The 47607-nt window shown below is 45.3% G+C and carries 43 protein-coding genes and 2 pseudogenes; 22 read left to right on the plus strand and 23 right to left on the minus strand.

The features are described from left to right. From RIB93_RS27440 to RIB93_RS27470, 7 genes are all read right to left on the minus strand, one after another. Positions 1 to 475, minus strand: a 475-nt coding sequence (locus RIB93_RS27440) for a flavin-containing monooxygenase (protein ID WP_446377721.1), incomplete at its 3' end; no start/stop codon positions are given. 79 nt (positions 476 to 554) lie between these two features. After that, on the minus strand, positions 555 to 1376 hold the full coding sequence (locus RIB93_RS27445) for an SDR family NAD(P)-dependent oxidoreductase (RefSeq protein WP_446377642.1): 822 nt from the start codon (positions 1374 to 1376) through the stop codon (positions 555 to 557). Between the two features lie 241 nt (positions 1377 to 1617). Beyond that, positions 1618 to 2607, minus strand: a complete 990-nt coding sequence (locus RIB93_RS27450; protein WP_446377644.1) for an SDR family NAD(P)-dependent oxidoreductase — start codon at positions 2605 to 2607, stop codon at positions 1618 to 1620. Between the two features lie 371 nt (positions 2608 to 2978). Further along, a complete protein-coding gene (locus tag RIB93_RS27455; RefSeq protein WP_446377646.1) occupies positions 2979 to 4268 on the minus strand; it encodes an alpha/beta hydrolase fold domain-containing protein in 1290 nt (429 codons plus the stop codon). A 103-nt stretch (positions 4269 to 4371) separates the two neighbouring features. Further along, positions 4372 to 7029 (minus strand): EAL domain-containing protein, encoded by a 2658-nt coding sequence (locus RIB93_RS27460; protein WP_446377648.1) that lies wholly within the window; start codon positions 7027 to 7029, stop codon positions 4372 to 4374. A gap of 649 nt (positions 7030 to 7678) precedes the next feature. Continuing rightward, a complete protein-coding gene (locus RIB93_RS27465; protein WP_446377650.1) occupies positions 7679 to 8050 on the minus strand; it encodes a hypothetical protein in 372 nt (123 codons plus the stop codon). Positions 8051 to 8130: 80 nt separating this feature from the next. Beyond that, the gene (locus tag RIB93_RS27470; protein WP_446377652.1) at positions 8131 to 8382 is read right to left on the minus strand and encodes a hypothetical protein; all 252 of its coding nucleotides are present in this window, start codon (positions 8380 to 8382) and stop codon (positions 8131 to 8133) included. Positions 8383 to 8500: 118 nt separating this feature from the next. Here RIB93_RS27470 and RIB93_RS27475 point away from each other — a divergent pair, with 118 nt between their 5' ends. From RIB93_RS27475 to RIB93_RS27485, 3 genes are all read left to right on the plus strand, one after another. Beyond that, complete coding sequence (locus RIB93_RS27475; RefSeq protein WP_446377654.1) at positions 8501 to 8740, plus strand: helix-turn-helix domain-containing protein; 240 nt, start codon at positions 8501 to 8503, stop codon at positions 8738 to 8740. 107 nt (positions 8741 to 8847) lie between these two features. Next, a complete protein-coding gene (locus tag RIB93_RS27480; protein WP_446377656.1) occupies positions 8848 to 9108 on the plus strand; it encodes a helix-turn-helix domain-containing protein in 261 nt (86 codons plus the stop codon). Between the two features lie 49 nt (positions 9109 to 9157). Next, positions 9158 to 9394 carry a helix-turn-helix domain-containing protein gene (locus RIB93_RS27485; protein ID WP_446377658.1) on the plus strand — a complete coding sequence of 79 codons (237 nt, stop codon included), beginning with the start codon at positions 9158 to 9160 and terminating at the stop codon, positions 9392 to 9394. A 183-nt stretch (positions 9395 to 9577) separates the two neighbouring features. Here the strand turns inward: RIB93_RS27485 and RIB93_RS27490 are convergent, their stop codons facing one another. Continuing rightward, on the minus strand, positions 9578 to 9871 hold the full coding sequence (locus tag RIB93_RS27490) for an antitoxin family protein (RefSeq protein ID WP_446377660.1): 294 nt from the start codon (positions 9869 to 9871) through the stop codon (positions 9578 to 9580). A 316-nt stretch (positions 9872 to 10187) separates the two neighbouring features. On the opposite strand from RIB93_RS27490, the gene RIB93_RS27495 reads away from it, so the two are divergent. Next, positions 10188 to 10574, plus strand: a complete 387-nt coding sequence (locus RIB93_RS27495) for a hypothetical protein (RefSeq protein ID WP_446377662.1) — start codon at positions 10188 to 10190, stop codon at positions 10572 to 10574. After that, on the plus strand, positions 10575 to 10988 hold the full coding sequence (locus RIB93_RS27500; protein ID WP_446377664.1) for an HNH endonuclease: 414 nt from the start codon (positions 10575 to 10577) through the stop codon (positions 10986 to 10988). A 169-nt stretch (positions 10989 to 11157) separates the two neighbouring features. Here RIB93_RS27500 and RIB93_RS27505 read toward each other — a convergent pair whose 3' ends face one another. Continuing rightward, positions 11158 to 12339: an RtcB family protein gene (locus RIB93_RS27505; RefSeq protein WP_446377666.1), complete on the minus strand. Its 1182-nt coding sequence runs from the start codon at positions 12337 to 12339 to the stop codon at positions 11158 to 11160. 142 nt (positions 12340 to 12481) lie between these two features. Between RIB93_RS27505 and RIB93_RS27510 the strand changes: the two genes are divergently transcribed. The 5 genes from RIB93_RS27510 to recD2 all read left to right on the plus strand — a co-directional run bounded on the left by RIB93_RS27510 (position 12482) and on the right by recD2 (position 18955). After that, positions 12482 to 14518, plus strand: coding sequence for an FAD-dependent oxidoreductase (locus tag RIB93_RS27510; RefSeq protein ID WP_446377668.1), 2037 nt, complete (start codon positions 12482 to 12484; stop codon positions 14516 to 14518). Beyond that, entirely contained in the window at positions 14509 to 14643 is a 135-nt protein-coding gene (locus tag RIB93_RS27515; RefSeq protein WP_446377670.1) for a hypothetical protein, read from the plus strand. The genes RIB93_RS27510 and RIB93_RS27515 overlap by 10 nt, the downstream gene beginning before the upstream one ends. Before the next feature lie 221 nt (positions 14644 to 14864). Beyond that, a complete protein-coding gene (locus RIB93_RS27520; protein WP_446377672.1) occupies positions 14865 to 15365 on the plus strand; it encodes a hypothetical protein in 501 nt (166 codons plus the stop codon). Continuing rightward, entirely contained in the window at positions 15350 to 16483 is a 1134-nt protein-coding gene (locus RIB93_RS27525) for a hypothetical protein (protein ID WP_446377674.1), read from the plus strand. Before RIB93_RS27520 ends, RIB93_RS27525 begins: the two co-directional genes overlap by 16 nt. A gap of 138 nt (positions 16484 to 16621) precedes the next feature. Next, positions 16622 to 18955 (plus strand): SF1B family DNA helicase RecD2, encoded by a 2334-nt coding sequence (gene recD2, locus RIB93_RS27530; protein WP_446377676.1) that lies wholly within the window; start codon positions 16622 to 16624, stop codon positions 18953 to 18955. Positions 18956 to 19066: 111 nt separating this feature from the next. Here recD2 and RIB93_RS27535 read toward each other — a convergent pair whose 3' ends face one another. From RIB93_RS27535 to RIB93_RS27550, 4 genes are all read right to left on the minus strand, one after another. Beyond that, positions 19067 to 19549: a DUF4079 domain-containing protein gene (locus RIB93_RS27535; RefSeq protein WP_446377678.1), complete on the minus strand. Its 483-nt coding sequence runs from the start codon at positions 19547 to 19549 to the stop codon at positions 19067 to 19069. 133 nt (positions 19550 to 19682) lie between these two features. Beyond that, positions 19683 to 20858, minus strand: coding sequence for a nuclear transport factor 2 family protein (locus RIB93_RS27540; protein WP_446377680.1), 1176 nt, complete (start codon positions 20856 to 20858; stop codon positions 19683 to 19685). Between the two features lie 405 nt (positions 20859 to 21263). Beyond that, on the minus strand, positions 21264 to 21863 hold the full coding sequence (locus tag RIB93_RS27545) for a hypothetical protein (protein WP_446377682.1): 600 nt from the start codon (positions 21861 to 21863) through the stop codon (positions 21264 to 21266). A 312-nt stretch (positions 21864 to 22175) separates the two neighbouring features. After that, the gene (locus RIB93_RS27550; RefSeq protein WP_446377684.1) at positions 22176 to 23042 is read right to left on the minus strand and encodes an alpha/beta fold hydrolase; all 867 of its coding nucleotides are present in this window, start codon (positions 23040 to 23042) and stop codon (positions 22176 to 22178) included. A gap of 157 nt (positions 23043 to 23199) precedes the next feature. Here RIB93_RS27550 and RIB93_RS27555 point away from each other — a divergent pair, with 157 nt between their 5' ends. Next, positions 23200 to 24420, plus strand: coding sequence for a peptidoglycan recognition protein family protein (locus RIB93_RS27555; protein ID WP_446377686.1), 1221 nt, complete (start codon positions 23200 to 23202; stop codon positions 24418 to 24420). 103 nt (positions 24421 to 24523) lie between these two features. Here the strand turns inward: RIB93_RS27555 and RIB93_RS27560 are convergent, their stop codons facing one another. After that, complete coding sequence (locus tag RIB93_RS27560) at positions 24524 to 26035, minus strand: NB-ARC domain-containing protein (protein WP_446377688.1); 1512 nt, start codon at positions 26033 to 26035, stop codon at positions 24524 to 24526. 183 nt (positions 26036 to 26218) lie between these two features. Then, a complete protein-coding gene (locus tag RIB93_RS27565) occupies positions 26219 to 26446 on the minus strand; it encodes a hypothetical protein (RefSeq protein WP_446377690.1) in 228 nt (75 codons plus the stop codon). A gap of 253 nt (positions 26447 to 26699) precedes the next feature. Here RIB93_RS27565 and RIB93_RS27570 point away from each other — a divergent pair, with 253 nt between their 5' ends. Then, positions 26700 to 27263, plus strand: coding sequence for a Uma2 family endonuclease (locus RIB93_RS27570; RefSeq protein WP_446377692.1), 564 nt, complete (start codon positions 26700 to 26702; stop codon positions 27261 to 27263). 55 nt (positions 27264 to 27318) lie between these two features. On the opposite strand, the gene RIB93_RS27575 is transcribed toward RIB93_RS27570, so the two are convergent. Both RIB93_RS27575 and RIB93_RS27580 read right to left on the minus strand, forming a co-directional pair. Further along, positions 27319 to 27477: a hypothetical protein gene (locus RIB93_RS27575; RefSeq protein WP_446377694.1), complete on the minus strand. Its 159-nt coding sequence runs from the start codon at positions 27475 to 27477 to the stop codon at positions 27319 to 27321. A 50-nt stretch (positions 27478 to 27527) separates the two neighbouring features. Continuing rightward, on the minus strand, positions 27528 to 27839 hold the full coding sequence (locus RIB93_RS27580) for a hypothetical protein (protein WP_446377696.1): 312 nt from the start codon (positions 27837 to 27839) through the stop codon (positions 27528 to 27530). A gap of 152 nt (positions 27840 to 27991) precedes the next feature. Between RIB93_RS27580 and RIB93_RS27585 the strand changes: the two genes are divergently transcribed. After that, positions 27992 to 28258: a helix-turn-helix transcriptional regulator gene (locus tag RIB93_RS27585; protein WP_198016536.1), complete on the plus strand. Its 267-nt coding sequence runs from the start codon at positions 27992 to 27994 to the stop codon at positions 28256 to 28258. A 255-nt stretch (positions 28259 to 28513) separates the two neighbouring features. Here the strand turns inward: RIB93_RS27585 and RIB93_RS27590 are convergent, their stop codons facing one another. After that, complete coding sequence (locus RIB93_RS27590) at positions 28514 to 30217, minus strand: hypothetical protein (protein WP_446377698.1); 1704 nt, start codon at positions 30215 to 30217, stop codon at positions 28514 to 28516. A 1508-nt stretch (positions 30218 to 31725) separates the two neighbouring features. Between RIB93_RS27590 and RIB93_RS27595 the strand changes: the two genes are divergently transcribed. Next, entirely contained in the window at positions 31726 to 34479 is a 2754-nt protein-coding gene (locus RIB93_RS27595; protein ID WP_446377700.1) for a VIT domain-containing protein, read from the plus strand. Between the two features lie 94 nt (positions 34480 to 34573). Here the strand turns inward: RIB93_RS27595 and RIB93_RS27600 are convergent, their stop codons facing one another. After that, a complete protein-coding gene (locus RIB93_RS27600) occupies positions 34574 to 36391 on the minus strand; it encodes an ABC transporter ATP-binding protein (RefSeq protein WP_446377702.1) in 1818 nt (605 codons plus the stop codon). A gap of 220 nt (positions 36392 to 36611) precedes the next feature. On the opposite strand from RIB93_RS27600, the gene RIB93_RS27605 reads away from it, so the two are divergent. Together RIB93_RS27605 and RIB93_RS27610 are read left to right on the plus strand one after the other, a co-directional pair. After that, positions 36612 to 37412, plus strand: coding sequence for a Uma2 family endonuclease (locus RIB93_RS27605; RefSeq protein WP_446377704.1), 801 nt, complete (start codon positions 36612 to 36614; stop codon positions 37410 to 37412). Positions 37413 to 37505: 93 nt separating this feature from the next. Further along, on the plus strand, positions 37506 to 38276 hold the full coding sequence (locus tag RIB93_RS27610; RefSeq protein WP_446377706.1) for a DUF3386 family protein: 771 nt from the start codon (positions 37506 to 37508) through the stop codon (positions 38274 to 38276). Positions 38277 to 38401: 125 nt separating this feature from the next. On the opposite strand, the gene RIB93_RS27615 is transcribed toward RIB93_RS27610, so the two are convergent. Further along, positions 38402 to 38938, minus strand: a complete 537-nt coding sequence (locus tag RIB93_RS27615; RefSeq protein WP_446377708.1) for a dual specificity protein phosphatase family protein — start codon at positions 38936 to 38938, stop codon at positions 38402 to 38404. A 41-nt stretch (positions 38939 to 38979) separates the two neighbouring features. On the opposite strand from RIB93_RS27615, the gene RIB93_RS27620 reads away from it, so the two are divergent. The 3 genes from RIB93_RS27620 to RIB93_RS27630 all read left to right on the plus strand — a co-directional run bounded on the left by RIB93_RS27620 (position 38980) and on the right by RIB93_RS27630 (position 40984). Beyond that, a complete protein-coding gene (locus RIB93_RS27620) occupies positions 38980 to 39570 on the plus strand; it encodes an HD domain-containing protein (RefSeq protein ID WP_446377710.1) in 591 nt (196 codons plus the stop codon). 142 nt (positions 39571 to 39712) lie between these two features. Further along, positions 39713 to 40486 carry a pentapeptide repeat-containing protein gene (locus RIB93_RS27625; RefSeq protein ID WP_446377712.1) on the plus strand — a complete coding sequence of 258 codons (774 nt, stop codon included), beginning with the start codon at positions 39713 to 39715 and terminating at the stop codon, positions 40484 to 40486. 210 nt (positions 40487 to 40696) lie between these two features. Beyond that, on the plus strand, positions 40697 to 40984 hold the full coding sequence (locus RIB93_RS27630; RefSeq protein WP_446377723.1) for a DUF5678 domain-containing protein: 288 nt from the start codon (positions 40697 to 40699) through the stop codon (positions 40982 to 40984). On the opposite strand, the pseudogene RIB93_RS27635 reads toward RIB93_RS27630, so the two are convergent. Together RIB93_RS27635 and RIB93_RS27640 are read right to left on the minus strand one after the other, a co-directional pair. Next, a pseudogene (locus tag RIB93_RS27635) lies at positions 40895 to 41206 on the minus strand (HNH endonuclease); the annotation flags it as partial. The gene RIB93_RS27630 and the pseudogene RIB93_RS27635 sit on opposite strands and share 90 nt — an antisense overlap. 6 nt (positions 41207 to 41212) lie before the next feature. Beyond that, the gene (locus RIB93_RS27640) at positions 41213 to 41443 is read right to left on the minus strand and encodes a hypothetical protein (RefSeq protein ID WP_446377714.1); all 231 of its coding nucleotides are present in this window, start codon (positions 41441 to 41443) and stop codon (positions 41213 to 41215) included. 142 nt (positions 41444 to 41585) lie between these two features. Between RIB93_RS27640 and RIB93_RS27645 the strand changes: the two genes are divergently transcribed. After that, the gene (locus tag RIB93_RS27645; protein ID WP_446377716.1) at positions 41586 to 41912 is read left to right on the plus strand and encodes a DUF433 domain-containing protein; all 327 of its coding nucleotides are present in this window, start codon (positions 41586 to 41588) and stop codon (positions 41910 to 41912) included. An 18-nt stretch (positions 41913 to 41930) separates the two neighbouring features. Continuing rightward, positions 41931 to 42257 (plus strand): annotated as a pseudogene (locus tag RIB93_RS27650) (DUF5615 family PIN-like protein); the annotation flags it as partial. 9 nt (positions 42258 to 42266) lie between these two features. On the opposite strand, the gene sbcC reads toward RIB93_RS27650, so the two are convergent. Then, positions 42267 to 45287, minus strand: a complete 3021-nt coding sequence (sbcC, locus tag RIB93_RS27655; protein WP_446377718.1) for an exonuclease subunit SbcC — start codon at positions 45285 to 45287, stop codon at positions 42267 to 42269. A gap of 436 nt (positions 45288 to 45723) precedes the next feature. Between sbcC and RIB93_RS27660 the strand changes: the two genes are divergently transcribed. After that, the coding region (locus tag RIB93_RS27660; RefSeq protein WP_446377719.1) for a two-partner secretion domain-containing protein at positions 45724 to 47607 on the plus strand (1884 nt) is incomplete at its 3' end.

The raw sequence follows: 47607 nt of genomic DNA on the forward strand, positions 1-47607 counted from the left end.
AGTTTCCACCGCCAATCACTAGCACTCGTTTATCCCGCAGTTGTTCTGGTTTTTTGTAATCTTTAGAATGAATAATTTCCCCGTGAAATTGTCCCTCAAATTCTGGAAACCGTTTGCACCAATGATGTCCGTTACACAGTAATACGCCTTTATAAATCCGTTGTTCTCCATTGACAAAGGTTACTTCCCAGAGGTTATTTTCAATGGGTCGGACATACTCAACAGTACGATTAAGTTCAATCTGCTCCCGTAACTGAAAATGATCGGCAAAACGATTCAGATAATCCCGGATATGTTGAGCGCTGGGAAAATCTGGATAATCATCAGGCATGGGAAAATGAGTAAATTGGGTAATAGTTCGGGATGAAATAATATGGGCAGTTTCATAAACCCCGTGATACCAATTGCCACCGATATCATCACTGCCATCTACCTGATCATAGGCAATACCCGCCGCTTTCAGGGCTTGAGCCATACCCAATCCCACAAACCCTGCACCGATAATCAACTGCTTGTGACTGGTATTACCCTGCTGTACTGTTGAGCGAGAATGACTAACTTGCACCACGGTTTAATCTTTTGGAAAACTCATTCGTAATCCAGTTTAATAAACTAGGACTGTATCGTTTGAAAAATTGGACATTTTGCGCGATCGCATCCGGGAAGACGTGCAGTTGATCCCGTTGAATGCCTTGAATCGTCGCCGCCATCACCTTCGCTGGATCAGTTGTCCAAGAATCTGGCACACCTTGATGCCCTTCAGCGAGTATGCCATACCGTTTAGCTTGCAGAATGGGGGTACGGCTAAAAAATGGATAAACGGCTGTCACTTTGACATTGTAGTCCCTGACTTCATTGAACAGTCCCTCACTAAACCCCCGTAACCCATATTTACTGGCAGAATAATGGGTCAACCCTGCTGGTGCAAACCAACCCGCGACGGATGAAATATTCACAATATGTCCTTTTTGACGCGCAATCATATCCGCCACAAATAAAGAACTTAAACGCATTGGTGTGATTAAGTTCACCTGCATTAACCGTTCCCATTCCGGTGCTGGAACTTCGTCCATCCGACCAAACAAACCTATTCCAGCATTATTAATCAAAATGTCAATTGGACTATCCAGGGCTTTAACCTGATGATACAGCGATTCACAGCCCTCGCCAGACGACAAATCAGCCTCTAAGCAAGCCAGTACCTCCCCCGTTGCGACTTGGCGCTGAATTTCCTCAGCTTGTTGATGTAGTGTGGTTTTATTCAAATCCGTTAAGATTAATCGGCTACCTGCCATCAATAACTGTCGGGTTAATTCCTGTCCAAAGCCACCGGTGGCACCGGTAATCAGGACAACGGCTGAGCGTAGCTGGGTCATCTGTTTATTGTAGTAGGTTTGTTATTGGTCATTGGTCATTGGTCATTGGTCATTGGTCATTGGTCATTGGTCATTGGTCATTGGTCATCTGTCATTTAGACAGGGCGGGTTTAGTGACATTAGGGTGGACAAAAAAATGATAGTAGTGAAACCCGCCCCTACACATAAAACTCTTTTCTAGTCATTGATCATTCATCTTCCTCATCTTCCCCATCTTCCCCATCTTCCCCCACCCCAAAACTTATTCAGCCGCCCCTATTTTAGGGGAGCTAAGTGATTGTAACAGTAGCAGTGACCAAGGTACATTAATATTAGGCACCAGCCAGGGGGATTTTCTCAGGGCGGGAAAGACAAGGGGAAGCACGAAACGCAGCGATCGTAACGATACAGGACGTTCCCCGTTTTTGTCTACCAATCCGTAGTGTTTAGCCAACTCCGCCACAATCTGCACCCGCCCGGTTCGTCGCATCACCGTGGAATCTGTGGCTAGCGCCGCAATCACCCGTCCGGTGAGTAAGGGGGTTTCCCAGTTGTACCTCTCTTTTATGGCTGAGTTTTTCGGGTCAGCTGCCGTACTTTCATCCATATTGGCAGCAAACTGAGTAAACTTTTCAGTCCCCACAATTCCGGGCCAAATTGACAGGGATGCAATATTCTGGGGTTTAAGTTCAATCGCCATATCTGCGGCTAAGCGATCGCACGCTGATTTACCTGCACCGTAGGGAGGACTAAAAATATAGGATAAACTCCCCCAAGAGGAGATGGTACAAATAAGTCCTTGCTGATGGGGGGTCATCATCCGGGCGGCAAAAATACTGGCAACATAGTGGCTCCGCAGCCCCACATTATTGCAAGCATCCCACAAACTCGGTTCACTCTCCCAGAACGGCTTTCCCGAAGCATCTGTTAAGGCTTGTACCCCGGCGTAAGCATTATTAACCAGCAGATCCAGTTGTCCTTGTTCATCCTGGATACGCTCAAACAACAAACGCACTTGCTCATCGTCACTGTGATCTACTTGCATGGGAATGCAGACGCCACCAGCTTGTTCAACGGCGGATTGGGTTTCCTGGAGACTCCCGGATACACCATCATCAGAGGTTGAACGCTCCAGGGTGCGCCCTGTAATATACACTATCGCTCCAGCTTCACCCAGCGCGATCGCAATTCCCTTACCTAGACCCCGCGTTGCCCCTGTGACTACTGTGATTTTACCCTCAAGATGTTTCATAATTGTTTTTTTTCAGTTTATCTGCTCCTTACGTCGCTATCGCTGCGCGTCACGCTTCGCTCAGAATGACACGTTATACCAAATCCGGGTTAGCTATTCCCCATATAACCCAGTTCGCGCAGGCGGACGCAAGGCAAGTGTAGCAGCGATTTCAATCGCCATGGCAAAAGGGGGTTCCGTTATCGGATTTGGTATTAGAACGCAACTTGGCATGATGGCGACACCCAAACCGTTATCACCTCTGCCAGAAACTCTATCATCGATATCTCCAAGCTTCAGTTTCAACTATCGAAAGTGAGCAACCGGATATGATATAACCCGTTTTAACGGGTTTGAGCTTTTAGCGGGAACTTGAGTTCCCCGCTTCATTTTCAATAAGACTTCAACGCCCAAGCCATAAATCGCTCCGTGTAATACAATGCCAACTGATTACTCACGCCATTAAAAACCGCATCAAAAGCATGTTCAGCCCAGGGAATTTCTAACCAAACAGCACAATTCCCAGCCGCTTGTAATTGCTCGTAGAGTTGGCGTCCAAACTTTGCCTTAATGATATGATCTCGACCCGCGTAGACCAATAACGTAGGAGGCAGATCGGATTTAATATAACTAATAGGAGAAGCTTGCCGATAAAGTTCTGGTACTTCATCCGGCGTTCCGGCTAAAAAGGCGCGGAGAATCGCCCGAATGTTGAGCGGGTCAGGAAAGGGCAAATCATGATATCCTTCTTTTAAATCTACGGGTCCGTAGTAATTAACCACAGCCCGAATCGGAATTGTATTTAGATGATAAGCCGCAAGTGCTGCTAGTTGCGCCCCTGCCGATCGCCCCATGAGCGCGATTCGTTCGGTATCAATTTCTAACTCATGAGCATGGCTTTGGATATAGGATAAAGCTGCCTGTACATCCTCCAGTTGAGCGGGAAAGTGATATTGGGGAGCATGACGGTAATCAATGGCGATCACAGAGTAGCCCTGATTTGCCATGTAGCGGTTAAATGTCTCATTATTATCGGGAGTCCCTATTTGCCACGCCCCACCATAGATGGTAATAATCGCCGGATATTTACCAACAGTCAACGGTCGGTAAATATTGAGTTTAAGGTTGACCCCATCCGGCTGAGAAAATATAATCCCTCGATCAATGCGAACCTCCGCGATCTGCTGAAAGCAGCAGCGCTTCGCTATCGCAATCCCCCGAAACGCATCGGCTAAACTAAAAGGTTGGGGACGCATGGGTGTTGGTGCATCCTGGGAAATTGTTGCCAAATCCTCTACACCCAGATCCTTGAGCATTTGAGCCGCGATTCGTGCATTCACGGCTGGAAACTGAATTAATGGCAAAAGGCTGAGGATTAAACCAATCAGGCTACAGATTACTGCCAAATTGTCAAGCCCGCCTTCGTGTAAATTTAAGATGGCTAGTATTAGTGCGATCGCATTCACACCCAGCAGCCAAGGACTCGCTTCTGGCGCAGCCACGGCTAGCGGTAGCATCCAAAACGTAGGCGCTGGGACAATAACCCAGAGACTAAGAAACAATCCGACTCCACTCAGGAACAAAGGAAAGAACAGCGAGAGTAGGACTATACCCAACCCAATTAGTGGGGTTTTCCCTTTGATGCTTTGCCGTGTGCTTTTGTCCCAGTTAGCTTGGAGCATGGAGTGAGAAATCGATGATTACACTCTAATCCTACATCGGCTATATAAAACTAATACTACTACGGACATACAATGTCGGCTAATGTCAGAAAACGTCAAAAAATCATTGTACTCGCTTATCCTCGACAGATACAGAAGTTTTGACTTCATTCTTAACGCTCACTGAACGACTAACCTGACGCTCTAACTGAACCGATTTTCCTCGAAGTAATTTTATAGCGCCATCACTGTCTACGGGTTTTGAGAATAAAAACCCTTGACCATAGTGACATTGCAATGCTACTAAAGGCGAAACTTGTTCCAATAACTCAATTCCCTCAGCCACCACATCCATACTCATGGTTCGGGCGAGGGTGATAATCGCTTGAACAATTTCCGAATTCTCTCCTAACGCGCCAATCCGACTGATAAATGAACGGTCAATTTTCAGCGTGCTAATTGGAAAATTATGCAGGCGACTTAAGGAGGAATAGCCAGTGCCAAAGTCGTCAATACACAGATGAATTTGCCGTTTTTTCAATTGCAACAGTAAGTCTTTGACCAGTTCCGGATTGTCGATGACCACACTTTCGGTAATCTCCAACTTTAAACTACCAACCGCAATATTAGTTTCCTCTAATATTTGGTCAATTTGCGCCAATAAATCCGCTTGCGTAAACTGTTTACAGGACAAATTAACATTCATCGTCAAGGGTTGGGGACTTTGAAATTGCTGCTGCCAAATACTGAGTTGGCGACAAGCTTCCCGCAGTATCCACCACCCCATGGGAATAATTAATCCCGTTTCTTCGGCGATGGGGATGAACTCGGCGGGAAAGACTAACCCGCGTTGCGGATGTTGCCAACGTACCAATGCTTCAAAGCCGGTAATCTGATGAGTGAGTAGGGAGACAATGGGTTGATAATGAACTTGAAATTCTTGCCGTTCGATCGCACGCCGCATATCGGTTTCTAGCTGTAATCGATCAACCGTGGGACTTAACATCTGGTTATCAAAGATAGCATAGCCCGGTTTGCCTTGGGAACGGGCGCGATGCATGGCGGTATTGGCGTTACGGAGTATATCTTCAGCCGATAAAATCTGGCGATCGCGATTCGTATTCAGGGCAATGCCAATGCTGGTTGTCATGAACACGTCTCGCCCTTCCAGGTTAAACGGTAATGTCAAGGCTTGCTCAATTGCATCTGCCACTTGAATGGCATCACAAACCCCCTGAATCCCCTCTAGCAGGATAGCAAACTCATCTCCACCCAAACGGGCGACAGTATCCGTGGGACGCAAGCAGTTTTGTAGGCGCTGTCCAAACTCTTGCAGCAGTTGATCCCCCAAATGATTCCCCAAACTTTCGTTAACCACTTTGAAGCGATTGAGATTGAGTAACACCACGGCAAATCGATAGGATGGAGAATCCCGGTTCTCCCCTTGACCCGGTTGGGCGCGTCTTCCGGCTTGCTGCAAGCGATCCATGAATAAGGCGCGGTTCGCTAGTCCGGTGAGGCGATCGTAAAAGGCATTAAACAATAATAGTTCTTCTGCTCGTTTGCGATCGGTAATATCTAAGGCATAAATGCGAATGCACTCAATTTCGGGAACGTAATGCAGGACTTGTTCATAAACAATTTCCCCAATTTTTACCTCGCGTCTCAAGGAACTTTGCTGCTGCATCAACCGAATCATCGAGGGCATTTCTGCCAAAAATGGATGTTCAGCTTCACTCTCTAATAATTCGGGCAACAAGCGCATGGCTTCTGGGTTAAGATAACGCACACGCCCTGCTAAATCAATTTCGACAATGGGATTGGGGGTCAATAGGGGAAACGAGGCTAAACGGGCTGTTTCTTGATGGGTGAGACAATGTTCGTTCTGATCCCGTCCGATGGCAAAAAAGAAGTCAAGTTCACCGCTTTTCTTAAAAACCTGTTGGCTACGCCATTCTACCCAAAGTTCTTGACCCTCTTTGGTCAGGACTCCGGTTTCATGGACGGTGGGCGATTGTAATTCTGATTTTTCATCAGTGGTTTTGATTAATTTGGCAAAGGGTTTGCGGTCAACGTCTCGAAGAAACGTATTCACAAAATCCGTTCCTTTCACTTCATCCAGGGTATAACCTAACGTTTCCAGTAATCTGGGATTCATCATCCGGGTTTTTCCCTGGGAGTCAATGGCGACAAAAAAGCCACCATGGGTTTCGACTAAATTTTGATTAAATTCTTGTTGCTGGTGCAGTTGTTCGGTTAACCGTTGGCGTTCCATCACCAACCCCAACTGCATCGCGATCGCACTCACCCATTCTATCCATTGGCGATCGCCAGGATGAGAGTGGCGGGTAAAAAAGGTTAAGACAGCGAGTACCCGATCATCGAGGAGAATGGGGATCGCGCCTCCAGCTTGAAACCCTTGTTGCTGATCCGTGGCGCTAAGCAGAGTGAATTCGGCATCAGGATCAATCCCATTTGCCTTGGTTTGGTCAATCCATTCTGGTTGTTTTGATCTCCACACCCGTCCGGGTATGCCGATATTGGGGGGAAATATTAGTGTTTCTCTGGTGCGTCGCCATGGTTGTAGATCACAGGGATCGCCAGACCAGGCTTGGCTACAGGTTAAACGACCAGAATCAGGCGTCGGCAGCCATGCTTCACCATAATCCCAATGGGTGACTTCACAGACGCGATGCAGCACTAAATCCAATGCTGAGTAAAGATCGGGAACCTTGGCGATCGCCGGAATCAGAGATTGCAACAGACGGAATTGTTCGGACATGCACTAAAACCCTTTTATCATAGATGCTTTCACTCACAGGGCGCGATCGCGATCGATAGTGATATCGATGTGAATAATCGCACTTGTTTGATGCTCTACGATAGATGCAGCCCTTACATCCAGCCTTAGCTGGAAGATGTTGAGCAATAAGTCGGTTGGGTCAGATCTAGAGTCTCTAAATGTCTGAGTCCTGACGGGGAAACGTTCTGTCTAGTTCCTAGCTGTCACTGACCTGGAACATCGCCATTGGTTTGGTTATTGGCTCGGCGATCGCTCCTTATTTTGACTTAGCCCACCATTTACTTATTTTCTATTGTTATGAATAATTCAGTATTTCTTTGTATTTTCAATCACTGGGTTAATTGATTGACATCACAATGACGATGTGATTTTTCGACGAAAATCCGTTGAAACTACTCTAATTTAACCCTGCCCTAAATCCTAAGTTTGATGAAGCTAAACGGCGAGACTACTGCATTCAATATTTAATAAAAATTCATCCGATTACCTCAATTATACGGCTTAGGAGGGATGAAGTCTGGCTATTCAATCCCTAATTTAACGTTAAGGATATCCCTATCCTATCCATGTCGTTTACAGGTTCATCCTTGCAGGGCGACAGGACAAGGGTTTGAGGCTATTTTTACAATCACGTCCATGGAAGTGATATCACCATTGAACCTCTAGATAACTCGGTGTAGCGTTGCTGGTATATAGCTTGAAGCCGATCCCAGACCTGTTGTGTATACCGTTGGGATTCTTGCTGAATCAATGACCAGAGAAGGTTTAGGGCTTCTAGATTGGGACAAAAGCGGATCAGAGTACGGCAAGCGGCGATCCATTGTTCGAGATTGCGATAACTCACAAAATAACCGCCCCGTCCTTGGATATGTACCCAAAGAACATTGTGCCATTTTTCCCAGTTGAGGATGCGCCGGGGATCAATGTTCAAGTATTTGGCGATTTGGTTGAGAGTGATGACAAAGGTTTGGGGATGAATACGGTGTCGGATTCGCATCATAGCTATTTTTGGGTTTTCAATGGGGTTTGATTTTTCCCCCTTCCCGGGTTGAGAAGGAGGTTAGGGGTTAAGTCTGTTCATTAATCGATACGAAGGCGGCGATAGAGAATACTCATCACTTCGCCAGGATTCTGGGTGGGTTGGGGCTTACTCCACTCGCTGACGTGGGCGTAGCCGAGGCGATAGAAGGTGTGAATGGTGCGGGTGACGCCTTGGGGTGAACTGATAACGATGACTTTTAGAGGGTGCCGGTTGTCTGGCGGGGGCGTAGATGGTACAGGGGTTGCAGGGTTGGGAGTTGGGGAGGAATCGCGGATAAAGTCTTGAGTCATTGGAGTTGTCCTAACTTTTGCAGTTTTTGTTCATAAAAACGAACATAAAGTCAGTTTAGCACAAAGTTCATAACTATGAACATTTACTGAGTCATAAGCCTCTGACACTATAGAAACCATGGGAAAAGCAGGTGAAGCGCTAAGGCAGGTATTGCAGACGTACAAAATCAGCCAAAATAAATTGGCGGTGACAATGGGGATTGGTCGATCAACGGTTCACTACTGGTATCAAAACACTCAAGATCCTTCCGCTGAGACAGTTTTGGAAATCAGAAAGGCACTGCGGAAGATTGATCCGGCGGCGGCGCAAGAGTTTATCCGGCTGTATTTGGATGAGTCAGATGAGGATGAGGAGTAGTTTTGGGGATTAAGCGACGCTATCTTCTGTCATGGAATTTTTAATGGTCTACTTATAGCTGCTCATAGCCTAATCTATGAAGGAGCCGTTGACTCAGTGGTTAGGGTTTGCCACAATTCAGAGTCATGGGACAAGCAGGCAAAGCTTTGAAAAAGGTGCTGGAAACGTATGAAATTAGTCAATATCGATTAGCGGCAGAATTAGGGATTGGACGCTCTAATGTATACCGTTGGGTCAATGAGGTGAGAGATCCAACGGCTGAAACTGTGAAAGATATTGTGCAAGTGCTGCGGAAGATCAACTCGGCGGCGGCGACGGAGTTTATCCGACTGTATTTAGGTGATAATTCGGTAGATGATGAGGAATAATCATCGGAAGGTTAGAGGTGATCAAAGGTATTCGATCACCATAGAAGCTATGGGAAAAGCGGGTGAAGCACTCAGACAGGTATTGCAGATCTATGGCATCAGCCAAAATAAATTGGCGGTAACGATGGGAATTGGTCGCTCAACAGTTCACTATTGGTTTAGCGGAACGAGAGATCCCGCAGCTGAGGCAGTCTTGGAAATCAGGAAGGCACTGCGGAAGATTGATCCGGCGGCGGCGCAAGAGTTTATCCGGCTGTATTTGGATGAGTCAGATGAGGATGAGTAGGGGCGCATAGACGTGCGCCCTGATAGTGAGGAATTTGGGAAATTAACGTTACTATATTTCTCGGCTGAGTTTAAATAAATAATAGGTGACCTGTTGCAGTATCCGCGATCGCTTGTATCCAGGCACTGCCTGTTTCCGGTATATAACGTTTGACTAAGGCGCTGCTATCCAGGAAGTAAGCATTTACCATTCGCCCCGATCCTCAATAATGATTTCAGACAAGGGTTTACCGGGGATAGCTCTTAGTTTTTCTGTCAATTCTTGCCATGTAGCTTCACAGACAGGTTCAACACCGTTCTGATGAGGGGGAGGAGTAACCAGTCCAGCCGCAGCTAAGGATTGGCTGATACGTTCAAGTTGAGTTGCTGAATCTTCAGGCAAAATCTGAATCTGCACGGTTTGATGTTCTTGCAGGGGCAAGGGAGTTAAGGGGCGCAGCACTCCATTTTCATAGATGGCGGTAATAGTTTCAGGCATTATAATGAAGTAGAACAGTGGCTATGAATATTCTAGTATTTAGCGTCTGTGCGAGACTGAAGATTTAGAAAAACTGGAATCAGAACTCGCTAAATTTAACATTTCCCTAAATCTTGACTTCAATGATAGATAAGATCAACGGTGCGTTACGCTTCGCTAACGCACCCTACAACTTGACTTGTTTATAATGGTGAAAGATGTGAGTTTTTAGGAGTTAGGATTTCCTCATATCAATCTATTCAGCTTATGATAAAGACAGCATAGATCATCCAATCTAGTTATAGACTCGCAGTTTTCCAGGCACGAAAAAGCAACCATGGCTGAACTAACCATTCAAGTACCAGACGAACTAGCTCAACGCCTAGAACCACTCCGGGATCGTCTCCCGGAATTACTACAGCGTCTCGTAGAAACCGTTTCTCCCAGAATTTCCTTACCTAACCAAATTTCATCAGTTACTAGCCAAACAGATGCTCCAATTGCCTATACTGAAGTTCTAGACTTTCTGATCACCCGCCCGACTCCTCAAGAAATCACGACCTTCAAAGTTTCAGCTGCAGCTCAAGCACGTCTTTGCACCCTATTAGACAAAAACCGAGAAGGAACCCTTACAGAAACTGAAGCAACAGAACTTGATTTATATGAGCAGTTAGAGCATCTGATGATTTTGCTCAAAGCCAAAGCTTATGCCTTAATCGGATAAATGGCCACTTCCTCAATTTCTCCTTCTCTACGTCAGCTAGTGATTGAACGGGCGCGGGGTAAATGTGAATACTGTCTCATTCACCAAGATTATTCAATCTACAGCCATGAAGTTGACCACGTTATTGCTCGAAAACACGGCGGTCAAACCGTAGCCGAAAATCTTGCATTATCCTGTTTATCTTGCAACCGTCATAAGGGTTCTGACTTAACAATCTTTGACCCAGTTACTCATGAAATTGTCCCTTTGTTCAACCCGCGCTACCAAATCTGGACAGATCACTTTACCTTAGAAAAAACTCACATTATTGGTACGACAGCAACAGGTCGAGCCACGGTGTTTTTACTCAAAGTCAATGCTTCAACTCGTTTGTCGTATCGTCAAGTATTAATTGCCCAAGGACGGTATCCGTAAGACTAAGCTGGGTGCACACAATTAAAGTTAACGGTTGAGATTAGGGAACAGTAAGGGTTTGAGACTTGTTTACATAACTTAATTTAGTTAAATTTATTTCCACCAACCTACTTATAGTAAATTAGCATCAACAAATAACAAATAAGGTGGGCATTGCCCACCCTACAAATCAACCTTTCACACAAACTACCTGCTTTAGCGTCGCCACCACTTCCACCAAGTCCGCTTGATTAGTCATCACTTCATCAATGGGTTTATACGCGCCGGGAATCTCATCCAAAACCCCGCCATCTTTGCGACATTCAACCCCTTGAGTTTGTGTCACCAAATCATCCAGGGAAAACTTTTTCTTTGCCTTGTTCCGAGACATTAAACGCCCTGCGCCATGGGAGCAACTGCAATAACTTGCATGATTCCCTTTCCCTTTGACAATAAATGACTTTGCCCCCATCGAACCTGGTATAATTCCGTAATCCTCTTCACGCGCCCGTACTGCACCCTTGCGCGTCACATACACGTCTTCCCCAAAATGGACTTCTTTCTCGGCATAATTATGATGGCAATTTACCTCTAACAAGGGCTTGATTGGCTTACCTCCCGCCAAATGTTGTTCCACAATTCGCTTAAAACGCGCCATCATTACATCGCGATTATAACGGGCATAATTCTGCGCCCATTGTAAATCTCGCCAGTAGGCGGCAAATTCTGGAGTTCCAGCAATAAAGTAGGCTAAATCGGGATCAGGTAAGCGATTTTCGGCTAATTTGGCTAATTCCTTCGCGGTGCTAATATGGCATTGCGCCAAGCGATTGCCAATATTCCGAGAACCAGAATGTAGCATTAACCACACGGCATCCTCTGTATCGAGGCACACTTCAATAAAGTGATTTCCGCCACCCAGAGAACCCAACTGCTTCATCGCTTTTCCTTGCACATCCTGCACACCGCGATGTAAGTCTTTGAAATGTGTCCAGCCTTGCCAATTGCTGGCATCTTTTTCTACCTCTTTATTTTGGTTAAATCCCAGAGGAATGGCGGCTTCAATATCTAAGCGAATTTTCTTGAGTTTCCCCTCCAGTTGTTCTGCGCTAAATGGTGTTTTAATCGCTGCCATTCCACAGCCAATATCGACGCCCACCGCCGCCGGAATGACAGCATCTTTAGTGGCAAGAACCGACCCAACTAATGCGCCTTTGCCTAAGTGAACATCTGGCATTAACGCCACATGTTTAAATACAAAGGGTAGGGAAGCCACATTTTTTGCCATCTGGGTTTCATCATGACTTAAATCATGATTCGCCCAGGAGAAAACGGGCTTATCAGTGGACAGTTTCAGTTGTTCGTAAGGCATAAACCTGTGTCTCTAGCGCTAAATAACATTAACATACTACAAGTATAATACAGGTGACGCGATCGCGCAGATGAACTTATCGGGTGATGGCAACGTCAAGACATCTGTCGTAACATCTGATACGCACTGCATTTTAACTCTTATGAAGCCTTCTCGACGTGTATCTGCCGGAAAATCTATCATTTCCTTGTCTTTTAGCCTGATTTCTCTACTATCCTTTGCCCCAGTATCCCGTAGCGCCCCCGATGGCACTTCCGATGAAACCGTCACCTGTGAAATCTTGGTGGTTGGGGGTGGATTAGCGGGTGCAGCGACAGCTTATGAAGGGTTACTCGCCGGACGAACAGTTTGCTTGACGGAGATTACCGATTGGGTAGGGGGACAGATTTCCTCCCAGGGAACCTCTGCACTGGATGAACGCCCGACTCAGCGATCGCGCCTTTTCTATTCTCGCGGTTATTTGGAATTGCGGGAACGGATTAGACGCAAATACAAGGAACTGAATCCGGGGGATTGTTGGGTGAGTGAATCCTGTTTTATTCCCAGTGACGCCCACGATATCCTTTTAGATATGTTGCAGGATGCAGCCAAACGGGGGAAAGGGACACTGAAGTGGTTTCCCTCCACGGTGATTAAGGAACTTGACTACAATCCTACCGGGAACTTGATTAAAAGTGCGATCGCGATTCAGCATCAACCCACCCCTGATGCACCACCCCTGAACACGTTTCCCTTATCGCAAACCATTGAAGATTGGTATCAGTACCAAGATTCCCCCCAGTTTGACAAAACCATTATCCGCTTCGTTCCGCAAAACCCATCGCCAGGAAACGCCCCAGACTGGTATGTTGTGGAAGCCACAGAAACGGGAGAACTGATTGGGTTAACCAATGTCCCCTACCGCTTGGGAATTGACCCCCGTTCTCATCTCGAACCCTCGTCTTCCAGCGCCACTGGGAATCCCTATTGCACTCAGGGGTTTACCTACACCTTTGCCATGGAAGCCACGCAGGAACCTCAAAGCCATGAAATGCCACCATTTTACCCGCAGTACGAACCCTATTATAGTTATGAATTACCCCGCTTAGCTGACTTTGACTTAGTGTTTACCTATCGGCGGATTTGGAGTCCTAAAAAAGGTGAACCAGAGAAATTTAGCGGAATTTCCTTTACCGCGCCCACCGTCGGGGATATCTCCATGCAAAACTGGACGTGGGGAAATGACTACCGTCCGGGTACAGAGGTTGATAACCTTGTTTATACTCCTGACCAATTGCAAGCGACGGGACAGTTAGCCCCCGGAGGCTGGATGGGGGGTTTGCGAACCGAGAGTTTACGCAAGGCGGAGGAACTCTCCCTGGGGTATTTCTATTGGTTAGTTGAGGGAACAACAGACTCCCAACTTGGTGATGGCGTGAAGGAACCCCATCCCAGTTATCGTTATTTATCCGGATTAGACTCTCCCATGGGAACAGTACATGGGTTATCCAAGTATCCCTATATGCGAGAAGGACGGCGAATTATTGGACGCCCTGCTTTTGGGTATCCGGAGGGGTTTACAATTTGGGAAATTGATATGTCTCGCCGCAATTACCGGGAGGATTATTACCGTCAAACCTTATCTCCCAAAATGTATCGCCAATTATGGACGGCTTTAGCGGGACGAGAAGCGATTTCGGTGATTCAGGGTGAGGTATCACCCGATGAGGTAAATCGACGCACTCGTTCAACCATCTATCCCGATTCCGTGGGAATTGGACATTATGCGATTGATTTTCACCCCTGCATGAGTTTCTCTCCCCCAGAAGCGCCAGGAAATACGGAACGGGAGGGGGAACGTCAAGGGGCGGGTCAAGCCTATCCGTTTCAAATTCCCCTGCGGGCGATGATTCCGCAAAAGATTGACAATATGTTAGTGGCGGGAAAAAGTATTGCTACGAGTCATATTGCAGCGGCGGCGTATCGGGTGCATTCCTTTGAATGGTCATCGGGTGCAGGGGCGGGAACGACGGCGGCGTTTGCGTTGGAGAAGGGGATTGCACCGTTTGAATTGGTGGATGGACTTCCACCTTATGATTCACAGTTGCAGGTGTTGCGACGGCGGTTGGAGGCGAATAATAATCCGACGGCGTTTCCGGATACGTCGATTTTTAATCAAGATTGGGAAGATTGGCGTTAAAGGAAACGTGCGATCGCGCTGTTTGTAATAGCCTGTTTGTAGTAGCCACTTTAGTGGCTCTTCATGCCTTAAACGGGGTAGAGAGATGGTGCGATCGCGTCAGTCAGCAAGCCCGAATTATCTGACGAAATGATTACACCTTTTCCCATAATATTGGCAATTGATCAATTAACTGTAAGGGTACTTGCCAGCTTAAGTTAAAGTTGTTATTATATTCAGTATCGCCACTCCGAGAATAATTACGCCGATTTTACGTCTTATAGCAATCACCATAGCGGTTAGGACGCATCATTTGGTAGAGACGTTGCATGCAACGTCTCTACAACACTTCGGAAAGTCCTAACCGATGTGTCTACTGCTATATATTTTTCATCTAACAGACTGCGTTAAACGCTTTACAGAAAATTACAAGAAAGCCATTAATGGAATAAGTGGGCGTTTTGTCAAGACACTCATGGGTGGTTTTATCGGTACAGCCATTTTAGCAGTAGCAGCGGCTTTTTTCACACCTGCCATCGCCATGTTTCTCGCACCGATACTGGCACCAGGTCTTTCAGGGGCAGCAGCCGTATCAGCAGTTTTAGCATTTCTTGGTGGTGGAGCAATCGCTGTCGGTGGTTTTGGAATGGCAGGTGGTTTTGCTGTTCTTGTAGCTGGTGGAGCTATCCTTGGTGGTAGTGCCGGTGCAACCGTTGGTACTTTATTTGCTCAATCTCCTGATATTGCGTTAACTCAAGCCGCGAAGTTAGAAGTTGTAATGAAGGAGATTATTTTTATCCAAAAGGATAATATTCCGAAGTTTTCCTCCTTGCAGAAAAGGCAAGAATATCTATGCCAAGATTTGTAGAACCCACTTCAGTTAAAACGAGTTTATCCAAAGAATGGACATGGGATGATCAGTTTTTCTTGAATTACCATCCGGAAGTGGCTGAAGCCAAGATTAGAGAAGAAGTTTTTCGGAATCCGGCTCTCCTCCCATCTTTGTCAAGTTTAGATTATGCCATAGTGGGACTATCTGGCTTAGTAGCTTCGATTGTTGATTTTTTGGTTGTCAGAATACCTAAAAACATAAATTATCTCAGTCACTATCAACAGAAGGGAAGCAACTTTACAAGTTGGTTAAGAAGCTTAGGAGTCGATCAAGATGGAAAATTAAGTCCGTTTCTTCAGTGGTGCGAAGACGTGTGTAAAGTTCCTTATGACCAAAGTATTAACCCGGAAAATAAGGGGTTTACTCCCAAAACACATAGGCTATTAAGCCTTGGTCATGATCCTCTATTTGGTCTCATTTTTGGATCGATTGATATTTTCAATGGCTCACTGACAACCTTTGATATCAATGGCAAGCTGCAAATCATTAAAACCTTTGACTTACCACAAGAAGAAAAATTTTTTGCACCGTTTATTTGGTTAGGTCATATCGTTTCTGACTTGTGTACTAAAATGGGAATTCCCATTCCTAGTTGGGGTTTTCTCCAACTCCTACAAATTGGTTCATTTGGAACAAGTCAAAAGACAGTGGCGGAAATTTCTCGATGGATGTATCTGAATGGTTATGACTTAAGACATTTCGTTACTATGTCCGTTTCGGTGGCTGTTGTTGAAATTATTGTCAGAGCTTATCAATACCTTTCTGTAGACAAGCCAATACATCCTCAATCTTCTTTATATAGTTTTGATGTAAACAAGGAAACTAGCCAAATTCAGGCTAATTTGAAACTGCATAAAATGCTGTTCCTATCTCATACCTTAGCCGCCAGTGGAAATGCTATAAAAGTTTTTGCATACGCTGGTAATCCTTTAGCGATTAATCTTCCTCAATGGCTAGTCCTTTTAAAGGAAAGTGTGATCATGGTCAAAGCAGTGACGAGAGATACGAGTTTTGAAAAAGTGATTCGTAATCGAATTAAAATCAGTCAAGAATGGAAAGAAATTCAAGACATCAAAATTAGACGTTTTGACTAATTGATAGGTCTCGCCGGCATTACCGGAAGGACTATTCAGGCAGTGCGATCGCTCTCCACTGTACAATGAAGATACTACCGGACTTGCGATTAGGTACAAGGTGGGATTTCTGGTTCACCTGTTCAGGGACAATCAATCATGTCAATGGCTTTCCCAACAGATAACAGCGATCAATTACCCAGGCTCAATCCAGCAGAAATTGAACAGTATCTTGCCAGTGGCATATTTCATGGCATAGGCAAGAAGACAGCCGCTTTGCTGGCGGCATATTTTGGCTCTGATACCCTGGAGGTTCTGGAGTTCTCACCCCAACGACTTAAACTTATTCCTGGGTTATACCCATATCGGATTGATGCCATTCTCTCGGCTTGGGAGAAAAGCAAGAGCAACCCAGTCCGAGGGACTCAAGCTTGGTTGCTGGGGATGGGGATATCTTTGGGGCTAACCCTAAAACTGACGGACTACTATGATCAGCGTACAGCATCTGTCCTCAACACCAACCCTTATCAGATTATTAATGATCTTGACGGCATTGGATTTAAGATAGCTGATAGTTTAGCGCTCAAGTTGGGAATGCTTCCTGATAGTCCTCTGCGCTATGAACAAGGGATTCTTCAAACCTTACAAGATGCCAGAAATCAGGGACATTGTTTCCTCCCCAGCTCCGAACTTATTGAAGCAGCACTGGGGTTATTGAGTTGTCCCGGACATACACCAAATCCCCAGTTACTTAATCAGGTATTAGAGAATGCGCTCACCCAAAAAATTGTAGTTGAGGGACGGTTATCCGAGTCACTCTACTTAAAACCAATTTATCGGGCTGAGGTTAATGTTGCCCAATTGATTCTTTATTTTGCCTCTCGCAGGCAACTGTCTATTGAGCCGTTAGAGGAGTGGTTACAAGAACTAGAAGCAGAAGCATGGCGGGAGTCTGATGTGCTGGCTCCAGAACAGCGACAGGCACTGTTAAAGTCTTATGCCCAGCCAATTAGCATTATTACGGGGGGTGCTGGGCGAGGGAAAACGCATATTTTGAAGTATTTGATCGATTGGCTGACTCAGTGTAGATTCAAGGTGGCTTTAGCGGCACCTACGGGAAAGGCAGCAACCCGCATGAAGAACGCCACCGGGTTAGATGCCCAAACCATTCATCGTCTCCTTCAGTGGCGAGGGTACGGTCAAAAGTTTGAGTTTAATCAGGAAAACCCTTTGCAGATTGATTGGTTAATTATTGACGAATTTAGTATGGTCGATATTTTCCTGTTTAATTCCCTTTTAAAAGCCTTAGAACCCCAGACGAGAATCGTGTTGGTTGGGGATCATAATCAGCTTCCCAGTGTAGGCGCGGGAATGGTGCTGCGCGACTTACTGATATCTGAGGTTGTACCCTGTTCTCGCCTGAACAAAATTTACCGCCAACGGCAAGAAAGTCCAATTATCTATGCCGCAGAAGATGTCATTCGTGGCGTGGTTCCTCAGTTGGAACAGTTTCACTCTCCTCAGCAATGGCAACAGGTTTCCGATTGCGCCCTGCTGTGTCGCCACACCCCGGAAGCAATTGCCGATACCATTGTCGAACTCGTGGCACAGATGCAGCGTGATCAGGTTGACTTAAAAAATCAGGTAATGGTTCTTGCTCCCCAAAAGAAAGGAGTGGTTGGGGTTCAAGCCTTAAATAAACGATTACAGCCTCTATTTAACCCAAAACAACCGGAACAGCCAGAAGTGGAAACGGGGGAGGTGGTGTATCGAGTTGGCGATCGCGTGATTCAATTAAAGAATCGATATGATACAATCCCGGCGGTGATGAATGGCGAGGGGGGTTGGGTAATTGAGGTTCATCCTAAATCCCAGCCAGAACGGGTTAAGGTGGCATTTGAAGGCGGCGCGGTTGTTGATTATGTCCCCGGCATTTTTGAGCAGATTATGCATTCGTTTTGCCTAACTTGCCATAAGGCTCAAGGTAGTGAATTTCAGTATGTAATTATGCCTCTGTCGCCTTCAAACCACCGGATGCTTTCTCGTCAACTTCTCTACACCACGATGACTCGTACCAGCTACGGTGGATTTATCGCTGTTGGTAGACCAGAAACGTTAAGGTATGCTGTTAGTATCGATAGACCAATGCGTCGATATACTCAGTTGCCTTTATTATTATCTGAGTCTGATCAAAGCTTAATCGATGCACTGAATCAGGTGAGAACTACCCAGTCTCCAGCATCGCCAAATCAACAATTTGTTAGCGTGGCGATGCGACTCCGTGAACTCAATATTGATGCTACCAAAGGGCAAAAGACTTCGATTGGATCGTTGGCGCTCCAGCTTTATCAATCCCACTATGGTCGCCGTCCCTCCAAGCGCCCAGAAGTGATAGAATCTGGACAAAAATTTAAAACCTATCATTATGAAAATGAAGCGATTGAACTGCTGGATCGGGCAATTAGGACTATTATAGAAGGCGATCGTCATTAACTGTAGTTGCACCATTGAGTTGTTGACATGGGTAGCGAGCAAGATGCAAAGCCTGCGGCATGGCTTCGCTTAACGCATTACAACGATTTTACAGTTGTTGTCATTAAGGTTTTAAATTGAAAAACCCAGTTTTAGACCAAGGACAACGTGAACAACGAGCAGGATCATGATTGTACTACCCAAATAAGCATGAGCAGTACGAAACGATTCCTTCTTATCACCCCCAAAACCGAAAGTCATCACCGCGTTAATTCCTAACAAAATGACGGCAGAAGAACCTGTCCAAAAATGCGGACTTTCAAAAATAGGTTTATGCTGCATAACCAGGGAAAGAACGCCTCCGGTATACCCCAGCGCAATAAACAGGTACATCAACGGTGCAAGCTGACGGTGAGACGCACGACTTTTCGCCGCCACTTCCCCATCCTTCGTCAACCGACTACGCCATCCCATATACGCGACAAAACTACCGAGAACAAATATCACGATTCCCATCATGACAGGATGTCCCCAGTGAACAATCGGTTCAGGAACGCCTAACGTGCGAAACCACGCCGCGATAGGTTCTAGGACTTGACTCAGTTGTTCTCCCATCGGTTTAAATTTATCTTTCTTTACATCTATCTATTTTGACACGTTTTGCACTTTCAGCAAGTTAAATGATTGGCATAAAACCTGGGACAAAGGACAAATGACAAAGGACAAATGACAAAGGACAAATCACTAATCAGATAATCAGCCAAACCGCCAATCCCCAGAAGGGAACATATCGCAGCCAGCGCCCCCTTTTATCAGAGGGAACGACGGCGGTTAAGAGTACACCCTGGAAAATGGAAAACAGCACCAAATCAACACAAAATGCGATAGTCACCCGGTTATTCATTAGCAGTTCTCTAAAATAGTGCGTCCTCTGTGCTAAATCTCCAAACTCCGGTCTTCCCACAAAACCCCATACAATAGCTAGAGTACCTACAATCAGCCCAATCCATCCGAACAGACGAGCTAGCCAGCTTTTTTCAGGTTCATCCTTTTCTTGAAGAGAAGGAACGGTATAACGCAATGCCATATAAGGCGTAAGAATAACATTCGTCAGGAACATTGCCACACTCCACATCAAAACCTTAGGTAAATGGCGTCCCCTTTTATCCATTAACAGTAAGGGTAGGAACATAAATATCCAGGCTTCGGCAAAGTTAAACAGTGCTTCCACGGTAGGGTGAACCGTGGGTGACTCTATTACATGAATACCCACCCCATTGAGAATCGGTAAGATCAAGAAGAAATTGAGCGACTCATCCAGAATTTCCTGTAAGGTTTCGGGTTGAATTGCCCAAATTGGTTCTCCGGGAAGCAGTTGATTGGGTGGAGAAAGCAAGAGGACATAAGTATAGACTATCGCCACCAGTGCCAACGCGATCGCAACCCATGGCTGAGGTTGTTCTGATTTAGGCATAGCACGGGTTTCTGGCTGGCGTTTAAGCAGTCGTCGTACCAGAGGAGTAACCAATCGGATAATCCAGAATGCAACTTTACCGGGTTTAATTGGCGGTTCAACCACATCACGGGCGAAAATTAACTTACCCGTGGTTTCAGATAGGCGATAAAAGCTGACCCCTCGTCCATTGGGAAAGGGAATACCATCCAGTTCAACATGCCAAAGGACACCCGTGGAAGATGAATCTCCTGTCGTAATATCATCAATAACAAAGAGTAAGTCATCGGGTACACCTTGATAGGATTCTTCAAAAAGCTGCTGAACGGCGGCTTTCCCGCGAAAGGGTTGAGGAAAGTTAAGATCCTCATAGACGCACTCATCATCGATGCAGTCTATAGCGGCTGAAATATCCCTGCGGTTGATTGCCTGATACAGGGATTTAATCATCAAGTGAGCAGGTTTTGTCATATTGGCAGTTTGGAACTCTCATTAAAAATGTATCGTGAATGAGAGTGCAGGTGATAAAACGAGAGTCTGCAAAAAGCGTATACCATTAATCTGTGCTAGCGATTAAATGCCTGGACATAAATTCTGTCCGCTGTACTCATTAAATTTATACTAAGTAGGTTGGTGGAAATAAACTTAACTAGATTAAGTCATGTAAACAAGCCTCAAACCCTTACTGTTCCCTGTTCCCTAATCTCAACCGTTAACTTTAATTGTGTCCACCTACTTATTGTCGTCCGAAGTAATGCGGAATGTCCAATTTGCTTCTTTGATATATGAAGTAATGTAGGACATTAGGGCATAAGCAAAAATAGCGATACCTATCATCTCTAGACATTCTTCAGAAGTTGATTGAATGAGGTAAAATTAAAATTCAAAATCATGAGTCGTGGTTGGATCTACTATATATCCAGCAAATAATTCTAGAAATAAAGTACCCGTGACATAGAGAGTTCCTGCAATCAGAAACAGTCGCTTAAACCTTGGGGGAAGATTTTTGATAAAGCCTAAATAACATACTATAAAAACTAAAACAAAAGCTGCACCAGGAATCACCCAAGCAAAATACAAAAAACCACTCGTGTTAATATTGAGTATATTTTTTATAAAATACTGAAGGGTTTCATGGAAACTCAATGTTTCATCTATAGACATTAACAGAAAAATAATTGATAAAGCTTTCCAATGCCTAGAATAACGTGTATCTTTGTTAAATTTATAAATATTATAAAGCATTATCGAACAAAAAAGCAAAAGAAATCCAGAAAATAAAGTAGGTATATTTTGTTCTTTATCAGTATTGAAAAGCCGTATGAAGATTTCTGGAATATTCTCAAATAAACCATCAATTACACGAACTAAAACATTTGCTAATGTAAGCCCTACAATAAAGTAAAGTAAAAATTTAAAGGTTTTAATTGGCTGAAAAGTTACTGTTATTGGTGTTGAACTATGGATATTTTTCATAGTAATTATTCCCTGTTTGGCATTCGAGCCTCCATGCAGGTTCAAAGGCAAGCCAGTAGATTTTCCACCTTATTTTCAAGTGTTTTTACCTAAAATCAACCTTTTCTTAATCTTTTCTTAACTTTAATGAATACTTATATTTTTTTACAAAGCTTTACAAAACTTTACGATAAACTTGACAAAGTGACAGGACAAGCAAGCTGATATCATCATTTGTTGCTCTTGCTTACCTCAGGGTAAATTAACTAAAAAGAATGTTCTCACTCTCATTGCCGCTATCACTTTCAATAACTTTTATTCAATGTTTGTTATTTAACGTCGTCCGGCAGAGGAGAAAGCCTCTTTTTGTTGTTCCAAAAACGCTTCTACCGTTCGGTTGAATTCCTCTGGCGCGACTAAAAAGGGCCAATGATTACCAGGAACCTGGCAAACTTGTAAATTTTTCAAATAGGTTTTATAGGGTTTCAGTTGCCAGTCTTGACGATTTACCCCTTTTTCCGGTTGCACAAACAGGGTGGGGATATGAATCGGAACCGTTAATCCGGCGACGAGCATCACATCTTCAAACGTACCATCACGGGCAGCCACGGTAAACCTACTCCCCCAAGAACCATCGGGTTTCTGCTCGATACTGGCTTGAAAAACTTGTTGCTGTAATGGCGTCCAATCTTGATATTGACTTAACTGACGCACTTTCTGTTCGGCGTCTTCATAACTCTCAAACGGACCCATTCCTTTGAGAAACGGCAAAACCCGGTATAACAAAGGGAATGTAACCTTGAGCAGACTAGGCATTTTCCAGATAAAAATTGGATCAACCAAAATCATGCTGCGAAACCGTTCGGGATGCTGTTTTGCCCAAATCGGGGCTAATTTACCTGTCCAGGAATGTCCGATAATATGAGCTGATGACCATCCCAAGTAATCCATGAGAGCTTCTAAGTCCGCGATCGCACTGGCAAAGGTATAATCATCGTCAGGCTTACTACTCTCCCCATGACCCCGCATATCGGGAGCGATGATATGATAGCTCTCAGCCAGATACTCGGCTAAACTCGACCACACTAAAGCGTGATCCGCTAAACCATGGAGCAGTAACAAGGGTTCTGAACCTTGCTTCCACTCTAGATAAGAAAGTTGGATTTCGGGTAAGGATACAGTTTGCCGTGTTGGTGTCATTTTGTGTTTGGTGGTAGTAAACCCGAATGTAGAATAGCAAATATCAACAAAAGATAACGCATTCTACTGAGCAGGAATTAGGTAGAATGCAGCACAAATCCTATTGGTTTGAGTAAGCTGGCGGCTGATTTAGATTGAATGGAGGGAGACAATCGGTATGGCATTTACAGCGAGTGTTATTTCAACGAACGAATGGGGAGCCAGACCCCCAAAACAGTGGGCGGGGCAAACGAGACCGCAATATATTATCATCCATCATACGGCGACTCCTAATCCCCCCAATGATGTCTCCAGAGGGACATTAACGGGGGCTAAAACCTTCGCCCGCAGCATTCAAACAGCCCATACGGATGGCTTTGGCTGGATTGATTCGGGTCACAATTTTTTGAACACGACGGGCGGATATTTGCTAGAAGGTAGACATGGAAGTCTGAATGCGGCTAAACAAGGACGCAGTGTGCGGTCATCCCATGCGGGTAGTAATAAAGGGAATCAGTCGCCAGGTATTGAAAATGAAGGAACATTTATCACCTATCAAATGAATGCCAAACAGTGGGATAGTTTGGTTGAATTGTGCGCCTCGATTTGCTCAACGACTAAGATTAACCCGGATAATATTCTCGGACATCGCGACTTTTCTCCCACTCAATGTCCTGGGGATTGGTTATATAGTCAATTACCTCGCTTACGCCAGGAAGTCCGTCAGCGATTAGGATCATCTTTCATCGAAGTTTTGCGGGAAGGAGACACCGGACTACGAGTGAAGGAACTCCAGCAAATTCTCAGCGCTCAAGGGTTTAATCCGGGTCCAATTGATGGTATTTTTGGCGCGGGTACTGAAGATGCGGTGGTTTTGTTCCAAAAGTTTTATGGGTTAGAACCCGATGGTTTGGTTGGACCGGCGACATGGAAGGTGTTAGAACGGGTGTCTCAACCGACACAGCCACCTCCCACCGACACTGGGACTCCGACAGCGCCGGATACAACACCGGGGGGAAGTACACCTTTGAATCCACAAACTCCTTTCACCCAAGTTCAACTCCTCGATACCTATAAGTATTACCGGGAACTTCCCCATCAAACCCAAGCCATTCAGTGGTTACAAGCACAACTATCTGAGGCGACATTGGTGGAGTTTTCCCAAAAATGGCGCAATCAACCGTTAGAACCGTTTTTACCACTCCAGGAAGGTTCCGTGGGTTCTCAAGTGAAGCAAGTCCAAGAGGTTTTGCAGCAAGAAGGCTTTGATCCGGGTCCTGCTGATGGGATCTATGGTCCCAAGACAAAAGCCGCCGTTATTGCGTTTCAGCGCTCAAAGGGGATGACTGCAGATGGGATGGTGGGGGCGGTGACGTGGTCTGTTCTGAATTTAGTATAAAACGCTGGAAGTCTAACCTTTGATTGTACTAAATGTTGCCTACATGTCTTACTTTGATTGAATGTAGGAGGATGTCACCTTAAGTGTAAGTTGGGCAAAACCTTCAGAAGTCCTGAAGAAGTGCCGTGAGATTGCATCGGGCATAGCCCACAACTTTAGGAGAGCAATCCTGTAGCTGAAAGAGAATTTGCAGCAGGGTTTGAGAGAGGGAATTGCCATAGACACGAAATAATTGTTCCTGGAGTTGACCGAGAATGCGATCGCCTGCAATATCATCAGTACCGGGGCGCATTAGCCAGTGGGTTCTCAAGATGTGCAGATGGCTGATATCATCGCTTTGGATAACCTGATTAATTTCCCTGACGGCTTGTTCTATTAATCGATCTGTTACCACTTTCATGACCATGGGTTGTAGGGTAAAGGAGGGTGTATCAGCGCTGAATCGTTTTTCCAGGAGCGATCGCGTCTCCAACGCCGCAATTCCGGTTAAAATGACACTCGGATCAGAAGCATAGAGCAAATGGCTTTGCAATCGGCATAATGAAATCGGTTCCTGCCAAATGGCTAACCAGTAGGCAATGGATCGTTCAGATTCAGACAATCTGTTAAATTGCTGGGTGAGTAATGCTTGCAGGCGATCGCCGATGACGATGGTATTCTGGAGGCGAAATGCGTTTACATTCCCGGCAAAAATTGACTGAATCAACGGTATTATCATTTTCAATGCCAATGGATTACCCCGGTACAGTTGACACAGAGCCGATAATCCCTGTTCTTGACCCGTGAATCCTCCAGTTTGCAGTAATGCCATTGCATCAGCCTGTTCTAAGCCTTGCAACCTTAAACAGCGAACCCCTTTCGAGTTAGCCGCGATCGCATCAAATCCGGGGAGTTGTTCGCGACTGGTGATTAGAATACAACTCTGATGGCGGTTGCGGCTTAAGGTTTGCCACAATTTACTGTAGTCCTCAATATCCTCTTGCTTATGTAAAACCGAATCGAGTCCATCCAGAACCAGGAGACAGCGACGCTGTTGTAGATGATGTCTGAGTTGTCTTATTCCTGAGTGAATATCTTGAATAACCGTTGGTTCAAAGGTATTCAGGATACTATCGAGTAGCGTTAGTAGGGAGGGTTGGTAAGTTAGCGATCGCCAGAAGAGACAATCAAAGTCCGACTGAATGCGATCGCATAGAGCTACAGTTAAGGCGGTTTTGCCAATCCCACCCATGCCTACGATTGCCACGAGTTTACAATCGTCTGTAGTAATCCATTCTTCTAAATGATTTAACGATTGAATTCGTCCATAGAAATGATCCAGATCCGGCGCTTCATCCCAATCAATCAGGGGAGACTGGAGTTCGGGTACATTAGAGTTTAGGTGTTCCGGGAATTGTGCGATCGCTTGCCAATCGCTGATCCCCACAGCTTTACAGATAGAAATAAAAGCATCCTGTTGAATCCGTTCCCCACGCCAAAAGCGGCGTAGAGTCGCTCTAGAGGTATGAGCATCTTCCCACCAACAGGCGGTGCTAGTTTTCGTCCAGCCATAACGTTTCCTGGCTCGGTCTACAATGGTTAATCCTTCTGGGGATGCGGAGAGCGAGTTAGTCATAGTAGCATGATCGATGAGGATAGTATCCGCCAAGAACTCAAGTTCTTGGCTTATAGCTTAAGTCCATTAAAATAAACTAAAATCTCTACACTATCTATTAATTATGGACTTTATTTTTGGTTTAATTCGGTAAAAAATGCAGATTGAATTGGGTTTTATATTCCCCTGCTTTCTAATAACTATCTACCACTCATTGAGTTCAAATTGTTCACAGCCTTGTTCTATTGCTTGGCGCATTAACTTAACATCATTGGGTAGGATTGAACCTGCAAAACTTAGCAATTGTCGCCCAGGGACACCTTGAATTCTTGAACTGGCTAAAGCGCGTGCAAATTCCAGCACTCGCCACTGCAAGTCTTGAGGCATAATTTTCAGGTGTTCAATAAGCTTATCCAGAATAGGTGTATCCATATTGCTCTCCTGCCCACAATTCTCAACTTATTCTAGTTTAGCTAGGGGACTCTAGAGCGTCGATCCAGTAATAGCAGCTAGTAGTGGGGAAGACAGAGAAAGTCATGTAGAGACATATCCTGGCACGTCTATCAATTGTAGGGGCGGGTTTATGGACTAAACTGCGCTTACTCCGCCGATAACTGTTCAACAAAACCCGCCCTTAATCGTTATGGGCTTGATACAATAGCAGTCTGCTTGTAAAGGTAACTTAATGGTACAAACACCGACTAAAATCCTGACATTAGAAGAGTTTCTAGAACAGCCAGAAACCGAACCTGCGAGCGAGTATATCGACGGACAAATCATCCAAAAACCTATGCCTCAAGGAGAACACAGCGCCATTCAAACTGAGTTAGCCCCTGCCATTAACGCCGCCCTCAGATCAAAGCGGATTGCCCGGGCGTTTTCTGAACTTCGGTGTACATTTGGCGGACGCTCAATTGTGCCTGATATTGCTGTATTTACTTGGGAGAGGATTCCACGACAGGAAAATGGTAAGGTAGCGAATACTTTTGCGATCGCACCGGATTGGACGATTGAGATTCTCTCCCCTGATCAAAGCCAGACAAAAGTTACTAAGAATATTCTGCACTGTTTAAAGTACGATAGCAAGATGGGATGGCTCATTGATCCAGAGGAACAGTCAGTCTTTGTTTATCGTTCAGATCGACCAACGAATGTTTTTGATCAACCAGAAGCACGTTTACCCGTTCCAGAATTTGCTAAAGACTTCAATCTGACTGTGAGAGAGTTGTTTGATTGGCTACTGGAGTAATAGGTTAGGAGGCGGTGGAATTTCTGGGCAGGTTGGAGGCGGTGAAAGAGAGTAGTCATTGGGGTGTCTCTGGATTGTTTTCTGAATCGGTTTCTTTTGGCGTCACGTCGAACATTATCTCGAAGGAAAGGGTGGGAATCATGCGGCGGAGGACTTGCAGGTGTCCCTCGGCGTCACTTCGGCTGCGAAAGCGTCCGACGATGCGGGTGTGCATATTGGGCAGGGGGTTGATAATGCACCAGGGGAAAAGCTGTTGTTTGTAGCTCATGAGACTTTATTGGCGGTGAGGGTGGATTGTTTGGTTAATGTGCGTTGAATGATGTTGAGGAGGGTTTGGCGCTGGGGTTCGTTGGTTTGGGGATGAAGTATCCAGGTGCTGATGGGGGCGGGTTGGTAGGTTAGGAGGTAGCACTCCTCGGTTTTTCTGCCAGTTCCTCTGTGATTGAGGGGTGTAATTGTCCAAGCGGCTTGTTTAGGGCGCTTGCGGGTGATGTAACCCTGTTTTTTGAGGGCGGTTTTTAGAGCAGCAATGTCTGTGGCGACGCGATGAGCTTCGGTCGCTTTGGATTTTTTCATGGATATTTGATTAAAGATGAGACACTAACTAGGGAAAGACCAGCCAGTTAAGCTGTAACTTGACGGAACCAGCTAAACCTACTGGTCTTTATATCCTGTTAACAACATGAACTTTAGCTCCGGTTACTTGTCCTTGTCAAGAGCTAAAGTTCATGAATTTTAGTTCCGCTATGACTGATTCAAACGAAGGGAAATCTCAATTAAGACTATTCAGAGAAGCTGCGGGACTTACCCGAGCTGAACTTGGAAACCGTATGGGAGTTTCTGAGCGCCAGATTTACGACTGGGAAAATGGGGTCAAACTGCCAAGAGTGGATCGGGCAGTTGCTTTGGCTCGCGAGCTAGGAGTTTCAATTCAGACTGTCTGTAGTGCGTTAGGTATAGATGTCACTGGTGTTCCTGACGGTGATGGTGATTAAAACATCTGATAGTTTGTGTGAACAAGACAGATAGGCTGGTCTTACAACATGGCAGTAAACAACCCCATGACCAAAAAACAATCATCAGAAGGTGAGTCACCGTTAAAGATACTGAGAGAAAGGCTAAATTTGACGCAAGAGGAGCTGTCGAGACGGTGTAGTATTACTCTGCGGACATACGACGTGTGCTGGGAAACTGGTGAGGCAACGCCTAGACCAACAATTTAATCTATTTATTCTTTATTGTCTGGCTTTCTAAAATTTAATTTTTTCTTCGCTTTTCTTCGCTTTTCTTCGCTTTTTTTCTTCATCAATTATTTTTTTGTCCTCACGTATTGTTGTGTCAGTGGGAGGGCTGAACTTTAAACTGAGTGAAGGTTCCCTTTCAGCTTCAGAACCTGCCTGAAGGAACTTGACATCTATAATCTCTTGACCTCTACTCACTGCATTTTTTAATAAATCACCAATTTGTTTATTATTCTCAATCTTCCACACTTCACCAGCCGTAATTTTTCCGGCTAACAGGCGCGTTATCAGGTTCTGGGCAAGCTTGAGTGTAAAAGCACCGCTAGCATCAGTTTCTATGTAGGCTTTAGGAGAATCATTAATAGGCTCTGTAGAAGCAGTGAATGCACCAAACTCTAACCTGATGCGTGATTGCTCTCTCAATTTAGGATCTACTTTTACAAAGTTAACATTGACTATTTTTCGGTTTATTTCTGCCGCAAGCCACAGATAATTACCTATTCGCTTTTTGAGAGTTGGATAATCATCACTGTCTAAGCTTTTATCCTTCCAAACCTCAGAAGCGGTCATATCTCCTACCAGGAACAGAGCTACAAGGTTACATGGAATCTCTAGATCAAAAGAAAAATCTTCTCCTGCCTTAAAAACAAAACGACCTCTCCATTCCTTGTATCTGTACAATGCTACAGAAATATCCTGTGGTTGTAGTGCCTCCCAGCTTTCATGACCATCTCCATATTCAACCTGATTTAGATTTATTTGATTAATAAATTGTTCCTGCTGTGCCGTTAATTCTACATCAGTATGAGGATTTTTAATGACAAGAGGTTTACTGGCTTGTTTTCTCCACCCATAGCTTAAGCCAGAATATTGATTTTTAATAGTGACGATTACCACAGCCGAAATCAACCTGGAACCCTTGACTCTTTGTCTCCGTGCTTTTGTCCCAGGCCAAGGTGCTGTTCCTATCGCATTCAAAGTTGTTGTCAAATCCCACTGTTCTGTATCTGCTAGAGCGGAGTATACTGCTTGTTTAAGGCTGATAGAAGAAGGTGTCCCGCTATCATTAATTTGATGTAGCTTTTCAGAAGCACCTAGAAAAAGAACGAGCGGTTTATAATTTTTATTTTTGCCAGATTTTGCCCAGTTCCTGGCTTGCTTTGCCTTTTCCTCAATTTTTTTATAAATTGGGTGGTTTTCAGCACATCTTGGTACATTTGGGGTTGGAAAGGATGAAGACACAAAACTTCCTTGTTCTATCCCTTCAATTATCACAATTACATTTGCATTTTCAGTTTCTTCAAGACATAAAGTTGACTTAAAGTTACCCGATTCAAGCTCAGCTACAAAGGTTTTCCATTTATCTGTCTTAAGTAACTGTCTCCAGTAATTGTTTGGCGGTACTTGTACATCTTTGCTGGTATCGGCTGGCTCAAGTCTGATTCTTAGAGGTTTTGAATCAGCAACCTTTCTTTTAGATAATTCTTGTCCCACCCAAAAGGGAAAACGTGTTATATCAGTTTCCTGTTGCGGGTTACGAGGGGTAATATATGCAACTTCCACCCAAAAAGGAGCGCATTCATCAGGTTGCAAGAAAATATCAGGGACTGATTCTTGATCTCCCTCAGGCTGAATTAGAGATGAAACTTCTGAGTTTGCTACATCTCGACTATGATGCCTTGAAATAACCGCAGAAGCTGTTGCCTGTAGCACGATGAGTTCCCATAAGTGAGATTTCGTCTGTTCATGTTCACTTCTAAGACGCCATCGAAGTTTATGTAATTTTGCGCCGAGCCACCTCTCACACTGAGACAGTAAATATTCTGCTTGAGATTCGCTAATCACTCGTTCAAATATGTGGGTTTCTAGAGTTAGATGAGAGTCAAGAACCTATATTCTAGCAAATCCGCCTTGTGACACATCGGGTAAGGGTACAATACGAAAACCTCTGTGGGCAATGCCCACCCTACGGGATATCAAGGGTTTCGACAATTTCGACTTTAGATGAATTAGAGCCGATCATCCCTGGGCGATCGCACTTCTTTTGAACTTCTTTTGATAACCACTATCCACTAAATACCCCTTGGCTTTTTCTTTCGGCTTCGCTACTGTTATAGCAACCGCCAAGACAGTTAGGACATATCGGATTCGTAGAGACTCCTCCGGTGGAACGTCTCCAAAGAGTGTGGAAAGTCCTAATCGATGTGTCTACTACTATATGCTTCCCTTGACTCGATTTCATTTCGGCTCAACTTGTCAAGTCCTGATAACTTAAACCATTCTTTCCTCCAGAACGGTTTAAATTTTCCAATCAGAGTCTCGTCTCAACAAAACGTCATAATTGCTCATTTTTTACCTCTTTTTGGAAAAAAGCTACGAATTTTCAGGGGTTACGGCGATTGTGAGAAGAGTGTGCGATTTTCAGGTATACTCTCTATGGTGGGTGTTATGTAGGCAAAAATAATTTATAGCCAGCTAAACCCCTTGAATCTTCGTAAAAACTTTGTATAATTCATGATTCTTGTCTCACGCCCAATCTCCCCTTGGACATAAGTATTTTGTTAAAGTTACAAGAAGAATCATGACTAAGTATTGACAAAGACACAGAGGACACAGAAGGATGACGCCGACAGAAGCCTGAATAGTGGGGGACACAGATTGACACAGAGAACTAAATATTTTCCCCAAGAATCGAATCATTTTTTCATCCTTTGCATAGAGAATTAACGTCCCCATGCATTTGGATTACTGGTCGTCTGTGTATGAGAATAATAATCACAATTAAACCGGGAAGGTAAGCGTTGCTCAGCCCCTATATGTAGTTTCAGATTTGGTCTAAACTCCAGTCCGAAACCGCTGACTGGAGCGTGCCATTCATACTTAGATACTGTAGCCATTGATGAACAAGCTCAACAGCAAGGGTAACGCCTAATCAGCCCCATCGGGTAGAGATACGATACCACAACCTCTACTGAGTCAATTACTGAGTCAAAGGGTGAGTCAAAGACTGAACACTTTCCCCTCAAAACCCCTCTTATGCTGAGGATAGACAGACAACAGTGTTAAACCACTTTGAATTGAAACCCAAGACACCCAAGCTCAAGTCAGAATCGAGTTGACTAGATAAAAATTATAGTCCATTTTAATGGACTTAAGCTTTTAGCCAAGAACTTGAGTTCTTGGCGGGTGTCGGGGCGTACTGAAAAAAAAGGAGAACCATCATGCTAGATCCATCCACCCATCTGTTGATTATTGAAGACGACAAGGGACGCAAAGAATATACCTTGGAAGAATCAGTCTACTCCCTAGGTAGAGATCCACAATGCGATATCCGCCTCTACTCAATGTTTATATCTCGCCACCATGCAACATTAGTTCGACAAATTAGAGACGATGGCAGTTGTGTTTACAAGGTTGTTGATGGTAATGCCGAAGGTCAGCAAAGTGCTAATGGACTATTAGTTAATGGTCAAAAATGTCCAGTCCATGATCTTGAAGATGAAGATGAGATTGTTTTTGGGCCCAATGTCAGTGCGAAATACTACCTACTTAAAAAATCAGGTCAATGGAAAATGAAATATAAGACCAAGAAGACTAAATCAACCGTTCTACCCAAACCTCCCAAATTTGGTGGTTTATACGTTCAATCTGAAACAGGAAACCCGCTAGTCTTTCCCCTGAAGCATACTGACGTACAAGCCAAGGTGACGGGTAATGTCTCACGGGTAGAAGTAACACAAACCTTTGAGAATCCTTTTTCTACTCCCCTAGAAGCCACTTATATCTTCCCCTTACCCGATGAAGCCGCCGTTGATGATATGGAGATTCGTATCGGCGATCGCACAATTAAGGGTAACATCAAAAAACGCCAAGAAGCAGTAGCCATTTACGAACAAGCCAAGAAGCAAGGACGCACCGCCGGATTGCTAGAACAGGAACGGGCTAACATTTTTACTCAATCCCTGGCTAATATCCAACCCGGTGAGCAAATTGATGTGATAATTCGCTACACCGATAGCTTAAAATTTACCGGGGAAAATTACGAGTTTGTCTTTCCTATGGTTGTGGGATCTCGTTATATTCCTGGAACCACGATTGATGAAAATACGGTAGGCGGGGGTTCAGCACCAGCACCAATGACCCTAAATAAAGACACCGATTTAGTGCCAGATGCGTCCCGCTTAAATGCGCCTATTTTACCCCCTAAAACTCGTTCTGGACATGATATTAATGTGACTGTAGACATTGAAGCTGGGGTTGAGATTAAAGAGGTACATTCTCCCTCACATCAGATTCAAATTGAACGCCAAGGATACCGGATGCGAGTCACGCTATCTCGACGAGACACAATTGCCAATAAAGACCTAATTTTACGCTATCAAGTCGCAGGCGATCGCACGCAAACCACAGTCCTCTCTCAAACCGACAATCGCGGTGGACATTTTGCGGTTTATTTGATTCCAGCGATTGAGTATAACCCCGATCAATTAGTTCCCAAAGATGTGGTGTTTTTGATTGACACATCAGGTTCTCAAAGCGGTGAACCCTTAACCAAATGTCAAGAATTGATGCGCCGCTTTATCAACGGACTCAATCCCCACGATACGTTCACAATTATCGATTTCTCAGATACCACCCGCCAACTTTCACCCGTTCCCTTGGCAAATACAGAAAAAAACCGCAACAGCGCCATGAATTATATTAATCAGTTAAACGCCAGTGGCGGAACTCAACTGAGGCGGGGAATTCAGGCGGTGCTAAATTTTCCAGAGGTTGATCCGGGACGATTACGGAGTATTGTACTGCTAACCGACGGTTATATTGGCAACGAAAATCAAATCCTGGCAGAAGTCCAACGCCATTTAAAATTAGGGAATCGCCTACACAGTTTTGGTGCAGGAAGTTCAGTTAATCGTTTTCTCCTGAATCGAATTGCTGAAATTGGACGAGGAATTTCCCGGATTGTCCGCTACGATGAGCCGACTGAAGAACTCGCAGAACAGTTCTTCGGGCAAATTAATAATCCAGTGCTGACCAATATTCAATTGTACTGGCAAGGTGAGGGTGAACCTCCGATCATTTATCCGGCGACGCCACCCGATTTATTTGCTGAACAGCCATTAGTTCTATTTGGATGCAAAAAAGACGCTCGACCGGGACGGCTGCAAGTAACAGGAACAATTGCCGGAGGACAGCAATACCAGCAGAGTTTTGAGCTTAACTTTGAAGATACGGGAAATCCTGCTATTGCCCAACTGTGGGGTCGTAACCGGATTAAAAACTTGATGAATCAAATGGTGAAGGGAGAGACAAAAGTTGGTGTAGAAACTGTCACTGATACGGCTTTAACTTATCAACTCTTGTGCCAATATACCGCCTTTATTGCCCTCAGCGATGAAGTGCGTGTCAATCCCCAAGATCGTTCTGTCTCTGTACAAGTCCCCGTAGAAATGCCGGAAGGGATTAGTTATCAGGGAATTTTTGGCGATGTAGAAGTAGAAGCGACCTATGAGTTTGAGGTGATTCCTTCAGAACCGCCTGACGAGTTTGATATCACCCTGATCAGTCCCAATATGATGGAACTCGATGAACTCGATGAGGAATGGAGTCCTACGCCTGAGCCAGCGCCATCGAAAGCTCCAAAGATGAAACCGACTGCAAAAGCTCCGCTTCCAAAAGCTGAGTCTACCCCTAATCGCTTACAAATTGTTAGTGCATCTGGACTAAATCAAGATGCGATCGCGCGTTTAACTCAACATCTACAATCGATCCAATTATCTCCAGGTGTTAGCGGTAATTTGGTCTTCGAGTTTTACATTAGCAAAAGTCGTGTGCAACAGGTCACTCTAAACGAGAAAGCCTCATCGGTAAAGGATCAGACGGTAATAGAAGCAATTCGACGATCGCTTCTGACTTGGCATTCCCCTCAAGCAACTGTCGATAACGTTTGCCTAGTAATAGGGATTCAGCCATAAAGATTTGCCCTCCTCTCCCCCAGCTCCCTCTGCTTCCCCTGCTCCCCCAGCTTCCCCTGCTTCCCCTACTCTCTAACCCCACCATCAGCAGACCCTAAGTAAATTGTTGAGCATAGAATCGCGCATAACGTCCCTCTCGTTCTAACAATTCGGCATGGGTTCCCGACTCGATAATCTGTCCCTGTTCCATCACCAAAATTCGGTCAGCGCGGCGCACGGTGGTGAGGCGATGGGCGATGATAAAGACGGTGCGCTCTTTCATAATCCGATCTAAGGCTTCTTGAACTAAGGCTTCTGATTCTGAATCCAAGGCGGAGGTTGCTTCATCTAAGATGAGAATACTGGGATTGAGGAGAACCGCCCGCGCGATCGCAAGGCGTTGTCGTTGTCCCCCAGATAGGTTAATTCCCCGCTCTCCCACCCAGGTGTGATACCCTTGGGAGAATTGGATAATAAATTGGTGGGCATTGGCGATTTTGGCGGCATCTTGGACGGCTTCTAAGTCAAAGTCCTTTTGACCAAAGGCAATATTTTGAGCAATTGTGCCAGAAAATAAGGTGGTTTCCTGGGGAACAATGCCAATTTGTCGCCGTAGGCTTTTTAGGGTAACGTCTCGGATATTGATCCCATCAATCAGGATTTCTCCGGCTTGCGGATCATAGAAACGGGGGAGTAAATTAACTAAGGTGGTCTTACCTGCACCCGATGCGCCAACGAGCGCGATCGCGTCTCCTGGCTGGGCAAGAAAACTTAAGTCTTTCAGCACCCAAGGCGTTTTAATTGTAGAGACGTGCCAGGGCGCGTCTTGATCTTTGGCGATTGATGATAATGTTTCTTCAAAACCCGCCCTTTCTAAGTTCTCTTGGGCTTGAGTGTAGGCAAAGCTAATCTGGCGATATTCGACTTTACCCGTAACCGGGGGTAGAGTCATCGCCCCCTCTTTTTCGATCACCGTTGGCACAATCGCAAACAGTTCAAAGATGCGATCAACCGATGCCTCCCCCTGCTTAAATTCGTTATAGTTGCTAGTAACGATCGCGATCGGATCAATAAGCATGGCAACCGCCGCCCCGTAGCTGACAAATTCACTCCCGGTTAAGTTACCTTGGGCAATTTGCCATCCCCCTAGTAAAAATACCAATAACAGACACATCGCCTCCAGAAACCCCACCACCGGAAACTGAATCGCCTTTAACCGTTCCGCCGCATACTTGGCGTTTCGATTATGTTCTGCCTCTTGACTAAATCGCTCTAATGTGTAATCTTCAGCCGCAAACGCTTGGACTAACCGAATCCCGCTAAATACTTCAATCAGCAACGCCGATAAATCCGACACCCGATTTTGACTCCGCCGGGAAAATTGACGCATCCGTTCGCCAAACCAGCCAATTAATAGACCCATCAGTGGGGCAATGAGTACAATACCCAGGGTAAGTTGCCAATTCAGGTAAACCACATAAGCGAAGACTGCAATCAACTGTAAAACGCTAGGGAGAAACTGGTGAAAGAACTTGTTCACCACCTCACCAATGCGGTCAATATCCTCAGTGAGTCGATAGGATAAGTCCCCGGTTCTAGTGGTTTCAAAGTAGTCCAGACTCAGGGTTTGCAGGTGGGCGTAGACATTTTTACGCAAATCCAGCGTAATCGACAAAGCCGCCTTTGCCATTAGGGTATCTTGCCCATACTGTGCCAGCTTCTGACCCAAGAAAATTAAAGCAGCAATTCCAGCAACTTGTGCGATCGCGTCAACATTTCCTTGTCCCACATAAGCCGCAATCCGCCCCGCTAACCAAGCCAGGAGGGGCCACACGGCGACAAATCCCACAGTACAAGCTAAGGCTTGCCCAATGGTAACTCTTTGAGGGCGAAGATAAGACAACAGTTGCCAGTAATGAGAACGGGTTTTCAATGTATAATCACCCAAATGCAATTTTCCTCTGTCTCACGCTATCAGCTTTCATCGTTTCTACAAAGACTTTCCTGTCACCGAAGAAGTTTCTACTCCTTAGGTGTGTAAGGTATATCAATCAAAATGTAGGGGCACCATCCTTGCGCCCACACATAAATAACTCTTATGAGAAACCCTATACAATAAGAAAACAGAATCTTACAGATGGAGGAGTTGGATTATGTCAACGGAAATGACTCAAACTCAGAGTTCCCCAACACCTCCCGTGGTGGACTGGGAACCCCAAATGCCGCCCACTGATTTAATTTTTGATGATGGAGAACCCTTGGAAAGTAACCGCCACCGCATTGCCATGAATCTGTTGATTCAGTTAGTCCATCAAGCCTTGGCACACCGCGAGGATTACTTTGTGGGTGGTAATATGTTCATTTATTATAGTCGCACCCAGGCACGAAATCGGGACTTCCGAGGACCGGATTTTTTTGTGGTATTGAATGTGGATGGAAGCCGTTCTCGCCAAGGTTGGGTAGTCTGGGATGAAGAGGGACGTTACCCGGATGTGATTATTGAACTGATGTCGGCGTCTACAGCCAATGCTGATATTGGGGCAAAAAAGGATATTTACGAAGGCACTTTTAGAACACCGGATTATTTCGTGTTTGACCCCTTTAATCCCGACTCTTTACAAGGATGGCGGTTGGATGCCAATTTACGTTATCAACCGTTGGTTCCGAATGAGTCAGGATGGTTATGGTGCGAAACCTTAGGCTTATGGTTAGGAATTTGGCAAGGAACAATAAGCCGAGAAACAGCACCGTGGTTACGATTTTATGACTCAGAAGGGAATTTAGTTTTATTACCCGAAGAAGCCGAACATCAACGGGCTGAATCTGAACGCCAACGGGCTGAATCTGAACATCAGCGGGCTGAATCTGAACGCCAACGCGCCGAAGCCGAACGCCAACGCGCCGAACGTTTAGCCGCACGATTGCGGGAGTTAGGAGAAGACCCAGATAATTAGGAGATATGGGGGATAAAATCATTGACCTCATCCTGATGGACATCCCCTTGTAAAATAGAGATTTATCCTTAATGTCGATAATCGATTAAAATCATGACACAGCTATTACAGCATCGCATCATCTGTTGGAGTTTAAGTTTAATTATCGCTAGTATTAGCTGCGTCTTTGGACTACCTGCCAGTGCGAAGGCTCAGTCTATCTCAAACACTCATCCAACTCAAATCGCTACAGTATCAGCCAGCGAAGCGTTTCGCAATGCATACAATCAGCGCTATACCTGGGATAAAAATTTTCCGGGTTATTCCGCAGAGGTTTCGATTACGCACCGGGGAGATATTGACCAGGGAATCGTTCGGGTTCAACCGGATTTAAGTGTGGATGTCATTAATGTTGAACCCGATAATTTGCGTGAGTTGGTCGCCAATACGGTTAAGATGGAAATCATTCACCGCCGCCGACTACCGTTTGAGCAGTTGCATGGAAACAATGACTTTGAGTTAAAGGGAAAAGACGAGTATGGCGCGTTAAAAATTAATCAGGTGGGTGATAATTCCTACTATAAGGTTAAAGGAGATGTAATCACTCAAGTGAATCGCAGCTTTGGAGATGTAGCCGTAACCGTTGACACCCTAGGTACGACTAAAACGCCAGAGGGGTATTTAGTCAGTCACTTTAAGACCACGTTTCGCGATGCCCAAACCGATGAAGTTCTGGAAAAAGAAGATGTGCGAGATTTCCATGAAAAGGTAGGAAACTACTATTTGTTAACGAACCGGACAATTCGATATAATCAAGCGGAAAATCCGGAGAAAAACCCTGTGGCAGATACAAGGATTCGGTTTAATGATATTCAGCCGTTGTAACTAGGGGCTGCTGAATAAGTGTTGTGGGGGTAGGGAGCAGGGGAAGCAGAGGAAGATGGGGGAGATGGGGAAGATGGGGGAGATGGGAAAGATGGGGAAGTTAACTCAAAACTCTACCTTACCTGTTAAATTTCGCCATCATATTCAAAATACCAGTCTTCATGCATTTGGGCGACTTGTGCCAATTTGCCATTTCGACCTAATGCTTCATCGGCTAATTGGGCAATCCAAATATTCGGTACAGCTTGAGGTCTATTTTTCAGAACTAGGGATAAGGCTTCCTCCTCTTGACCCGCCCCTAAAAGGATGGCATAAATTGTTAAAGCGATCGCGGCGGATCGGCTGATCCCGGCTTGGCAATGGATGAGAACATCTCCGCCTTCCTGGGAAATTATCGGCACGAAGTCAATTACTTGACGAATATGCTCAGATGTCGCTAAAAGATAGTCGGGTTCATCAGGATTTAAAGCCACAATATCATCAAACTCTAACCGCAGTCGGTGAGGAACTTGGGTGTAACCTGGGGGAGGGGCGGTATCGGGTTCGCCAATCGAGATGATATGCGCGATCGCGTCTCCTGTCTCGGAAGCGAGAAGTTGGCTGGCTTCAGAATAGGAAGCAATCCAGATTTTCGGTAGATTGTTTGCTAGAAATTCAGTCACAATCGTTACTAATTGAATTTAGATTTTGGCTTAATTTTTCCATGAAACTCTCCCAACGGTTTACCGACGCCTTAACCTTTACCACCGAACTGCACGCCAACCAAACCCGTAAAGGGAATGGCGTTCCCTACATCGCCCACCTGTTAGCTGTTGCCAGTATTGCCTTAGAATATGGGGCAAATGAAGAGGAAGCGATCGCGGCACTCCTCCATGATGCCATTGAAGACCAAGGTGGTGCAGCAACCCGTGAGGAAATTCGTCGCCGCTTTGGGGATACAATTACCGATATTGTGGATGGTTGCACCGACGCTGACACCACACCCAAACCCCCTTGGCATCAGCGCAAAGCAGCTTATATTGCCCATATTCATACTGCATCAGCTTCAGTTCGTTTAGTGTCTGCTGCGGATAAGCTGCATAATTCTTGGTCAATTCTTAAAGATTATCGCATTTTAGGGGATAATTTATGGCAACGCTTTCATGGGGGTAAAGAGGGTACACTGTGGTATTACCGTTCCTTGATTGAAGCCTTTCGCATCCAGGAGTCTACGCCGATTATTGACGAATTGGATCGGGTGGTAAGTGAATTAGAATTATTAGCAGGTGTAGCTGACAAGAATTCTGAGTGTTGATTTCTGTAGGGGCGGGTTTTATCGGTATCGGGGGTTGTCACCCGGATGTAACTAAACCCGCCCTAACTCAGTCAAAGGTATACCCCAATCCCAGTACTGCGATCGCGTACAACCCGTAGCCCATTCACCCCATTATCGTGCTATGAAACCAATCCTGCTAACCACGGCTGCTATTTTCACCGCCATGACTCTGAGTACCAGCGCCTTCGCCGAAAATCTGCAAAATATCCAAAAGGTGATATCCACCAAAAACTGTCCCGGATGTGATCTCGCCGATGCAGGTCTCGTCATGGCAGAATTAGTCGGGGCAAACTTGAGTGGGGCAGATTTGAGTCGCGCTAATCTGAGTCGGGCAAATTTGACGGGGGCGGATCTCACTGGTGCAAATCTTAGTGGCGCGTCTCTCAATGGCGCAAATCTAACTGGGGCAAATCTCAGTGGCGCTATTTTAGTGGGAACGGATCTCCGAGATGCTTATCTGGTTAATGCACAATTGTTTGGTACCGATCTCAGTAGCGCTTATATTCAAGGAACAATCGGTCTTCCTGAGTATGCCGGAACCCCTGAAGATTTTTATGCTTGGGGTGTGATTGAAGCCGAACGAGGAAACTATCAAGCGGCTATTCAACATTATAATCAAGCCCTGAATCTAAAAGCTGAATTTGCTCCCGCCTATTTAGCCCGGGGAATCGCCCAATTTCGCTTAAGCAATCACACCACTGCTATCCGAGATGCTGAAATTGCTAGTCAGCTTTTTATGACTCAAGAAAACCCGGTTGGTTTTCAAGCCTCCCAGAATCTGATCGCTATGGTGGAAATTGCCCAAAATCCTCCCGAAGTTCGTTCTCGCCCATCGTTTGGCAATGCTCTGGTGGGGATTGGTTCACTGCTTTTGCGGTTTTTGTCACCGCTTTGACTGTTAGATCCTGATTGTCGGAATTTTGTTTTTTAACGCAGAGTAACGCAGAGGTTTACGCAGAGGACGCAGAGGATTTTTGAAGGATTTGGAGGGGGCTTTTATCGAGTTCGGACACAACGGGTAATGGTGTCGTTTTCGATAGTTGGTTGAAATGGTTTTCTTTTATAAACTATGACTAGAATACCTTCTAAGAGTGAAAGTGAGCAAATGTTGAAGTGGCTGAATGAAAATCGGCACACTTTGTTGGATTTATATCGCAATCAATATGTGGCTTACAATGACCATTGTGTCATTGCTCATAGTGAAAATTTGCGAGAGGTTTTGGAGTTGGCTACAGCATCAGGCGAGACGTTTGCTATTTATTTAGTGCCACGCAGCACTGCTTCTATCCAGATTTTACCAATTTTCTACTCTGGTGTTGTCCAGACTCCAGGTAAAGTGGTCAGTCCACTTCTGAGTGCGTGGGTTGAAAAGTGGCACGGTTTCTCCAGTTAGTGGATCTTCGGCTTCTGTGGTGTCAGACTTAAATTCATTGCAGGTACGACAGGCAAGGCAGAGATTTTCAAAGGTCGTCGCTCCCCCTTTTGAGCTAGGCGAGATATGATCGTAGGTCATGGGAATGCCGCTATTGGCTTCACTGGTCAAACAGTAGCAGCAACGGTGGCGATCGCACGCTTCAATTTGAGCTTTTAGTCTTTCAGGGATATAGGTAGACACAAGAAATTAGGGCAAAGGTACATGGTGTCCGCGCCAGCGCAGTAGTGCAGCTGCCTGTGCTTTCCGCAGCATGAAGCAGTCTGCCTCGGTTCGTAGTGCTGTTAGTTCCGTTCGTTCGGCATCCGTCAGCGTACCCTCTTGATTGCGATCGAGTAGGATATTGTACCGCTCCATATCGGCTACAGTCTTTCGACTTTGAGCAATTTTCCATAATGCCTCATCTTCCATTCTGTCCAAGGCTGCTAGGTCAACCTGAAACTCATCGGGTACATTATTCCAATCTCAAACCGATTATGTTTACCCGAATGTAGGGGTGCAAGGCTTACGTTCTTACTGATGTATCACTTTCTGTTTTATCCAGAATTCATGATTTATAATAATGAACATTAAAGAGTTAGAACCGCAACTGCTTGCTCTAAAGCCTACTGAAAAAGCTCAAGCTATTCACCTCCTAGCCCAAAGTTTCGATAACAATTGGAAGGGAATTGAAAAAACGCCTGGTGTCTGTGGAGGAACAGCCTGCATTGCCAATACTCGCATTCCGGTTTGGGTGTTAGTCAATGCTCGCCGTTTAGGGATTAGTGAAGCTCAACTTTTACAAGACTATCCCACGTTATCGGCTGCTGATTTAGTGAATGCCTGGATTTATGCTGAAGTCTATGCTGATGAGATTGAACTCGCTATTCGACAGAACGAAGAAGATTGATTAATGGCACGTCTTTAGGCGGATGAACAATTTCCCCGACGGGTTGTGGAATTTTTACGCATTTTTGGTCATGATGTACTTACTGTACAGGAAGCAGGAAAGGCAAATCAAAAAATTCCGGATCAAGAGGTTTTGGAATTTGCTACAAGTGAAAATCGTGCGGTTTTAACCCTAAATCGAAATGATTTTTTTCGACTTCACCGCTTATCTTCTGATCATTCGGGTATTATTGCCTGTAAAGATGACTTAGATAGAGAGAGAATGGCAACTCGAATTCATCAAGCTATTTTCCGGGAAGACTCCTTAAGGGGAAAAGTGATTCGAGTCAACCGCCCAGTTCAATAATTTTAAGCGTTACATCAGTAAACTTAACTGTGAACCTTGCTCGGTTTTTTGCACTTCAATTCGCGTCTGAAAGGCTTCCTTAAATTGGGGCATGTGGGTTACGGTTAAGATACAAGCAAAGTCGGATGCGATCGCGTTAATTGCCGCAATCAATCGTTCGCACCCTTCGGCGTCTTGTGTACCAAAGCCTTCATCGACAATCAGCATTTGCAAGGAAGTTCCCGCCCTCTGCGCTAAGAGTCGGGCTAAGGCGAGGCGAATGGCAAAGTTAATTCGGAAGGCTTCCCCACCAGAATAGGTTTCATAGGCACGGGTTCCGCTAGCGTCGGCGATTAAAATATCCAGGGTGTCGATGAGTTTACTTTTACGCTTTGATGCCCGTTTTCCGGCTTTTTGGGTGACAATTTGGACGTGTAACTGATTTCCCGTCAGTCGGGATAAAATTTGATTGGTTTCTGCCTCTAATTGGGGTAATATGTTCTCAATCATCAGCGTTTGAATCCCATTTTTACCAAAGGCTTTGGCGAGTTCCTGATGCACTCGATATTGCCGTTTTAGGGTTTTAACCTGTTCCTCTTGCGCTTGATATTGAGTTTGCAGGGTATCTAGGTGGGTTAAGCGCTGTTGTAAACGCCCGACTTGGGATAGGTGTTCATCTAGTTGTCGGCGTCGCTGGAGGATGCGCTGTTCCAAGCTTTGGATGTCACGGCTGGTGTCGGGATACTGTTCCAATTGCTTGACAATTTCGGCGAGTTGTGTATTTAGGGTTTCGCGATCGCGACTTCGTTGGGCGAGGGTTTGAGTCAGGCTGTCTAATCGTTGACAGAGTTGGGGATAGTGTTCCTGGGCTTTGGTTAATTCTTGATGGCGCAGTTGCCAAGATTGGGCGTGTCGCAGGGAGGTGCGGAGTTGGTTGTGCGTGTCTAAGTTGTAGCCAATTTCGGTAATTTGTGCCTCGATCGCGTCGAGTTGCTGTTTGAGGGGAGAGGTGGTTTGTAACTCCTCTAAGGATTGGTTTAGCTGATCGAGTTGGGCTTGCAGTTGGGGTTTTTGTTCCTGAATTTTCTCTAGGCGTCGCTGGGCGTCTTCGAGTTTGGCTTGGCGGATTTCCGCCCATCGCCACCGATCCACTTCTCCCCGTGCGAGGGCGTGGGTTTGTTCGTTGTAGTTTAATTGTTGGAGTTGGTGATCTAGGGTTTGGAGTTGGGTTTGGATGTCTAGGGCGTAGGTTCCTTCACTCAGCGATCGCTCCAGTTGTTTCTTTTCTTCGGAGATGTCGTAGAGGCGATCATATACCTCATCGGTGGCTTCGAGTCGGGCTTCGAGTTGTCCCCGTTGTTCGAGTAATTGTTCAAAAGGTGCCAATTCTTGGGAGAGTTGGGCGTATTCTTGACGTAAGACTTGCAGTTCCCGTTCACAAACGGCTAGTTGTTCTCGCACCACCCAAAATTGATCTTGAATTTCTTGCTGTTCGGTGTTAGTTTTCTGGATAACGTGCTGGGAATGGGTTTCATCTAAAGGGCGATCGCACAGGGGACATACAGCGTCCTGAACCTGTAACATTTGGATTTTCTGGGTGAGTTCGGCGATTTGTTTTTCATAACGGCGCTGGCTTTCTTGCAGTCGTTCCTGGAAGCTGCGGCGTTCGAGTCCTTTTTCTTGGACGCGCTGTTGATAGACTTTCTTTTTTTCTAAGGTACTGATTTCGGCGACAACTTGCAGAACGGTTTGGCGCAGTTGGGGGGTAGTAGCGATTTGGTGCGAGAGTTGATCTTCTGAGGCGTTGAGTTCGTCTAAACGGGCGCTGAGGCGGGCGTGGATGCGATCAAGTTCGCTTTGCAAGGCGGCGCGGCGTTGTAGGATAGGGGAGACATCGAGTTGAAGTTGATCCAGGTGGTTGAGGCGGGTGCGGGCGGCTTTGAGTTTTTCCACTGCTTCGGCTACGTCTCCAGAACGGGTAAGCATCTGTTGAATTTCTTGTTCTTGGGGGCGCAGGGCGTCGAGTTGGGCTTGGGTTTGGCGAATTTGTAGATTCAATTCCTGAATCTGTTGGTTGAGTTGCTGTTGGTGCTGCTGTTTTTGGCGCTGGGCGTTTTGATCCGCGTGGAATTTTTGGCTGAGACTTTCTTCTCGCTGTTGCAGGGTGAGATAATCAGCATAACCCGTGTTAATTTGATCATTCTGGTCGAGAATCGTGGCTAATTGCTGCTTTTGGCTTTCGGTGGTGGTGATATCCTGGTGTAGGCGATCGCACTCTTGGGTAAGATTTTGGTATTGCTGGCGGACAAAGGTGAGTTGTTGTTCCCAGGTGTGGCGTTGGTGTTTGAGAGATTGCAGGTGGTGCAGTTGGCTTTGGTCGGTGTCTTGCTCTTGGCGCAGTTGAGATAAGGTGGTTTGAGTGGCGTATTGTTGCTCCTGCGTCGCCTCTCGTTCTTCCAGTTGCTGCCCAATTGCTTGTAAACTGGAGTCCAGTTGTTCGGCTTGACCTTTAAATTGGCGGGATAAATCCTTTGCTTGATCGGCTAAGGTTTCGTATTGATCCAGTTTCAATAAATCGGCTAAGATTTGTTTACGTTCCGAGGGACGCCGTAGCATAAATTCATCCGCCCGCCCCTGACGCAAGTAGGCGGAGTTGATAAAGGTATCGTAATCCAGCTTAATATGATGCAGAATGAGCTGTTGAGTTGCCCGTAATCCTTTTTCAGTTAAAGAACGAAATCCATCTGGGGTTTCAATTTGAAATTCTAGGGAACTGCTTTGTCCCCGTTGCTTGCTGCGAATCACCCGATGGGTTTGTTGGTTATTATGGAAGATGAAGTCTACCCGCACATTTTTCGCCCCGGAATGGATTAAATCATCTTCCGACGCAGCACGGCATTGTCCCCAAATCGCCCAGGTAATCGCTTCCAGGAGAGAGGATTTGCCAGCGCCATTAGCGCCACAGATACAAGCCGTATGCAGTCCGCGAAAGTCGAGAGTCGTTTCGCGGTAGCTTAAGAAATTTTTCAGGGTCAGTTTCAGGGGAATCATGCAGGCTGGAATGCCATTGAGACTAGGGATTCAAGAAAATTGTCAGTACATACGCACGCTCTCCATAGTTTATCGACGTAAGGATGCGGATTCTAGCCTTTTTCTCGACAAATTCACAATATTTAATATAATCGAGATTTAAGATAGGTCGATAATATTAATCAAATATAGGTTTTCCTACCTAGCTCAGAGTGTAGCGTTAGTCACAACTCAATCATTAAGCTTGTGCAGAGAAAATTTTTCTTGGCAAGAAAGTGGTGACTATAGGTTAAGATATATACAACACACAATAGCCAGAGTCAAGATCATCAGCAGATCAGCCTAAACACTCCTACTAGCTACCTACCGCAACGGTTCGGGTTATGCACCACACCAGGAAACATGACAACACCAGCAGTTAGGAGACTCAGCATTTACTGTTTTTCAAGTGAGCCAGATGAAACCAGCCATACGCCGAATAAGTCAATCACTGGCAGCCCTCTATAGTCTAACCGGGCTTCTGGGCTTTGCTGAGGTTGTCCAAGCACAACAGGTTACTCCAGAGCAGGGTAGCGGAACGACTGTTAACCAAGATGGTAACCAATTCAAAATAGAAAATGGCGTTGAAGCTGGCAACAATCAGATTTTCAGCTTTGATCAGTTTAGTCTTGGCTCAGATCAAAGTGCTATTTTTAATGTCGATGCTAATATTCAGAATATTCTGAGTCGGGTTACGGGTGGCGATCTGTCTCAAATCAACGGACTCATCCAAGTATTGGCAGACGGTGGTAGTCCCAATCTCTTTTTGATGAATCCGGCTGGTATTGTGTTTGGAGCTGGTGCAAGTCTGGATGTGCCAGGTTCCTTTACTGCCACAACCGCCACATCAATTGGTTTAGGCAATGACCAGTGGTTTAATGCAACAGGTCCTATTGACGCAAGTACGCTTGCAGGAAATCCTAACAATTCTTTTGCCTTTAATACGTCTGAACCCGGAGGAATCGTTAGCTCTGCTAACCTAACAGTTGATAGTGGGAACTTAGCCTTAATCGGTGGCACTGTTGTCAGTGAAGGCACGCTCTCAGCACCAGATGGTCAAGTGACTATCGCCACAGTACCCGGTGATACGGTGGTGCGCCTCAGCCAACCGGGAATGGTGCTAAATTTAGAGTTTGAACCTGTAGACTCAGTAAGTGGTAATCCAGGCAGTTGGGATGGTAATGTAGCTTCTTTGCCTCAACTGCTGACAGGAGGCGGAATTGATCATGCAACTCAAGCGATCGCGGACACGGATGGTGAGCAGGTAATATTATCAGGTTCTGGAATTACCTTAAATAATGGTGATGTTGTCGCAACGGAAAATATCAGAGCCAAAGGTGGACTCAACATCAGCGGAAACAGTATTACTACGGGAAATATCGATACGAGTTCCAACAGTCAAACAGCGGCTGGTTCTGTATCTTTATATGCTAGAAATGACGTAACAACGGGTGAAATTAGAACCAACGATAATAGCGGAGGAAGTAATAATCCTCCTAGAAGCGCAGGTTCAGTAACAATATCCACCCTAGAAGGTGATATTGATATTAACAATAATATAGATAGCCAAGATCAAGGTAATGGAGACGGTGGTACAGTTACCCTAGAGACTAGAGACGGAAAAATCACAGTAGGTGATATCAGGGTGCTAAATCAAGGACCAGGCTCTAGCGGTGAGGTCAACTTATATGCACCAGGTGGCGTCTATGGACCAGACGGTCAACTGCGAGAAAATAGTGGCAAAGTTACCGATCCTAGTGATGCAGAAAATAATAACACGGATACAGGTAATCCCTCTATAGATAATCCGTTAAATAACATTACCTTTGCTCCTTTTAGTACTGGCACGACAGGCGGTGACTTAGGCGATGACTTAGGCGATGACTTAGGCGATGACTTAGGCGATGACTTAGGCGATGACTTAGGCGATGACTTAGGCGATGACTTAGGTGATGACTTAGGTGATGACTTAGGCGATGACTTAGGTGATGACTTAGGTGATGACTTAGGTGATGGTCAAGACGATGACTTAGGTGATGGTCAAGACGATGGCTTAGGTGATAGCTTAGATGATGTTGTAGGCGATCTTGTAGGTGATGGTCAAGACGATAGCTTAGGTGATGGTCAAGACGATGGCTTAGACGAGGATGATCAAAGTGATGTTTTAGATGATGACTTAAATGATGGTTCAGATGACATTGCCGATGGTCAAGATGATGACTTAAATGATGGTTCAGATGACATTGCCGATGGTCAAGATGATGACTTAAATGATGGTTCAGATGACATTGCCGATGGTCAA

This window comes from Coleofasciculus sp. D1-CHI-01 (genome assembly GCF_040218875.1).
GTDB lineage: Bacteria > Cyanobacteriota > Cyanobacteriia > Cyanobacteriales > Coleofasciculaceae > Coleofasciculus.

Coding starts and splice junctions, on each gene's coding strand:
- RIB93_RS27610 (WP_446377706.1), top strand. CDS start 37,506: ATGACACAGCTATTACAGCATCGCATCATCTGTTGGAGTTTAAGTTTA.
- RIB93_RS27575 (WP_446377694.1), bottom strand. CDS start 27,477: ATGCACACCCGCATCGTCGGACGCTTTCGCAGCCGAAGTGACGCCGAG.
- RIB93_RS27565 (WP_446377690.1), bottom strand. CDS start 26,446: ATGGATACACCTATTCTGGATAAGCTTATTGAACACCTGAAAATTATG.
- RIB93_RS27495 (WP_446377662.1), top strand. CDS start 10,188: ATGGCTGAACTAACCATTCAAGTACCAGACGAACTAGCTCAACGCCTA.
- RIB93_RS27535 (WP_446377678.1), bottom strand. CDS start 19,549: ATGGGAGAACAACTGAGTCAAGTCCTAGAACCTATCGCGGCGTGGTTT.
- RIB93_RS27560 (WP_446377688.1), bottom strand. CDS start 26,035: ATGACTAACTCGCTCTCCGCATCCCCAGAAGGATTAACCATTGTAGAC.
- RIB93_RS27450 (WP_446377644.1), bottom strand. CDS start 2,607: ATGAAACATCTTGAGGGTAAAATCACAGTAGTCACAGGGGCAACGCGG.
- sbcC (WP_446377718.1), bottom strand. CDS start 45,287: ATGATTCCCCTGAAACTGACCCTGAAAAATTTCTTAAGCTACCGCGAA.
- RIB93_RS27630 (WP_446377723.1), top strand. CDS start 40,697: ATGTTGAAGTGGCTGAATGAAAATCGGCACACTTTGTTGGATTTATAT.
- RIB93_RS27525 (WP_446377674.1), top strand. CDS start 15,350: ATGCCAAGATTTGTAGAACCCACTTCAGTTAAAACGAGTTTATCCAAA.
- RIB93_RS27500 (WP_446377664.1), top strand. CDS start 10,575: ATGGCCACTTCCTCAATTTCTCCTTCTCTACGTCAGCTAGTGATTGAA.
- RIB93_RS27475 (WP_446377654.1), top strand. CDS start 8,501: ATGGGAAAAGCAGGTGAAGCGCTAAGGCAGGTATTGCAGACGTACAAA.
- RIB93_RS27445 (WP_446377642.1), bottom strand. CDS start 1,376: ATGACCCAGCTACGCTCAGCCGTTGTCCTGATTACCGGTGCCACCGGT.
- RIB93_RS27520 (WP_446377672.1), top strand. CDS start 14,865: ATGTGTCTACTGCTATATATTTTTCATCTAACAGACTGCGTTAAACGC.
- RIB93_RS27550 (WP_446377684.1), bottom strand. CDS start 23,042: ATGACACCAACACGGCAAACTGTATCCTTACCCGAAATCCAACTTTCT.
- recD2 (WP_446377676.1), top strand. CDS start 16,622: ATGTCAATGGCTTTCCCAACAGATAACAGCGATCAATTACCCAGGCTC.
- RIB93_RS27485 (WP_446377658.1), top strand. CDS start 9,158: ATGGGAAAAGCGGGTGAAGCACTCAGACAGGTATTGCAGATCTATGGC.
- RIB93_RS27545 (WP_446377682.1), bottom strand. CDS start 21,863: ATGAAAAATATCCATAGTTCAACACCAATAACAGTAACTTTTCAGCCA.
- RIB93_RS27605 (WP_446377704.1), top strand. CDS start 36,612: ATGTCAACGGAAATGACTCAAACTCAGAGTTCCCCAACACCTCCCGTG.
- RIB93_RS27595 (WP_446377700.1), top strand. CDS start 31,726: ATGCTAGATCCATCCACCCATCTGTTGATTATTGAAGACGACAAGGGA.
- RIB93_RS27625 (WP_446377712.1), top strand. CDS start 39,713: ATGAAACCAATCCTGCTAACCACGGCTGCTATTTTCACCGCCATGACT.
- RIB93_RS27470 (WP_446377652.1), bottom strand. CDS start 8,382: ATGACTCAAGACTTTATCCGCGATTCCTCCCCAACTCCCAACCCTGCA.
- RIB93_RS27580 (WP_446377696.1), bottom strand. CDS start 27,839: ATGAAAAAATCCAAAGCGACCGAAGCTCATCGCGTCGCCACAGACATT.
- RIB93_RS27460 (WP_446377648.1), bottom strand. CDS start 7,029: ATGTCCGAACAATTCCGTCTGTTGCAATCTCTGATTCCGGCGATCGCC.
- RIB93_RS27455 (WP_446377646.1), bottom strand. CDS start 4,268: ATGCTCCAAGCTAACTGGGACAAAAGCACACGGCAAAGCATCAAAGGG.
- RIB93_RS27585 (WP_198016536.1), top strand. CDS start 27,992: ATGAATTTTAGTTCCGCTATGACTGATTCAAACGAAGGGAAATCTCAA.
- RIB93_RS27645 (WP_446377716.1), top strand. CDS start 41,586: ATGAACATTAAAGAGTTAGAACCGCAACTGCTTGCTCTAAAGCCTACT.
- RIB93_RS27505 (WP_446377666.1), bottom strand. CDS start 12,339: ATGCCTTACGAACAACTGAAACTGTCCACTGATAAGCCCGTTTTCTCC.
- RIB93_RS27555 (WP_446377686.1), top strand. CDS start 23,200: ATGGCATTTACAGCGAGTGTTATTTCAACGAACGAATGGGGAGCCAGA.
- RIB93_RS27510 (WP_446377668.1), top strand. CDS start 12,482: ATGAAGCCTTCTCGACGTGTATCTGCCGGAAAATCTATCATTTCCTTG.
- RIB93_RS27465 (WP_446377650.1), bottom strand. CDS start 8,050: ATGATGCGAATCCGACACCGTATTCATCCCCAAACCTTTGTCATCACT.
- RIB93_RS27620 (WP_446377710.1), top strand. CDS start 38,980: ATGAAACTCTCCCAACGGTTTACCGACGCCTTAACCTTTACCACCGAA.
- RIB93_RS27570 (WP_446377692.1), top strand. CDS start 26,700: ATGGTACAAACACCGACTAAAATCCTGACATTAGAAGAGTTTCTAGAA.
- RIB93_RS27490 (WP_446377660.1), bottom strand. CDS start 9,871: ATGCCTGAAACTATTACCGCCATCTATGAAAATGGAGTGCTGCGCCCC.
- RIB93_RS27540 (WP_446377680.1), bottom strand. CDS start 20,858: ATGACAAAACCTGCTCACTTGATGATTAAATCCCTGTATCAGGCAATC.